Source organism: Hahella sp. KA22 (genome assembly GCF_004135205.1).
Lineage (GTDB): Bacteria > Pseudomonadota > Gammaproteobacteria > Pseudomonadales > Oleiphilaceae > Hahella.
The window spans coordinates 5,619,928-5,677,598 of the sequence record NZ_CP035490.1 but is presented as its reverse complement, the minus strand read 5'-3'; the positions used below and the strand labels follow the sequence as shown (position 1 = coordinate 5,677,598).

Below are 57,671 nucleotides of genomic sequence, written 5' to 3'. Positions count from 1 at the left end.
GCCGGTAATAATGTCCACTTCCACGCCGTTGTAGGCGGCGCTGCCTTTGCCCTGCGGGCCGATAACGCCGGTGGCGTGACAGTCGTCCACCATCACCAGGGCCTCGTATTTACGCGCGATGGCGACAATGTCCTTCAGCGGCGCGATATAGCCGTCCATGGAGAAGACGCCGTCGGTGGCCACCAGAATATTGCGGGCGCCGTCAGCGCGGGCCTGTTTCAGCTGGGCTTCCAGATCGTTCAGGTCGCGGTTGCCGAAACGGTAGCGTTTGGCTTTACACAGACGGATGCCGTCGATGATGGAGGCATGGTTCAGGGAGTCGGAGACGATAGCGTCTTCAGCGCTTAATAACGGCTCGAACAGGCCGCCGTTGGCGTCGAAACAGGCGGCGAACAGAATGCTGTCCTCCATTCCCAGGAACTCTGCGATTTTGTGCTCCAGATCTTTGTGCAGCGTTTGCGTGCCGCAGATAAAGCGCACGGAAGCCATGCCAAAACCGTATTTGTCGAGCGCTTCATGCGCCGCAGCGATGACTTCCGGGTTGTCCGCCAAGCCCAGATAATTATTCGCGCAAAGATTGAGAATTTGTTTATCGCCAGCGTCTCCGGCGAGCTTGACGGCGGCCGCCTGAGGGGTGTCGATCACACGCTCCTTTTTAAACAGGCCGGCTTTTTCAATCTCATCAAGGGTTTGCTGTAATTGTTGTTGGAAAGTCTGGTTCATTGGAATTTTCCCTTATATCGGACGTGTTTCCTGTATAGTGGAAAAAAGAGCGCAAAGCAATAGGGAAAAATATACCCAGCCCCCTGAATCAGGGCCATGGCGGCCTCCCTGCCACGTTGCGTCGCCTAACCTGATTGTTAAGCGGAAGGGTTATCGCGTGACCGCGCCAAAACGTCGACTGACTCTAGCGATGACTGTGATTCATCACGACTAAAAGAGCGATGGTGTCGCTGTCGCCGTGATTCTGAATGGTGTGGGCGACGTCGGCGTGATAGCGGGCGGTGTCGCCCTGCGCCAGACGCTGGGATTGCTGGCCGCTGACGACTTCAAGCTGACCGCTTAGCACGGTGAGGTGCTCCATGCAGCCCTGTGTATGGGCCTGGCTTTCCAGTTTGCCCTGGGGACGCATACGCAGCTCGTACCATTCAATGGAGCCCACCAGATGGGGCGGGCTGAGAATGCTGAGGTGATAGCCGCCCTGAGGATTGTCGATTTTCGGCGTTTGCGCGGCGATGATGTGTTCGATGGGAGAGTGGGAGACCCCCTCGCTCTCATCCACCAGCTCCGACCACTCAATGCCCAGGGCGCGGGTGAGGTTCCACAGGGTGGCGAAGGTCGGGTTGGCCTGGCCGCGTTCGATCTGCGACAGCATGGAGCGCGATACGTTGGACTGTTGCGCCAGTTGCTCCAGAGTCAGCTTTTCTGACTTGCGGAGCTGTTGAATGCGTTTGCCCAGTCTGGCGACTAAATCGGTGTCTTTCATTGTTTCGTTTCACGTTCCAGAGAGCGGCGCCACTCGCTTAAAAAGCGTTGCCGTTTCAATTTATCCAGCGGAACCAGCAATTGCGGTCCCACCGTAATGGGTTTCAGCGGCCCCGGCGCATGCTTGTTCAGCCAGTCCGCAGTGACTTCGCCGTGCACGCCAGGGTCGATAGGATACAGTTTCGACTCGCTGGCCAGAGTCTGCTGACCTGCCGGAGACAGCAGAAAATCCAGGAAATCCCGGGCGTTCTGCGTGTTGACGGCGTGCTTATGAATCAGAGCGATGCGCGTCATGATCAAGGTGTAGTCCGCCGGTAGGATCATTTTCAGGTTAGGCGCCGACGCCAGTCGGGCCTTGGTGTACGAGCCCAGCAGATTATAGCCGATCGCGTACTGCCCGGAAGCCAGACCGTCGAGAATGTCGCCGGTGCAGCAGGCCAGTTGTACGGAGTGGGTGCCGAAGGCCTCCAATAGTCGGCCATAGGTGGTCGCCTGCTGGCTGTCCTGGGCGGCGAACAGGTAACCGACGCCGCTGCGGGCGATATCATAGGTGGCGATTTTGCCCGCCAGACTTTCGCCCTGGCTACGGATCAGCTCCAGCAATTGTTGGCGATCCTGTGGTGGCGGCCCCGGCAACAGTTTAGTGTTCACCACGGTCACCACCGGTTCAAAAGTAAAGCCGAACGCCTCGTTGCGCCACTTCGCCCAGTCGGGAATGCGGCGGGTGTAGGGGGACTCGTAGCGCTGCGCATAGCCGTCATTGACCAGTTTCACCTGCAGGTCCATCGCCGAGCTGATCAGCAGGTCGCCGACGATGGCGTCCGGCGGTTCTGTCGTATGGGTGGAGCCTTCCACGGTGTGCTGGAACAGGTCGGCGGTTTCAAACTCAATCAGTCGGATTTCCACATTGGGATAACGCTGCTGAAACGCCTTGATGATGGGGTTCATCACCACGTAATCCAGCACCGCATGAATATTGAGCACGCTGACCGGCTTCTGCTGCGCCGGATAAAGCACGACCGGCAGCGGACCGGACACTGCCCGTGCGGTAGTGACGCCGAAGAGGGCGAGCACGAGAAGCGCTCTGCATAGCAAATCTGTACGGAAAAAACCGAAGCGGCTATTTGCCATGGATGCTCTCCTTACGAAAGCCTACCCGCACCGTCAGGCCTTGAGGGTGATTATCCATCAGCCCCACCTCCGCGTTATGGCGCTCCGCAATCTCGCGCACGATGGCCAGACCCAGTCCGCTGCCGACGCCGACGGCGGCAGGCGCGCGAAAGAAACGGGTGAAGACTTTGTCCCGATATTCCACAGGAATGCCTGGGCCGTGGTCTTTTACTTCCACGAACAATCGGTTGACGCTTTGGTGGACGCGTACTACCACTACGCTATCCACCGGGCTGTAGCGGACGGCGTTCTCGATCAGATTGCGGAACAACTGCTTCAGTGCAAAGGCGTCGCCAAGCAAAGTCGTATCCTCTGCGTCCGCCTCAAAAGCCAGTTCCACTTTCTCGTTGATAGCGTGTGACGCCAGCTCCAGGCAGGCCTCTTTCACCACTTTGTTGAGTTCGATGCGCCGCAGCGCCTCGCTTTGCAGGCGATGGGTGATAGTGGCCTGATTGAGCAGTTGCGACACGGTGGTGTTAAGTTGATCCACCGACTGCATGATGCGGTTATACACGGGTTTGGGGTCATCGATATCGGGATGGTCGCGCAGGTTCTGCAACGCCGCGCGCAACCCCGCCAACGGCGTGCGGATCTGGTGAGCCGCCTCGCCGGTGTAGCGCTGCATGCGGTCCAGGGTATCCTGCAGGCGCTGCATAAAGTGATTGATAGTTTGCTGTAAGCGCCAGGTTTCCTTGATGGGCGTGACGTGCAGGGGCGTCAGATCAGTAGGGGAGCGCGCGGCCAGCTCTCTTTCGATCTGATCCAGGGGAGAGAAAGCGCGTTTGATGCCGTAGCCCAATAGTCCCAGGGCGATGACGGAAGCGATGGCGATCAGTTGTAAACCTTTGCCGGTGATATCCTCGGCCAGATCGGCGCGGGCGTTGATGGTCTGTCCCAATTGCACGGTGATGTAGCCGGTGATGTCCGCCTCCGTCAACAAGCGCCGCAACACGATGAAGCGCACAGGTTCGTCCAGATAGCGGCTGGTGAAAAATCGTTGCTGGATCAGGCGCGCGCCGTCTTTGCTGAAGCCTTGGCTGGCCTCAGGACGGGGCAGGTCGTCGTAACCGGTGAGGTAGGCGTCGCGAGGGCCGCTGATGCGGTAGAACACCCGGTCGTCGCGGGCCAGGGCGAGGGTTTCGAAGGCCGCCACCGGCAGATCCACATCCACTACGCCATCGCGAACGTGTATGGCGTCCGCAATCTGAAAGGCGGCGCTGGCCAGCAGTCGGTCATAAGAGAGTTCCGCCGCGCGTTTGCCGTATCCGTCGATAGCGATGATGGCCAGAGTTCCGAGCACCAGAATCAGCGCCACGGCGCCCAGGATCAACCTGTTGCGCAGTGAGACCGGCTGATCCGGACGCAACGGCGAGTCAGTCATCATCGCATTCCGCGAGATACCCCAATCCCCGCAAGGTGCGTATCTGAACGGAGGACTCTGCGAGCTTTTTGCGCAGGCGCGCAATATACAGTTCGATGGCGTTGGGTCCGGGGGATTCATCGAAGGCGAACAGACGGTCGGCCAGTTCCTCCTTGCTCATAACCCGTCCCAGATGGCCGAGAAACACTTCCAGAAGACGGAACTCGCGGTTCTTCAGGTCCAGCTTTTCTTCATTGACGTATACCGCTTTGGCGGAGCGGTCGAAAGACAGATTGCCGTGTCGGCTGAGGTTGCTGGAAAAGCCCTGGTTGCGCCGCATGAGCACCCGGCAGCGGGCTTCCAGTTCGCCGAAATCGAAGGGCTTGGTGAGGTAGTCGTCGGCGCCGGCGTCGAGCAGTTTGATGCGATCATCCACCTGTTCGCGGGCGGTGAGAATCAACACCGGCGTGGTGTCTTTGCGTTTGCGCAGCTCCGATAGAATCTGCTCACCGCCCAGTTCAGGCAGGTTGAGGTCGAGAATGATCAGATCGAATTGCTGGTGCTGCAACAAACCGTTGGCCTGGCGTCCGTTGTTAACCCAGTCCACGCCGTGGCCCATTTTCTGCAGCCGCGCCTGGATGGATTCACCCAGCAATTCAGAATCTTCTACAACAAGGATATGCATGCGCCGACTTCACTTTTTCGAATCAGGACGTGACAGGTTTATGACAGGTTCAGCAGTTAGGATGCCGTCATTACCTGTTCCATATCAAGCATAGGTCGCCGGAGAGGTAATCGAAACCAAGTTTCCAAAACCGCAACGAGCGACTAAACATAAAGCGCAACAAAAATAATAGGAGCGTGACATGAACACAACGTATCTTTTTCGACAATCCCACCCCCCAGACCTTGGAATCCCGCCAGCTTTTCGTTCCGTCAGCAAATGACAATATAAGCAGGACGGCGGACGCCGGTAGCCCCGTAAGGGCAAAACCAATATATTTGCGATCGAATTAATTCCTGTAACCTGTGAGGTAACAATAATGACAATCAGAACTCCGATTAAAATGCTTGTGGCCGCCGCGCTGACCGTCAGCGCTACTCTGACCATGGCCTACGAACCTAAAGGCAAAGTTGAATGTATCGCTCCTGCAGATCCTGGCGGCGGCTGGGACTTCACCTGTCGTAGCGTCGGCAACGTGATGGAGGAACTGAAGTTAGTTCCCGGCAGCGTACAGACCATTAACATGGCGGGCGCAGGCGGCGGCGTCGCATTCGCGCATACCGTCAGCAAGCGCAAGAATGACCAGAATCTGGTGGTCGCCGCGTCCACCGCCACCACAACCCGTCTGGCCCAGGGTCAGTATCCCGGCATGAACGCGGAAATGGTTAACTGGATTGGCGCAATCGGCGCGGATTATGGCGTTATCGCGGTATCCAAAAACTCTCCTTATAAAAGTCTGAGCGATCTGATGGCGGCGCTGAAACAAGATCCGCGCTCCGTTAAATTCGCAGGCGGCAGCGCCAACGGCGGCTGGGATCACCTGAAAGTGCTGATCAGCGCGAAGGCTGCTGGCGTCACCAATCTGCCGAAAATCTCTTACCTGTCCTACAACAACGGCGGCGAAGCCATGACTCAGGTCGTAGGCGGTCACGTTGACGCGTTCACCGGCGACATCACTGAGGTGCAGGGCTTCTTCGAATCCGGTGACCTGCGCGTATTGGCGGTGCTGTCTGAAGATCGCCTGCCAGGTAAATTCGCGACTATTCCTACCGCTCGCGAGCAGGGCATCGAGTCCGTCGCTCCTAACTGGCGCGGTTTCTACATCCCTGGCGGCGCGCCGGCTGATGTAAAAGAGTACTGGACCGCCGCCATCGACAAGATCTACGCCAGCGAGCAGTGGAAATCCTTGATGGAGAAAAATGGACTGATGCCGTTCCACAAAAGCGGCGCTGAATTCAACAATTTCGTGAAAGCGCAAATCTCGGACATCCAAGCGCTTTCTAAAGAAATTGGCTTGATCCGTTAATCGCCATGAATGACCGTATTTTCGGTTTAGTGATGCTCGTCCTGGCCATAGCCTATGGCTGGGGCGCGTATCAACTGCCCGAGCCCTTCGGCGGCAATGAATCGGTCGGACCCGAGACCTTCCCGATTCTCCTGTCGGTAGTGCTTGGTCTAAGCAGTCTTTATCTGATGCTGCGTCCCGACCCGGACAATCACTGGCCCTGGAACCGCACCGGCGCTGAAATGGTGGTGGCGGTGGTAGTGCTGACGCTGTATGGCGTGTTGCTGGAGCCGCTGGGCTTCATCATTACCACGACGCTGGCGGTCGGCACCCTGAGCTGGCGCATGGGCGCCCGCAAGTTCCCGGCCTATATGTCCGGCCTGATTGGCGGCGTAGTGGTGTTCGTGTTGTTCAACTACGTGCTTGAATTGCCGTTGCCGCTGGGCGTACTGGAGGTAAGCTGATGGAAACCTTGAACTTTCTGATGCAGGGCTTTGCTGTCGCCCTGACGCCGGAAAACTTGATGTTCGCGCTCCTCGGCTGCTTCCTGGGCACCCTGATTGGCGCGCTGCCGGGATTGGGCCCCGCCAATGGCGTGGCGATCCTGATCCCGTTGGCGTTCACCCTCGGGCTGAAACCGGAAACGGCCTTGATCATGCTGACCTCGGTGTACGCCGGGGCCATGTATGGCGGACGCATTTCGTCGATTCTGCTGAATATTCCCGGCGACGAGCCGGCGATGATGACCTGTCTGGACGGCTATCCCATGGCGCAAGGCGGCAGAGCCGCGGAAGCGCTGGCGATTTCCGCAGTAGCCTCCTTTATCGGCAGCGTGATCGCGACGATCGGCTTGATTCTGCTGGCGCCCTGGCTGGCGAAATTCGCCCTGACCTTTGGGCCGGCTGAATACTTCGCGCTCTTTGTGCTGGCGTTCGCCACCCTGGGCGGCATCACCGGCAAGAACCCGGTGAAGACGATTCTGGCGGCGGCCATAGGCTTGATGATGGCGACGGTGGGCATCGACATGAACACCGGCGTGCAGCGCTTCACCTTCAACACACTGGAGCTGTATGAAGGCGTTGACTTCATCATTCTGATCGTCGGTCTGTTCGCTATCTCTGAACTGCTGTTTTTCATCGAAGCGCATGCTGGCGAAGGCCGCAAGATGATTGCGATGAACAAGCTGAAAATGAAGTGGAAAGACTTCACCGCTGTCTTCCCGACATCGCTGCGCGGCAGCGTTATCGGCTTCCTGGCTGGGGTTCTGCCCGGCGCGGGCGCCTCATTGGGCAGCTTCGTCAGCTATACCCTGGAAAAACGCATTCTGGGCAAGAAGGCCAAATTCGGTGAAGGCGACCCTCGCGGCGTGGCTGCGCCGGAAGCGGGCAATAACGCCGCCGCCAATGGCGCGCTGGTGCCCATGCTGACCCTGGGCGTGCCTGGCAGCGGCACCACTGCTGTTCTGCTGGCGATGTTGATTTCCATGAACATCACACCAGGCCCGCTGATGTTCCAGCAGCATGGCGACATTGTCTGGGGCGTTATCGCCGCACTGCTAATCGGCAACCTGATGCTGCTGTTGCTCAACATTCCGCTGGTCGGCGTGTTCGTGAAACTGCTGTCGGTGCCGCCCAAATACCTGTTGCCGATTGTCACCATGGTCGCTTTTGTTGGCGTCTATTCAATCAGCCACAGTGTGTTTGATCTGTACTTTATGATTTTCTTCGGCGTGCTCGGCTATGTTCTGCGCAAAGTCGAAATCCCACTGGTCCCGGTTATTCTGGGAACCTTGCTGGGGCCGGAGATGGAGAAAAACCTGCGTCACGCCATGACGTTGTCGGACGGCGACTGGAGCATCCTTTGGAGCAGCGGTCTGTCCATCACGCTTTGGATTGTCGCTGGAGTGGGTCTTATCGCTCCCTACGTTATCGGTCCTATTTTGCGCAAGCGCATGAAAGGCGTCGATCACGAAGTGGACGAGGCGGTCACCGCCGATTGACCCTTGCGTCCAGGGATGGGCGCGCAACTGAGATTTGATTGTAAGTCTTGGTCCCATTTTCGGGTCGAAAGACCCTTTTTCCTCGGTGTGGAAACTATGCCCGCTCTCCTCCTGTTAAAGTCATAGTTTCCATTGCCTTGGCTGCGCGGCCCCCAATTTTGCCGTCGCAGCCTTTCTTTTCACTCTTCTTTATCTTTATCTTTTCCTATTTCCCTTTGCCCTTATTTTTTCACCTCTCTATCCCTTCAAATCTGCATTTATTCACACTTTTTGTTCCAGATTGACTGTCCTGATTACGCGGGTTCTGGACGCACAGGTTTGCCCGGCTCCGCTTCGACATTGGCGGTCAGCCGGATGCGCCAGGTTTTGTCGTCGTCCGCCAGCTCGCCATCTTTCAGCGCGGTTGGCTGCGCCACTGGAGCCACGAAACCCTCCGGGTCGCATACGCGGACTTCCAGCGTCCAGCAGTCTCCCGTGGGGACGGCGTCCACGCGCACGAACTGGGATTTATCCGCCCGCAACAAGCGCGCTTCCGCCTGCAGTTGTAACTGCGAGCCGTGCATGGGCACGACGCTGGGTTTTTCCCACTCGAAATCCCGGGGATTAGCGTTGGCGAAGGGCAGTGGCGCGTACAGGCCGGACGACACGATCTGCCATACTGTCACGGCCTTGCGGTGCGATACCGCCTGATCCGCAGGGTTGGCCAGCGTCATGCGCGCCAGAGCGCATAAATGCTGGTCGCCGCCGACGAAAATGACGTTAGCGATCTGCCGCTCGTAGATCAGCCCCATTACCGCCGCCAGGGTATGAGGATAGCCGCACCAGCTGTCGTGATTGCGCCACAGGTCAGGGTACTGTGTGAGGCGTATTTCCACTGGCGCAATCACGCTGCCGGAGAAGATAAATTTAGGCCGCTCCGGCGTTAGCCGTTGCGCTTCCGATAGCCAATTGGACAGGGCGGCGAATTGCGTCGCGTCGATCATTTCCGCTTGCGCGCCAGCGGCGCCAGCGCTGCGTAGTCGCCGTTCGGTGCGGGTGTCCATGACGAAGACCGGACAGTCGAACTCCCGGGTTGCGCTAACGCCCTGGGGATACCAGAGTGCGGCGTCCGGCTGGCGTCCGCTGCATTGAAAGCTGCGGGCGGCGCGCAGGGCGAAGTCAAAGCGTTCGCGCTCCTGCAGGTGAGCGTCCAATTGTGGCGGACGTCCGGAGCAATCGTCGCTGAACTCATGGTCATCCACCGTGAAGTGAACGGGAGCCAGTTGCAGCAGTTTTCGCATATTGGGCGAGTTGAACGCCTCTCGGTAGCGTGTGATGTAGCGCTCTTTCAGGGCGGTGTTGTCAAACGCCTCGGCGGTGGCGTCTGCGTATATCTGATCCCCAATAAAAAAGACGGAATCCGCACCGGGCAGTTGGGCGTCGCCTCTGACCTGACGTCCCATGCCGACGAACGCCTGATCGGCGAGATCCCGTTCCAGCACTGCGCCCGGATAGCGGCAGGAGCCAACCAGAAAGCGCATGGCGGGGCTGACGCCGCGATGCAGGCAAAGCTCGCGCAGACGGCGCAGCCAGCCAGCGGAGGCGGGGATATGTAAGGTCTGCGACATGGCCTGCTGGGTTGCTGGATCAAACTGACGCTGGGTCAGGCTGAAGCGGATGCGCACCTCCCGTTCCTGTCCCGGATCGACCCTCACCGCCACATCCAGCAATAAATGATGTGGATCATTGGCGGAGCAGAACTGACATTGAATCAATTCAGCGCCTTCCAGCGCCAGACGTCGGGTCGGCGTCGCCTGGGCGTCGGCCAGATCCGCCAGATCGGAAAGCTCCGCCCACAACCGCAGCACAATACGCGGGCGGCCAATACCGGCGCTATCCAGCCAGGCGCCGCGGATGATTGGTCCGGCGCTGAACAGGTTGGCGTTTACCGCATGCAGGTCATCCGCAGCGCGATAGCTGTCGAACAGTTGATGATGAAATTCGACGCGGTCCCCGGCGGAGTGGCGCAGACATTCCTCATCTTCGCTAAAAAACGCGCGCAGACTGGGAAAGGTGTCCTTGTAAGCGTTTTGCGCCAGGATGACATCCATGTGGCCGTAATGCGGCGCCCGCTTCAACAGCACCGGCGGCGCGGATGGACCGCCCTTCAGCATTTCACTGAGCCGGATGGCGGAGCGGGTGGCGGATTGGGGATTGAACACTTTGCTTTGCTCGCCATGAATGAACAGGGTGGGATAACTCCAGTGTTTGCGCACCGCAGAGGGGGTAAGAAAGGTGTTTTCGCCGTCCCGGGAAGTGACCCGTTGTTGCTGGGCGAAGTAATACAGGTGCCGATAGACTGCGCCAGGAGCTTGCCCCAACATATCCTGAAAGGCTTTGTGAGTGGCGGGAGAAATCTGATCGTGTCGCCACATGCGGCCGTACAGGAAACTCATTTTGTCGCAGATGCCCTGGGAGATTTCCACGCCGCCATCGGGCGCATGGTCGCTGTGCGTATGCCGCTCGCCGCCGTTGCGCGCTCTACCTTCTTCCGCCTCTTGCAGCTCGCCCAGGCGCGCGAAAGAGAAAGCCAGACGATCGAACATGGAATCGAAGGCGCCGGGGTTAGGCTGAGGTATAGGGTTGAGTTGAGCGTCATTGACCGAGTCGCGCAGGAAACTGCCCAGCTTGGCGCGGCTGCGGTTGACCGGCGAAGGGATGATCCAGGGATGGATCGCATTGAAGGCCACCCGTCCGATAAAGGGATCGGCGGGATCGTCCAACCAGCCTTTGAGAATGGCCATGGTCGTGGCGGTAGCGCCGACGCAATGGGCGAACAGGTTGATCTTACCCGGGTTGACCCGGTGAATATGGCGCACCGCGGCGGGGATATCGTAGCGGGCGATTTCTTCAATACTCCAGCCCTGCAGGGGCGCCGGTGTGGGAAGGGCGTTGCTGAGTCGATAATCCAGCATCCACACATCAAAGCCGGCGCGCCACAGATAAACCGCCATGTTCCCGGGGATGGCTTCGGAACAATAAATAAGACTGCCCTGGGCGAGCCCATGAATGAGCAGCACAGGCTGTCCCGGCCGCTGCGCGTTAGTTTGCGGATAGCGGGTCAGCACAATACCGATCTGCTCCGACGAGGCGTCATTCAAAGGGACGCTGAGTTCAGCGCGCTGCGGGCTGATCACCCGGTTATCCGATACGCGTAACGCCCGGGGATGCGGATTGGAGGCGATGGGCTTGTCAGGGTAATGAGGCGAGCCGAAATCCCAGAACTGGGTTTGCAGCAAGCAGCGCAGAAACAGCATGCCCAGGCCCGCGGCCGCCATGGCGGACTCCGGCAGATTAGGCGATTTGACCACCTGGGCCAGGCCCCTTTCCGACATGTATTCCATGTCCACGTACAGCGAACCTGACACGGCGTCGCCATGGCGATCGTGGGACAACTCAATGGGAAGATTGGTCAGGGCGCGCCAGAGTCTGGGAACCCCGTTCTTCCAGGCCAGCAGCTTTTCTCCACGCAGGTGAATGATCTCCCCAGGCATGTTTTTGAAACGAGGCGCGCGCGAGCCGTTGGTATTGGGGGTGAACTGGAAGCTGTAACTCATGCGACGGTATTGCGCATGATGCTTGGCGACGGTCCAGAAACCTTTGATTTGTTTGAACAACCCTGGCGCCGGCTCCTTCAGCGAGGCGTCAGAATCCCAGCGACTCAGGCGCTGCTTGAGCTGACGCAAGGCGAAGCCAGACAGAGATTGGCGGCGCGTACGATAAGCGTTGAGGGCCTGTGCGCCGCGCCAGGCGGTGGCCAGCGGACCGGGCTCATCGCAGTGCAGCAGGCGCACCACGCCTTCGCCCACGGCGATGGGAATTGCGCCTTGCAACAGTTCTGGAGGCAGTCCGTAGGTGTGCATTTTGGCGGTTTGCTCCGCGCTGAGCGGATTTAGATACAGCTTTGCCGTCGCCTTCAGCTCCTCTCCTGGTTTCTGCAGCCAGTCATGCAGATCATCTATTTGCGTTTCCACCTTGAAAATCAGCCCCTGATCGCCGGTGAGGCGCGTAGCGACGCCACTGGCGGGTCGAGATTCAGTGGGAAGCGCCTCGGCCCACTGTCTGATCCAGCTTTCTATCCAGTCGGGCAGATGAGCGCTGGCTTCCTCAGCCTGCAAACGGCCGAACATCTGCTCGCTGATACTCAGCGTCACCGTGGGGTTGGGCTTGGCCGCTGTGGTCGGCGGCGTCTGTTTTACTGGCGAGATGGCTTGCGCCAACTCGGGACTGACGCGTTCCTGCGTTGCTGCAAGCCAGTCATGTTGTTCCTGAATCGACTCTGCGGCCCGAAGAGACAACGCGGATATGGTCAGGAACGGATTGACGCCCAGGGCGGTTGGCAGGATAGAGCCATCCAGCACATATAGCCCATCATGCAAAGCGGGGGCGCTGATGTTTCGGGCGCCAGGGTCGGCCTTGAATACCTGGCCGTAATGGTTGACGACGCCAGTGTCGGGACCGTCGCCCATGGCGCAGCCGCCCAGTGGGTGCACCGTGATGACGCGACCGCCGGGAAGCTTGCCGCTCATGACGGTAGAGGCGTCATCCGGCAGGGTTTTCCAGAGAGGATTAGGGACATATTGGCCGCCGTCGAATCCGGCTTTTCTGTCCTGGCTGCGCAACAGGGCGTCAGCCGCGGTCAGGCAGGCGTCCTCCGCCGCCTTGGGCCATTCGACGCGAATGCGGGAGTAGTCTGTGTCAGCCTGTTGCGCGGGATTATCGCTGGCGCGCAGGGAAAGGCCGCCGGCGGCGCCGTCATCCCCCATGATCAAGAGGATTTGCGAGCGCTCCATGGCGCCGTTGTGGTGCGCCAGAGGATCTTTGAACACGCCGTTTTTACTCGCGTTTACAAACCAGGCGGGCAAGGTCATGTCGGTGAGACGGTTCAGTTGCGCGCCGGTCGTGGCGATTTCGCCGAAAAGGCGCGCCACGCCGTAGGGCGCAGAGCCGTCCTCCAAGGTCAAACGTACTTCGGCGCCGGTTTCGGGATGGCGAGCCAGCGGGCGGGATACGCCGGTAATGGTGGGGCCGACGCATGACTCCTCGCCGGTTTGCAGAGATTCGTCAGACTTGCCGATCGCCATGACTGGGTTCGCCTGCCCATAGCTCATGGCGAAACCGTCGCCGTTGGTGGAAAAGCGCTTGCCCAGTCTGTCGGAAAGCTGCAAACGGCCGGAATTCTGAGACCGTAACAGAATTTCCGTGCTGCCTAGCGCTCCCGCCGCCAGGATGACGGTGGCGGCTTCAATCCAGAATACCTCGTCAGCCAGATTGTTCTTTTCTGTGGCGGTGCGCCGTACCCGCACCCGCCAACGTCGCCTGTTCGCCCCTGTCGTGTTATCGGCTGCTGAGAGGGCGATGGGCTCCAGAGTGAGAACCGTGGCGCCGGTGTAAAACCTGGCCCCGCGGGACTTCGCCAGCGGAATGACGTTCATGGCCAGGGTATTCTTCGCGCCCTGATTGCATCCAGACACACAGTTGCCGCAGAGATTACAGCCCGGCTGCTCAATGCCGACGGCGTTGGCGCCAGGACGCAGGCTGACGGTCAATGGCGCTGTTTCCACTGACGCGTCAATTGAGTTGGCGAGTCTGGTCAGCGCCTGAAACTTGGGGAGACGGCATAGTCTGTCGCGGGCGGTCTGATCCTGATTGCGGACTCCCAGCAAGCGACGCACTTTCTGAAAGTGCGGCTCCAGCAGTCCCGGATGTTCCCGAAACTCACGCGGCCAGGCGGCTTGCGCCAATGTATCCGCCTCTGGCTCCAGGGCCACGTTGGCGTTAATCAGCGACCCGCCTCCCAGCCCGCAGCCCACCAACACATCCACTTCTTTACCAATGCGAAAATCATAGAGCGCGTCAGCGTAGCCAATAGGGCGGTTGGAGCCGGATTTCAATAATTGCATGTGGCCGGGGATGTCCCCCAGGGCTTCCGGGAAATCGCCAGGACGGTACTCTTTGCCCCGTTCCAACACCGTCACTGTCGCGTCACCGGTATTGTCTTTGGAAGACTTGCCCCCGGCCAGTTGCATGGCGGCGATGGAGCCGCCATAGCCGGAGCCGACAATCAATACATCGGTGTCGTGGACCCGCGTTTCTGGGAGCGCATCTTTTATCAGGCTTTCGAACGGTTCGGAAAGATGAAAGTGCATGGCCGGAACTCCTTCCCTAGCAAAGGACTTGTTATGAGGTTGATGTCCGTTCGGCGACGTTTTGACTGCGATGTCCGGGCGCAAGGGAGCGTCGGACTGCGCCGCTCTGGTTCCAGGGTGATGGGCTACGCCAATGCGTTGGACGCATTGTATTAATCGACAAGAGGATGGCGTTCGGCTTATCTGTCGATCAGGTCATTATTGTTAGAGGACTGCTTGAATCAGAATAGCAATGAAAATTTGATTTGGTTAATTTTTAAACAAAATACAGGTTGAATACACAGAAAGGAATAAACGAGGGGCCTAAACCTAGGTTTACTTGCAATCGACGAAAATTCTGCTGTTAAACTGAAACTGAATCGCCGCGCGGTAATCAAACTCATCTAAGATTAAGAGAGACCGTGGCGTGACGCTCATCCACCGATGAGATGCGTTCTCAGCCCAGCCTGGAGAGCAAGGTGAGACAAGAGCATAAAGCTAAGGATTCCAGTCGCTTAGGGACGGCGCCGGAGGAGTTTGAGCGCGCCCACCTGATCGAGTCCGTCAAAATCCGCTGCCAACAGACGCTGCCTGCAGTGCAGGGCGTGTTTCTCATCATGGCGATCTTTCTATTCATGTTATGGGACCAGGCGCCTCTGTCGCGCATTTTGTTGTGGGTAGGGCCCGTGGCGGCGGCGCAAGTTCTGCGCCTGCAGATCAGTCGTCAGATTATGCGCCAGTTGGACAGCATGACCTTCCAGGAAATTGCGCACAGCGACAAGCGATTGCTGCGCAGCAGTCTTATCAATCAAGCGCTGGTCGGTACGGGAATTTGGACCGTGGGCGCGGTGGAGACGGACAATGTCGCCTTTTTCATGACCCTGGCCATCAGCCTGTACGGGGTGGGGGCCATGGTGAATCTGGCGTCCGATTACCGCTCCTTTTTGTTATCCATTCCCCTGTTGATGGGACAGCCAATTCTGTACTGGTCACTGCAAGGGGTGGACGAACTGCGCATCGCCGCGCCCTTGGCGACCCTGACGTTATTGATGATCAGCTCAGTGCGTCGCAGCAGTCGCACTTTTGCGGAGAGCGTCGCCATGCGTTTTGAAAAGAGCGCGTTGCTGAACAAAGTCGAGGCGGAGCGCAAAAAAGCCGAAGAGGCGCTGGCGGCGGCGCAGGAAGCGAATAAAGCCAAAACCTATTTCATGGCCGCGGCCAGTCACGATCTGCGCCAGCCCTTGTACGCAGTGTCCCTGTTGACGGACACGCTGTCGTATCAGCCTTTGGGGGAGACGGCGCAGGAGATCGTCAGTAAACAGCGGCAGGCGATTGAAGTGTTGCGCACGCTGTTCAATAACCTGCTGGACCTGTCGCGCTTCGAAGCAGGCAAGTTTCAACCCAGTATGAAGGCGCTGTCGCTGGATGAAGTCATGCGGCCTTTGGAGGCGGAGTTCCAATTGCTGTGTCAGGCCAAAGGTTTGGCTTGGCGTTGCAACTACTCGCGAGTCTGCCTCTATTCCGACCTGGAACTGCTGAGCCGTTTGCTTAACAATCTGATTTCCAATGCCATCCGGTACACACACAAAGGCGAAGTCAGCGTGGAGGCAGCGGTGGAGGGACGTCGCGTGGCTTTCACTATCAGCGATACGGGGCCGGGCATTGAGCGTGACGATCAGGTGCGTATCTTTGAAGATTTTGTGCAACTCAATAATCCCAGCCGTAACAGGGAGAAGGGCATCGGCATGGGATTGGCCATCGTACGCCGCATCAACGAAATTCTCGATGCGGGGCTGACCGTGCAGTCCTCGCCAGGCAAGGGCTCGCGCTTTTCTTTCTACGCGCCTCTGGCGGAATACGCCTGTATCGCGCCCAGTCTTCGCGATCTGGAAGCCCCGGACAATGCCTTCATTGACCTCAATGTCTGGCTGGTGGAGGACGATCCGTTAGTGAGGTCCGCGCTTTCCTTTCAGTTCGACGCCTGGGGATGCCGCTACGAAATCGTCGCCAACAAGGATGAATTGCTGGCGCTGCGCCATCGCAGCCAGGGCTGGCCGGACGCGCTGATACTCGACGACATGCTGGACAAAGGCGAGGATGGGCTGGATATCGCCGACAGCCTGTCCCAGCAGATGCCAAAGGAAAAGATGCTGCTGGTGTCCGGCAATGTACAGCCTGAACGGGTAAGAGAACTACAGGAAAGCGGGTTCAGCTTTCTCACCAAACCCATCTCTTCGCGCCAGCTGCAGACCTGGATAGAGTCCGTCTCGTCCCATTAGCGACGACCGAGCGCTTCAGATGACGCCCAGCTGTCGCGCCTTCAGAATCGCCTGCGCGCGATTACGCACTCCCAAGGCTCTGAAGATCGTGTTCATATGGGTTTTCACCGTGCCTTCCGCCATATCCAGGCGCGCGGCGATTACCTTGTTGGGCATGCCTTCCAGCAAATAGTGAAACACCTGTTCCTGGCGGGGTGAAAAATAGGGGCGGGTTTCGACGGCGGTATTGCCTATGGCCACAGTTCCCGCCGCAGGTTCAAAACCCAGCATGCGGATGGCGTGGGGTGGGATGTAGCAACTGCCGGCGAGCACCACTTTGACTGCGCTCACTACGACTTCCACTGGCGAGTTCTTCGGCACGTAGCCGCGTACGCCGTACTCAAACGCTTTGGCGATGGTGTCGGTGGAGTCGTCGCCGGAAAAAATGATGATGGGAACGTCGGGATAAGTTTCCCGCAAGGTCATCATGGCGTGTATGCCCTCGGCGTCGGACAGGTGCAGATCAAGTAACACCAGGCTGATTTCCGTATTGTTAGCCAGTTTCTCCTTAGCTTCCGCCAGCGTGTTGGCCTTGTCGATCCAGTTGCACAGCTTCAACGCGAGCAACGAAGTGGACAGGGCGTCGATCACTATTGGATGGTCATCGACCAGAAGGGCGCGAACGTCAGCGCAATGAGTGCTTTCCATGTTTTTCCCCTTAGCGAAATCGCGTATACGCCTTGATTTCCAGTGTAGTAATGCTGGCGCAGCGCCACAATAAAATCGATATTTCTTTGGCCCTAAACTTTGGTTTAGGCGGGACTGTGGATAGGCGCAGGAGAGTGGGAGGCGTATAACTGAAGCTGAGACAGGAGATACGACGGGTGGGGACTGACAGTCATCTCTCTGAGAAGAAGCTCGGGCGCGATGGTTATCCACCGCGCCCGTTTTTTTGACGCCCCCGTTTCGATCACATGATCAGTGCGAGCGGCGTCGAGTTTCGCTGTAAGGGATGCTTAGAACAGCACGCGGCAGCGAATGGTGCCTTTGACGGACTTGAGTTTTTGCAGCGCCAGATCGCTGTAATCCTTGTTCACGTCCACAACCACATAACCGACCTTATCGTTGGTCTGCAGGTACTGACCGCAGATGTTGATGCCGTTGTCGGAGAACACGCTGTTGATCTCGGACAGCACGCCCGGGACGTTTTCGTGGATGTGCAGCAAGCGATGGTTCTGCGGATGCGAAGGCAGAGACACTTCCGGGAAGTTAACGGATGTCACGGTGGCGCCGGTGTCGCTGTACTTGGCCAGCTTCTCGCCGACTTCGCGCCCGATGTTTTCCTGAGCTTCCATGGTGCTGCCGCCGACATGAGGCGTCAGAATGACGTTGTCGAATTCACGCAGGGGAGAAACGAACTCCTCGTCATTGGAGCGAGGCTCCACCGGGAATACGTCGATGGCGGCGCCGAGCAGTTTCTTGGCGCGCAACGCGTCCGCCAGGGCGTCGATATCCACGACAGTGCCGCGGGAAGCGTTGATGAAGATGCTCTTGTCCTTCATCGCTTCGAATTCCGCAGCGCCCATCATGTCTTTGGTGCTGTGAGTTTCCGGCACGTGCAGAGTGACGATGTCGCTGATGGCCAGCAGTTCTTTCAGGCTGTCCACCTGTGTGGCGTTACCCAGGGGCAGTTTGGTTGAAACGTCGTAGAAGTAGACTTTCATCCCCATGGCTTCCGCCATGATGCTCAACTGCGCGCCGATGCTGCCGTAACCGACAATGCCCAGGTTTTTGCCGCGAATTTCATAGCTGTCCTTCGCGTGTTTCAACCAGCCGCCGCGATGCGCAGACGCGTTTTTCTCAGGAATGCCGCGCAGCAGCAGAATAGCTTCCGCCAGCACCAGTTCGGCGACAGAGCGGGTATTGGAGTAGGGGGCGTTGAAGACGGCGACGCCTTTCGCCAGCGCTGCGTCAAGGTCGACCTGATTGGTTCCGATACAGAAACAGCCGATCGCAATCAGCTTTTTCGCTTCTTCCAGCACGCTTTCAGTGAGCTGGGTGCGGGAGCGTATTCCGATGAAGTGAGCGTCAGCGATGCGTTCTTTCAGTTCCTGTTCGGGCAGGGAGCCCTTGTGATACTCGATATTGGTGTAGCCAGCCGCTTGCAGGGTGTCTATCGCAGACTGGTGCACACCTTCGAGAAGAAGGAACTTGATCTTGCTCTTGTCTAAGGACGTCTGTGTCATATCGGTTCGGACCTTTTGTGTAATCGCACTTATTTCCGCCGCTAAGTTCTTAAACAGAAAGGCTTCCCGGGCCGCCTCCATCGTTATTCTATTTTTCAGGCTGGGAACGGCGCCGACAAACTCCGCCACTGGCGCTTAGCATTTTGGGCTCTGCTGTTGGTGACCAAACCCCGGATTCAGACATAAATCGCATCAGGGATCTACAGCGCAGGGCGCGTATGATACCATAATCGCCGCTTTTTGAACTCGCATATTCATATAAATCGCCGGTTGACCGATGTCTCTCCACGTCATGTGGCAAAAGGCTGCGCGCGCAGTGGCGACGCGGTTTTCCGGACGCTGATTACAAGGTGTTGTTGAGAAATCCTATGAGTAAGGTTGCGGCGGAACAGATCGTTGAGAGGCTTAAGGCCATAGTCGTCTCCGGCAAAGTGTTGACGGATGCGGATTCCTTGCAGGCGTACGGCAAGGACTGGACCAAGAAATACGAGCCCGATCCCGTGGCTGTCGTGTTGCCCAAAACCACGGAAGAAGTGCAGGCGATTGTGCTGGCGGCCAATGAAATGGGCTTCGCCCTGGTGCCGTCAGGCGGCCGGACGGGCCTGAGCGCAGGCGCGATGGCGGCCTCCGGCGAGGTTGTGGTGGCGTTCGACGCCATGAATAAAATCAGCGACTTCAATCCCGCTGACCGCACCCTTGTATGTCAGGCCGGAGTCATTACCGAGCAACTGCAGAACTTCGCTGAGGAGCAGGGACTGTTTTACCCGGTGGATTTCGCCTCCGCCGGCTCCAGCCAGATCGGCGGCAACCTGTCCACCAACGCCGGCGGCATCAAGGTGATCCGCTGGGGCATGAGCCGCGATTGGGTGGCCGGCCTGAAAGTGGTCACCGGTAAAGGCGATATTCTCGAACTCAACAAAGGTCTGGCCAAGAACAACACCGGTTATGATCTGCGCCACCTGTTTATTGGCGCCGAAGGCACTTTGGGCTTTATCACCGAAGCCACCATGAAGCTGACCCGTCAGCCTAAAAACCTCACGGTGCTAGTGCTCGGCCTGAGCCACTTCAATCATGTGATGGATGTACTGCAGGCGTTTTCCCGCCGCATCGACCTGACCGCATTCGAATTTTTCTCCGACAAAGCGCTGCGTCATGTGCTGGCTAACGGCGATGTGACGGCGCCTTTCGAAGGCGAAGCGCCGTTTTACGCGTTGCTGGAGTTTGAATCGCTGACGGAAGAAACTCTGGAAGAAGCCATGGGCGTTTTCGAGGAATGCATGGAAAACGGCTGGGTGGTGGATGGCGTCATCAGCCAGAGCGAAACCCAGGCTAAAAACCTGTGGCGTCTGCGTGAAGATATTTCCGAAACCATTTCCAAGTTCACGCCTTACAAGAACGATATTTCGGTCGTTCCCAGCAAAGTGCCCGAATTCCTGACGGAAATCGACGAAATTGTCGCCAGTCGTTATCCAGATTTCGAGATCATCTGGTTCGGCCACATCGGCGACGGCAACCTGCACTTGAATATTCTGAAGCCGGAAGGTCTGGCTAAAGAAGAGTTCTTCGCCAAGTGTGAAGAAGTGAACACTCAGGTGTTTGAAACCGTGCAGCGTCATCAAGGCAGCGTTTCCGCCGAGCATGGCGTGGGCTTGCTGAAAAAGGACTATCTGCAATACACCCGCGCTCCAGAAGAAATCGCTTACCTGAAGGCGATCAAGGTGGCGTTTGATCCCAACAATGTGATGAACCCCGGCAAAGTGCTGGATATCTAAACGGGAAAACGGAGCGTTTGTTATGGTCAAGGCGCGTTTTATTGGCGGAGGCGATTTTGAGAGTCAGATCGGCAAAGTGGTGTGTGTAGGACGTAACTACGCTGAGCACGCCCGGGAATTAAACAACCCGGTGCCGACCACCCCCATCCTGTTCATCAAGCCGAGCACGGCGGTGGTGGACATGCGGGGGCCTCTCGTTATTCCTGAGGGGGATGTGCATTATGAAACGGAAATCGCCCTGCTTATCGGCAAGCCGTTGAAAAACGCGACCCCGCAGGAGGCGCGCAGCGCCGTTATCGGCGTCGGCCTGGCCCTGGATTTGACCCGGCGCGACCTGCAATCGGCTCTGAAAGAAAAAGGCCTCCCTTGGGAAATCGCCAAGTGCTTTGACGGCGCCTGTCCGTTGTCGGATTTCGTTTCCGTGACGGCGGAGGACGACCTCGCCGATCTGAATTTCAGTATGTATCTGAACGGCGAGCTGCGTCAGGACGGCAAAGCCTCCGACATGATCACCGCGATAGCGCCACTTCTGGCCTATATGTCCTCGCACTTCACACTGATGCCTGGCGATGTGGCGCTTACCGGCACGCCAGCCGGCGTCGGACGTCTGCAATCCGGCGACCGCGTTGAGCTGTCCTTGTCCCTTGGGCTGGATATCGCCACTTCCGTCGCTTGATAGGAAAGGGCGCGCTGCGCCCGTTTCTTTTCCTGCTCTCTCCGCCCTCTGCAAACTGACTCCTCTTTGACTCTATAACCCCGCGCAGCCTGACTTTGGTCACAGTAGCGGCGCCCCTGCAACAACATATTTCAGTTGCGCCGGTTAAGCCTTCATGCGGCGTCTATACTTAGTTGGTTACACACTAAAAAAATAAATTTATAGAGGTTGGTCATGAAGTTACCTACGTCATTGCGCTTGTTAATGACCATTAAGGCGCGCGTTATCCTGCTGTTCCTGGTCTTTATTCTTATCTCGGCGACGTCGTCCTATTTTTTGAATCTTCGCATCAACGAAATTTCCGACACGGTCTCCGTACAGTTACAAAGCATTGACGCCCAGAATGAGTTGGTGCGCGAGCAGAACCAGTTGATGGGGGAGCAGCAGAAAATCTATGACCGGGTGGCGGCGATAACCCAGGCGCAGTTGTTGTTGAGCGAGTTGCAGTACTGGTTTTTCCACGCCTCCCTGGCGGCGGACCGCAATTCATTGAGCCTGGGCGAAACCACCTTCGGACGAGTAAAAAAAATGCTGGCGGACCTGGCGGCGAATGATCCTGAGCGGGAGGAGCGTTTCAAAAAGATTCAGGATGCGCTGGACCGGTATCAGAACTTCGCGGTGAGAATGTTCGGATTTTACGAGGAGCGCTCCATGACCATGGGTAAGTCCATGAGCGAACGGGCGCGAGGTGAGGCGATTAAGTTCATCACGATGCTGAACCAGATTCGCGGCGAGTACGAGGCGGCGCAGAAAACCTCGGCGGAAGGCGTGGCGGCGGCGGCCGATAAGGTCGCGCATCAGGGCAGTCTGGTGCAGGAGGGAGCATTGTCGATAGGCGGCGCTGTTGACGACGCGCGCCGGGCGAGTCTGGCGGGGCTCGGTTTTATGGTGATTTCCTGTCTGCTATTGGGCGCCTTTTTCATCTGGTCGGTAGTGCGCCCGGTGCGCAAAGTGACCCGGGTGATTTCCGATATCGAAGCGCAGAATGATCTGACCCGCACCATCGATTACGACAACTCGGATGAATTGCAGGATATCACTGAGGCCCTGGATCGCATGCTGCTTAAATTTCGTAGCCTGATCAGCGATGTCGGCAAAGCGACGGAAGTGCTACAGGGCGTGGCGGCGGAAGGCGCTGACGGCAGTTTGAAACTGGCGGACCAGGTTAACCAGCAACAGGCGGAGACCTCGATGGTGGCGGCGGCGACCAACGAGATGACTGCGACGGCGAAAGGCATCCAGGAGACGACGGACAGCGCCGCGCATATTGCGGAAGAGGTGACCGATCTGACCGAAGCCGGGCGCAGTGCGATGGCGGCGTCGGTGCGCTCAATCGAAGACCTTTCCAACCGCATTCAGAGCGCCAGTGAAGTTATTGGCAAGCTGGCGCAGCGCACTGAGTCCATTGGCGGCGTGCTGGATGTGATTCGCGGCATTTCCGAGCAGACCAATTTGCTGGCGTTGAACGCAGCAATTGAAGCGGCCCGGGCGGGAGAGCTGGGGCGCGGTTTCGCTGTGGTGGCGGATGAAGTGCGGAGTCTGGCCAAGCGCACCAATGAATCGACCACGGAAATACAGGAAGTGGTGCAGAATCTCCAGCGGGATGCGGAGAGCGCGGTAGGCGAAATCGGCGTCAGCCTGAACGAAAGCAAGCTCAGCGTGGCGAAGATCGACGACTGTCGCAAAGCCTTGGAAGCCATCTCCGATGCGGTGGCGCGTATGCATGAGCTGAATCATCAGGTCGCCCAGGCGACGGCGGAGCAGTGCGAAGCGGTGCAGAGCATTGACCGCAGCATTGATAACCTGAGCGGGCAAACCAATGAGATCAACGGATTGGCGGAAGCCACCACGGATATGTCCTCAAGGTTAAACGAGGTCAGTAGCGATATCCGCACGGCGGTTGGCTTGTTTAAGTTTTAAGTCGTTGGTTCGACAGAAAAAAGCGCAGGCGGGTTACCCCCGCCTGCGCTTTTTTGTTTTCTGATCTTGCTATTAATCAGGCAGTCAAATAGCTTCCTTCTATTTGTCTGCAACGACAGGGCCTGCACAGGTCAGGCCCTGTCTCCCGCGGCTAGCCGCCGCGCAGGCGCATCCATGCGCCTAGTTATTAACATGCCAATATCATTGCCATATTAATAAGCGTTGGCTTAGAAGATCGTTTTGCTCATCAGATCAGAGAAGTCGCTTTCCATGCCGCTGGTGTCGATGGCGGTAATGGTGAAGTAGTGCGTGCCGGTTTCCAGATTGTCGAAGTAGTGGTAGTACTGGCCAGCGGGCACGTCATAAGTCGCTTCCAGGGAACCAGCGTCGTTAGTGACGTAGATGCGGTAGCCTGAGATGTCTTCCAGAGCCAGCGCGCTGCCGTCTTCGCGAGTAGTGGGCGGCTGCCAGAACATGTTGGCGGTTCTGTCTACGAACACAGTGACTTGTGCGCTGTTGCTGACCACGGAGCCAGTGCTGTTGGAGACGATCACATCATAGGTTCCCTGGTCGTCCATGGTGGCGGCGCTGATATCGTAGTAAGACTTAACTGCGTCTGGGATGGCCACACCGTCCTTACGCCACTGGTAAGCCAGGGTTCCACTGCCTGTCGCGGCGACGTTCAGCGTAGTCAGGTTGTTCACGGGCACATACTGAGACATCGGTTGAAAAGTAATGTTGATGTCTACCGCTACGGTTTGCTCTTCCGTGGTGGTCGTGCTGCTGGAGGTGTCCGCAACGGTGGTGGTTGTGGATGTATCCGTCGCAGTGGAGCTATCAGTAGTGGAAGCGCCAGTGGTAGACGTGTCAGTAGTAGAGGTATCAGTAGTAGTGACGTCTGTGGTCTTTTTCCAGGAACCCTTGGTGCTCACTTGAGTGTCGTTGGAGCGCTTCCAGGAAGCGGCTTCCGCCATAGGAGCCAATTGCGCCAACAGGCCGCTGGCCAGAATGACGCTGAAAACTTTTGCTGTAAATTTGGTAGTGGTAGTCATGTTGTTATTCCCCAGATGAATGGTGATTCGTAACTGATGGGGCCATTCTACGGATTAATTTTTAGTCAAAAGTTGTAAAACGCACATAAAATGTACAAAAATGCGTCAAAAAATTGGCTATTTATTGAACTGAGAGATAGTCCATTTGGGTTATGTGAACTAATTGGGACAAAGGTGCCGATTAGTTCACGGGAACAAAGAACGCAAAGAGGAAAGAACGGAAAAAGTTGAGGGTATTTTTCGATGAAAGCCGCTTATCGGCGTTTTTTATCCTTCGATGAAGGGCTCTACTGCGTGATTTGTGCGCCAAGAAAGTCTAAAAAGGCGCGGATAGCAGGCCGCATATAATGGTTATCGATGTAGACCGCATAAATTTCGGCGCTTTTTTCTGCGTAGAGCGAGGCGTCCCATTGCGGCAGCAACTGTAGTAAACGCCCTTCATCTATATAGGGCTGCATCGACCATTGTGTGAGCAGAGTGACCCCCGCCCCTTGTAGCGCGCACTCCAGTAGCGGCGTGCCGCCAGCGGAGCGGATGGAGCCTTGCACCTGCACGCGACGATACTCCTGGCCCTTGCGAAAGTGCCACCAGGCCTGACGACGCCCGCGACTGATGAGTAGACAGTTATGTTGCGCCAGTTCGTCTGGTGTTTGCGGTGAGCCAAATCTTTGCGCGTAGTCCGGGCTGGCGCATAACAGCGTGCGGCCGTCAGTCAATTTCTTGGCTTTTAGCCGTGAGTCTTCCGGCGGGCCGATGCGTATGGCGATGTCCACGGCGTCCCGATAAAGATCCACAATCTGATTTTCCAGCTCGATATCAATGCTGACCTTGGGATAGAGCGCGAGGAATTGCGGTAGCAGGGGAGCGATGCGCAATCTGCCATAACTCTCGAATACCGAAATGCGCAAGCGGCCTTCTGGCTCGCTGTGTTGTTGGCGTAAGGATGCGATGGTGTCATCGACTTGCGCCAGAATGTCTTCCGCGCGCTTGAACAGAAAGTGGCCTTCATCACTGAGAATAAGCTGTCTTGTCGTGCGTTGGAAAAGCTTGGTTTGCAGCTTGGCTTCCAGATTGTCGATTTGCCGGGAGACGGAAGAGGGCGATAACACCAGCGCCTTGCCGGCGGCGGAGAAACTGCCGCATTCACAGCATTTGATGAAGGTTTTGAGTTCGTCGAGCATGGGTGTATTTTACCGTTGACGGAAAAAGATTGGCTTTGCGTTTTATGCAAAACAGATTTGATTATAGGTCTTATTTCTAAGTTTTTTGCATAGATTGATAATGCCCATGGCTAAAGCCGATATCGTTAATTAATAGAAGGAACAAGATGATGAGCACTCGTATCGCCCTGACTGAAATCCCCAAGCCCCTATATGCCGCTATGATGACGGTGGAAAGCTACGTACGCGGAACCGGTCTCGCAGAAGAGCTGCTGGAGCTGGTGCGCCTGCGGGCGTCGCAGATCAATGGCTGCGCCTACTGTGTCGACATGCACTATAAGGATGCAGTGGCGGCTGGCGTCGACCCGTTGAAATTGAACGCCGTCGCAGTATGGCGTGAAATGGCGTGCTTTGATGACAAGGAGCGGGCGGCGCTGGCGCTGACAGAGACATTGACCTTGGTGGCGGAGCAGAAAGTGGAGGACGCCTTGATGGAAAAGGTGATCGGCCTGTTTGGCCATGCGCAGGCGGCGAATCTTGCTCTGGCTATCGCGCAGATCAACAGTTGGAACCGCTTGGCGAAGACTTTTTCCTATACACCCGGTGATTATCAGGTAGGGCAGTACTCTTAAGCGCCCTGCGGTGCTGGCCTTATCCAGACCTACGCGGTGGGGGCGTTTGCTCCTTCCGCTGCTTTCTCCTCCAGCTCTCTATCTCGATTCACAGTCATCCCTCCTTCTATCTATCTATATATGTATCTATATATGTATCTATATAGGTTTGCATCGGTGATACGCAGATTTTCACCGGACCTTTCTGCGGCGGCAGTTTAATCCTTACGCCCGATTACCTGGGCCGTAATTTTGCTAGTAATCTTTTGCACATGATTATCTACGTATTTTCACGTAAAATGACGCGCTCTTCGCCTGCTTCGGAACGGATGGGGACCCGTAATGAAGCGTCTGCGGCGACCTTTGCGGCATCATGTCGCACAGGTCTGTCGACGCGCGAAGGGATTCAGGAAACCACAAGAGAGTGTGTTGAGGCTTACTATGACAGATAGAGTACAAGTAGGCGGCTTACAGGTCGCTAAGGTTCTGTACGACTTCGTGAATGAAAAAGCGATCCCCGGAACTGGCGTTTCTGCGGATAAGTTCTGGTCCGAGCTGGAAGCCGTTATTAATGAAATGGCTCCCAGAAACAAGGCGTTATTGAAAAAACGCGATGAGATGCAGGCGCAGATCGACGCCTGGCACCGCGAGAACCCAGGTAAGGTCGATCTGTCGGCCTATAAAACATTTCTACAAGACATCGGTTATCTGGCGGCGGAAGCGGAAGACTTCCAGATCGCCACCGCCAATGTGGACCCGGAAATCGCCACCATGGCCGGTCCGCAGCTGGTTGTGCCGGTAATGAACGCCCGCTTCGCCCTGAATGCCGCCAATGCGCGCTGGGGCAGCCTGTACGATGCGTTGTACGGTACCGATGTCATCTCCGAAGAAAACGGCGCGGAGAAAGGCAAAGGCTACAATCCGGTGCGCGGCGCCATGGTCATCGAGTTCGCCCGGAAGTTTCTGGACGAAGCTGCGCCCTTGGCCTCCGGCAGTCACAAGGACGCCGTCGGCTACAGCGTGGAGAACGGACGTCTGGCGGTGAAACTGCAGTCCGGCTCCAGCGTCGGCCTGTTGGATGAAAGCAAACTGGCCGGCTACGTCGGCGAACCCTCCTCGCCTAAAGGCCTTCTGCTGCAAAACAATGGTTTGCGCTTCGAGATACAGATTGATGCTAACAGCCCTATCGGCAAAACCGATCCCGCCGGCGTCAAAGATGTTTTGATGGAAGCTGCTTTAACCACTATTCAGGACTGTGAAGATTCTGTGGCCGCGGTGGACGGGGAAGACAAAGTGGTAGCGTACGGCAACTGGCTGGGCCTGATGAAGGGCGACCTGGCGGAAACTTTCGACAAGGGCGGTAAACCCGTTACTCGTACTTTGCACGCTGACCGCGAATACATCGCCCCGAATGGCGAGCGTTTCAGCCTGCCTGGGCGCAGTCTGTTGTTCGTGCGCAACGTCGGTCATTTGATGACGATCGACGCCGTGCTTGACAGCAATGGCGAAGAAATTCCAGAAGGCATTCTGGATGGCATGATGACGTCGCTGATCGCCATTCACGATCTAAAAGGCGAAGGCCCTTTGCGCAACAGCAAGACCGGCAGCGTCTATATCGTTAAACCGAAGATGCATGGCCCGGAAGAGGTGACGTTCACCAACGATCTGTTCGCCCGTATCGAGGATGCTCTGGGACTGCCGCGCTTCACTCTGAAAGTCGGCATCATGGACGAAGAGCGTCGCACGACTATTAATCTGAAGGCGTGCATCAAAGCGGCGGCGGACCGGGTGGTGTTCATCAATACCGGCTTCTTGGACCGCACAGGCGACGAAATCCACACCAGTATGGAAGCGGGCCCTGTAGTGCGTAAGTCTACGATGAAACAGCAGCCCTGGATCAACGCTTATGAAGACTGGAACGTGGATACCGGTCTGGCGGTGGGTCTGAAAGGCAAGGCGCAAATCGGCAAAGGCATGTGGCCGATTCCCGACGAAATGGCGCAGATGCTTCAGGCCAAAATTGGCCACCCGCAAGCGGGCGCGAATTGCGCCTGGGTGCCGTCTCCCACTGCGGCGACTCTGCACGCCTTGCATTATCACAAGGTGAACGTGGCGGCGCGTCAGGAGGAGATTGCTTCCCGTACCCGCGCGTCTCTAGATGATATCCTGACCATTCCCTTACTGGGCGATCAGGCTTTGTCCGCGCAGGACATTCAGCAGGAGCTGGATAACAACGCGCAGGGCATATTGGGCTATGTGGTGCGCTGGGTCGATCAGGGCGTGGGTTGTTCCAAAGTGCCTGATATTAACGACGTGGGCTTGATGGAAGACCGCGCGACGCTGCGGATTTCCAGTCAGCATATCGCTAACTGGCTGCGTCATGGCGTTTGCTCGAAAGAGCAGGTGCTGGAAACCATGCAGCGCATGGCGGCGATTGTAGACAGTCAGAACGCCGGCGACCCCAGTTACCGCAATATGGCTCCGAATTTTGACGACAGTGTGGCGTTTCAAGCCGCTTGCGACCTGGTGCTGAAAGGTTGCGAACAGCCTAACGGTTATACCGAGCCGCTACTGCACGCCTATCGTCGCAAGGCGAAAGCCAAATTCGGCGGTTGATCCTGTAACGCTGAATGCAAAACGCCCGGTCTGAAGCCGGGCGTTTTCGTTTTCAGGCAAATGCCTCTTGCGTCCCGCCTTAGGTGACGGAGCCCACCGCCAGCAACGGCGATGCGTCGATATCAGTGGCGTCCATCATGTCCGCGACTTTGGCGAGGCTGGCCAGGATCAGATATTGCTCCCACTCCGGCAGGTTGTCGAAGCGGGAGGTGAACAGCTCCTGCAGCGGCCGGGGGGCGCCCGCCAGCACTTCTTTGCCTTCATCCGTCAGCACCAGATAAATGCGCCGTTTGTCTACCGAGTCGCGAATACGCGCCACCAGATTTTTCTTTTCCAGGCGGTCAACGATACTGGTGACCGTCGCCTGGCTCAGACTGATGTTCTGCGCGACCTGGCTCATCGTTGTGTTTCGGGAGTCGCCGATGGAACGAAGAATTAATAACTGCGGCGCGGTGAGTCCGGTTTCTTTGCCCAATTGCTTGGAGCGTAGGTCCGCTGCACGAATAATCCTTCGTATCAGGACCAATACTTCATCGTGTCGAGTCATGGGTAAATTACATCAATGGAAAAACTCATATTATCCTTCATACTTGTTGGGCTATCCACCTTTTAATTTGTGACATAAATATTACATGACAAAATTTTAAAATTACCTAAAAACAGAAGTATAGGAGGTTTCGCGCATATCAGTTACTTTGTTGTCAAAGTAAATGTGTGCTAATATTGATCAGCTATATGTATGAACAAACCAAGGAGTTCTTATGTGTGGCATATGCGGAGAGATCCGCTTCGACAACCACTCGCCCGATTTAAATTTCATCCGTCACGCCAACGACATTCAAACCCCACGCGGCCCGGACGCGGAAGGTGTCTTTGTTCAGAACAATATCGCATTCGGCCACCGGCGCCTGAAAATCATGGACCTCTCCGACGCATCCCAGCAGCCGCTGTACGACCCTGCTTTGGGGTTGGCGCTGGTGTTCAATGGCGCTATCTACAATCACCGGGAATTGCGCGCGGAATTGGAAGGCCGGGGTTATACATTTTACTCTGACGGCGATACGGAAGTGGTGTTGAAGGCCTATCACGCATGGGGCAAGGATTGCCTGACCCGGTTCAACGGGATGTTTGCGCTGGCTGTTTGGGAGCGCGACAGTGGTAAAACGATGCTGGCCCGCGATCGCCTCGGCATCAAGCCGCTGTATTTTCAACATGACGCCAAGGCGTTGCGTTTCTCCTCATTTATGCCGGCGCTGGCGAAAGCGTCGGACTTCAACGCGCGGATCAACCCCAAAGCGTTGAACATGTATCTCAACTTTCACTCCGTCACACCGGCGCCTGATACGATTTTTGAAGGCATCTACAAAGTACAGCCGGGAACCTGGATGGAGCTGGATAAAACCGGAAACATCAACACGGGCAGCTACTGGAGTCTTGCTTTCGGTATGCAGCCCGGCGACGAGACGTTGACTGCGGATGATTGGCGCGATCGTCTGTTAGAGGCCTTGTTTGCATCCGTGCGCCGTCGCAATAACGCGGCGGTTGAGGTCGGCGTGCTGCTTTCCGGCGGCGTCGATAGCAGTCTGCTGGTCGGATTGCTGGCGGAAGTGGTTCCGGACGGGTTTCAGACTTTCTCCATCGGCTTCGAAGCGGTTGGTGGGGAAGAAGGGGATGAGTTCCACTATTCCGATATCATCGCCAATCATTTCAGCACTCGTCACCACAAGATTCAGATCGCTTCGGACCGCATGTTTTCAGCCTTGCCAAAGGCCATCGACGCTATGTCGGAACCGATGGTGAGCCACGATTGCGTGGCGTTTTATCTGTTGTCCCAGGAAGTCAGCAAGTACTGCCGCGTGGTGCAGAGCGGGCAGGGCGCCGACGAAGTGTTCGGCGGCTATCACTGGTATCCGCCTCTGGTCGGCGCGCAAGATCCCTATGCCTGTTATCGCGAAGCGTTTTTTGACCGCAGTTATGAGGAGTACAAGCAGACAGTGCAGCCTCGCTGGATAGCGCCGGATTACGCCGGCGAATTCGTCAAGCAGCACTTCCTGCGTCCCGGCGCCAACGATCCGGTGGACAAGGCGTTGCGTCTGGATATGAGCGTCATGTTAGTGGATGACCCGGTGAAGCGGGTGGATAACATGACCATGTCCGCTGGATTGGAAGCTCGGGTGCCGTTCCTCGATCACGAACTGGTGGAACTGGCCGCGCGTATCCCGTCGCCATTGAAGGTCAGAGATGAAGGCAAATGGATTTTGAAGGAAGCCGCGCGCCGCGTGATTCCCTCTCAAGTGATTGATCGCCCCAAAGGCTATTTTCCGGTGCCTGCGCTGAAGTATCTGCGCGGAACCATTCTGGAATGGGTGAAGGAAGCCCTGTCCACGCAAAGCGCACGGGAGCGCGGCCTGTTTGATCAGGCGTATGTGGACAACCTGTTGTTGTCGCCCGATATGCACATTACGCCGTTGCGCGGCTCCAAACTCTGGCAGCTTGGCCTGCTGGAGCTCTGGCTGCAGCGCCACAATTTATAACGGTAAGCATTATTCAGCCGTGAAGCCCGCAGCGTCACACCGGCGCTGCGCTAAGCAACCTCAGGCACGAAAAGGTTACACCAATATGGCTATTACACCCCGCCATCATCATGAAAGGATGTTGCGCAAACAAATGCCGTCATACGAATCCATGCAGGCGGAACACATACGCGCGGACGCGGACGCGGACGCTCCCAGGAATGTGAGCGTTCACTGCGGTTGGGGGCGACTGCTGCTGGCGAATACATTCGAAAGCCCGAAAGAGCTGGCGAAGAGTCTGACGGAAGAATCCACCGGCGATCGCGATATCGCGCTCTATGTCGCGGACCCACATGTGGTGCTGAGTCATGCGCCGCAGTCGCTGTTTCTTGACCCCTCCGACACCATGCGCTTGTGGATGAGTCAGTATCGTCCGCGCACTCGGGCTCTGCCTGGCGTCACCGTCAGACGCGCCAGCAGCACGGCGGATGTGGAAGCGCTGAATGCGATTTTCACCCAGAGAAAAATGGTCTGTGCACCTGTGGATCATGTTCTCGCGCATCGTCATTCCAAAGATGTTGTCTATTTGGTGGCGGAGGCGCTGGGCAGCGGCAAGATCATCGGCACCGTGATGGGGGTAAACCACATTAAGGCTTTTGGCGATCCCAGCAAGGGCTCCAGCCTGTGGTGCCTGGCGGTGTCCCCGGACAGCAAGACTCCCGGGGTCGGCGAAGCGCTGGTGCGCTATCTGGCGGAATACTTTCAGACGCGGGAATGCCAGTACATGGACCTTAGCGTGCTGCATGACAATTATGAAGCCAAGGCGCTATACGAAAAGCTCGGGTTTCAGGCGATACGCACCTTTGCGCTCAAAAAGAAAAACGCCATCAATGAGAAGTTGTTTGTTGGGCCGGAGCCCTCCGCGAAGCTGAATCCTTACGCCAAAATCATCGTTAACGAAGCCATGCGCAGGGGCATTGAGGTGGTGATCGACGATGAAGTCAACAACCTGTTCACCTTGAGCTTTGGCGGTCGCCGCATACGTTGCCATGAGTCTCTCACTGACATGACGACAGCGCTGACTATGTCCCTGTGTCAGAACAAGATGCTGACACACCGCACCTGCGCCCGCGCCGGGTTGCGCACGCCGATTTATCAACTGTATGACTCGCGGGAGCAGGCGGAAGAGTTTCTCGCCGATCACGGAGCGGTGGTGGTGAAGCCCCTGGATAGCGAGCAGGGTAAAGGCATTTCCGTGGATATCCGCAATGTGGACGACCTGCACGCCGCGATCAATAAAGCGGAGAGTGTTTCCTCCTCTGTTCTGCTGGAAACCTACCATCCCGGATTCGACCTGCGGGTGGTGGTGATTGATTTCGACACTGTGGCGGCGGCGATTCGTCGTCCAGCGGAGATCTACGGCAACGGACGCGACTCCATTCGCACGCTGGTGGAAAAGCAAAGCCGTCGGCGCGCCGCGGCGACAGGCGGTGAAAGTCAGATACCCATGGATGCGGAAACCGAACGCTGTATTCGCGAGGCGGGTTATGACTGGGACAGCGTGTTGCCAGTAGAAGCGCACCTGTTTGTACGGCGCACCGCCAACCTGCATACCGGCGGTACGCTGATTGACGTCACCGATGATCTGCATCCCGAACTGCGCGCGGCGGCGGAAGAAGCCGCCAGAGCGCTACAGATTCCGGTGGTGGGTATGGACTTCATCGTCAAGGACCACACCTCGCCGGATTACGTCATTATTGAAGCTAATGAACGCCCGGGGCTGGAGAATCACGCGCCCCAGCCAACGGCGCAACGTTTTATCGATTTGCTGTTCCCGCTGACGCGGAGCGTACGACATGCATCTTAGAGGCGAAGTTATGATAGAAGAGAAAGGCTATACCCTGGACTCTGAGTACCTCACCAAAGTATTGCTCGAATTGCTGGCCATACCTTGCCCCACCGGTTTCACGGATGGGGCGGTTGTATACGTGTGCGAGCGTTTGAGCGAACTGGGCATTGATTATGAGTTGACCCGGCGCGGCACCATCAAAGGACGATTGCGGGGCAAACTGAATGCGCCGCAACGGGCGGTGGTGACGCATCTGGACACCATCGGCGCCATGGTGCGTGAGATCAAGCCCAACGGCCGCCTATGTCTGACTCCTGTGGGGCATTGGTCGAGCCGCTTCGCGGAAGGTTCACGCGTGACCATCTTCAGCGACAGCGGCTGTTTCAGAGGATCTGTATTGCCTTTATATGCGGCGGGACACCGTTACAACGAAGAAGTGGACCGCCTTCCGGTGACCTGGGATCACGTGGAAATCCGCGTGGACGAGTGTATTTACTCCAAAGAAGACGCCCTCAGAATTGGAATCTGCGTGGGCGACTTTGTAGCCTTTGATCCCAACCCGGAATTTCTGCCCAATGGGTTCGTGGTCTCCCGCCATTTGGACAACAAAGCAGGCACCGCCGCGCTATTGACGGGGCTGAAAGCCATTGTGGAGAACGATCTGCCGCTGGCCATGGACTGTCTGCCAATCTTTACCCTGACGGAAGAAATCGGCTCCGGCGTCGGGCACGCGATTGAAGCGGATGTCACCGAATTTGTGGGCATTGATATCGGCCCGGTGGCGGAAGGACAGAACGCTAAAGAGCATGGCGTCACCATCGCCATGAAAGATTCCTCGGGGCCATTCGACTGGCATCTGACCCGGCACCTGATTCATCTGTGTCAGGATCATCATATTCCCCATCAGCGCGATGTGTTCCGCTACTACTATAGTGACGCAGTGTCGGCGGTGCAGGCGGGTCATGATATCCGCCATGCGCTGGTGACCTTCGGCACTGACGCCACCCATGGCTACGAGCGCACCCATATTGACGCGTTGACCGCCATTTCCGATCTGGTGGTGCGCTACGCGCAAAGTGAACCGGTGCGTCCGCATGACGCCCAGGCGAATATTCCCAAGGAAGACTTTCAGGATCAGATCACCTGGGACGAAATGCAGTTTGGAGGCACTGCCGTGCCGACTGTGAACGAAGTGCTGGGCGAGCGTGAAAAAGGCGGCCGCGGTAAAAAGCAGATAGTGAAGTAGGCGTTAAAAATTGCCTTTGAGCATTTCGTCCATGTAAGTGTCGAAGACGCCATCCTTGTCCATTTCCTCCAGGCTGGCCGTCAGCAGGGAGGAAAGGCGTTCGCTGTCCGGATGGGCGCGGGAAAATAGAATGAAGCCCTGCGTGGTGGTCAGCGGCTTGGGCAGGGTGGTCAGCAGGTCCGCCATGCCGGCGTCGAACTGCTCGCGCACAATGCGCCAGCCGGTCATTTCGTCAATAGGGAAGAGGTCGATGCGGCGGCGCAGCAGTTTGCGGAAATTGATGTCGTCGCGTGCGGTTTCTTCCAGCCCAAACACGTTACTGCGGGCTGCGTTCCAAAACTCGTCGGAGTAGGTATAACCGATGGTGGCGCCGATCCTGTAGGGTTTCAGGTCGGAGAATTTGCTCCAGTTAGGGATAGGGTTGGACTTGAGGTGAAAGAACACCTCGTTATGCCAGGACACTGGCCCTACCTGATAGAACTCCGCGTTGCGCTCCTCATTGAAAAACCAGAATGAGCTGGCGTGGACGCGCAAGGTGCGTACTTCCTCGTAAGCCCGTTTCCAGGGCAAATAGACAAACTCCACCTCAATGTTTTTGCGTTTGAAGGCTTCTCGCACCAGACGGTTGACATAGCCGCCATAGGTGGACTTTTCGACGGTCCAGGGGGAGTAGTCGCCGGTGCTGATAGTGATGGTTTCCGCCGCGCCGCAGAAAGTCGCGGCGAGCGTCACGATGATGCTGCCCAGAAAAGTCGTTACACGTCTGTTCATAACATTCAACCCAGTACGCCGAGGTTATGGCGCGGCTCGGAAGACTGCGCCCGGCCGCTGCGGGAAGTCGAAGGGTCGCTATAGTCTAAGCATAGGCTATCGTCGGGAAACCGCTAGGGCTGCCGACGTTTCGGCATCGTCGCTGACCAGGGCCGTTTGTTGGGCGAAATTGGAGCGTGTGAGAGATTATTTGTTCGCGCTTTCCTGCAGCTTTTTCAGCACCCGCGACACCGCGATAAAACCGAAAGTGGCGGTGACCGCCGTGGCGGCGCCAAAGCCGGAAGCGCAGTCCAGACGTGTGCTCTCCATATTGCCCGGCTTGCTCTGGCAGACTTCCCCTTCCGCATCTGGATAGACCTGCTGTTCGGTGGAGAATACCGCTTCCACGCCAAAGCGGCGCTGCGGGTTGTCGGGGAAGTTGTATTCCTGACGCAGGCGCTTGCGGGTTTTCGCCAGCAGCGGATCGTGATAGGTGCGGCTCAGGTCGCAGGCTTCGATGCGGGTCGGGTCAGTTTGGCCGCCAGCGCCGCCCACGGTGACGATCTTTATCTTGTTGCGTCTGCAGTAGGCGATGATGGCGCATTTATGACGTACGCTGTCAATAGCGTCGATGATGAAGTCGTAGCCACGATCCAGCATCTCCGCCACGTTTTTCTCGGTAACGAACTTGAACTCAGTGCGCACGTCGCATTCCGGGTTGATCGCCTTGATGCGTTCCGCCATGACTTCGATTTTATTGCGCCCAACCGTGTTTTGCAGAGCGTGAATCTGTCGGTTGGTGTTGGACACGCAGATGTCGTCCATATCGATCAGGGTGATGGTTCCCACGCCTGAGCGGGCCAGGGCTTCCGCCGCCCAGGAGCCGACGCCGCCAATGCCGATCACGCAGACATGGGCGTTGCGAAAGCGCTCGAGGGCGCGTTGGCCGTACAGGCGGGCGATGCCCCCGAAACGAAAACTGTAATCTGAATCTGTCATGGCGATCTGATCCGGGACTAATGCTGAATGAATCCGGCTGAGCGGGCGGGAACCTTGGCGCGCCGCAAGCAAAGCGCGGATTATAAGCGCCATCGGGCAATTTTTCTAAATTTTCCAAGCAGTCATGGACGGCTCTTTTTTGCCAATAAGAGCAAGATGATCTTTACTTATCTACAGGATATCGGCAAGAGCGCGCCTAAAATTTCGACTTCATAAGCCAACCAGAGGGAGATTTTGACCGCCTGCAAATTGGCTACTGGCGAAACTCAGGTGGAGACCGTTCGCTTGATTCAGTAGTCATATTCAAACAACCGCTATCGTACATGCAGACAACTATAACTGGACTTATACATGACCATTCCCATTCTTATTTGCGATGACTCAGGCGTAGCGCGCAAGCAGATGGCCAAGTCGCTGCCTGCGGGCTGGGATGTTGAGGTCAGTTTCGCCGCCAACGGCCAGGAAGCGATTGACCTGATTCATCAGGGGTTGGGGGATGTGTTATTTCTCGACCTCAACATGCCGGTTATGGATGGCTATCAGACGCTCGAGGTGATCAGCAAAGAAGAGTTGCCGACGGTCGTCATTGTCGTTTCCGGCGATATTCAGCCCGACGCCAGAAAACGCGTGATTGGGTTAGGCGCTTTCGATTTCATTAAAAAACCGATCAACGGCGACGAGTTAGCGGCGATTCTGCAGAAGACCGGTCTTTACACCGAGTCCGACGCCCCGGCCAAGGCGGCCGCTCCGGCGGTGGACCGCACAGCCAGCCATCAGGGCGCCATTTCCATGTTCGACGCCTTCCAGGAAGTGGCCAACGTCGCCATGGGGCAGGCGGCTGACCTGCTCGCGCGTTTACTGGACGTGTTTGTGCTGCTGCCGATACCGCGGGTGAATCTGCTGGAAATATCCGAGCTGCAAATGGCGCTGCAGGCGACGGAGGACAACGATACTTATTCTGGCGTATGCCAGGGTTTTATCGGTTCAGGCATTGCCGGCGAAGCCTTCCTGCTGTTCCACGACTCCAGCTTCAAGGATATGGCGAAGCTGATGCGTTATGACGGCAAGCTGAATGAACTGGTTGAGCTGGAGCTGCTGATGGATGTGTCCTCAGTGCTGATTGGCGCCTGCATCAAAGGTATCGCTGAGCAGTTGGACATCGCCTTCAGTCAGGGGCATCCGGTAGTGTTGGGGCAGCATGTGAACGTCGGCGATCTGTTGAGCAACAACAACTGGCGCTGGACCAAAACCCTGGCCATTGAAATTTGCTATAGCATTGAGAACTACAACATCAATTGCGATCTGCTGCTGCTTTTTACGGAAGACTCGCTGCCGGTATTTCGCGATAAAGTGGCGTATTTAATATAGAGTCGCAGTTAATATAAAAAGTATAAGGAAAACGGTAAATCCATGGCTGAGAATCACTTCGACATTACTGAATTCCACTGGGTAATGGATATGCTCCAGACTATCGATGTCGGATTGGTGGTGCTGGACTCGGAATACCGCATCAACGTCTGGAACAGTTTCATGGAGAACCATAGCGGGCTGAGGCCCCATGTGGTGAAGGATCAGGTGCTGTTCGATGTCTTCAAGGAAATACCCGAAGAGTGGTTCAAGCATAAAACCCAATCCGTATTCCTGCTCAAGAACCGCACCTTTACGACCTGGGAACAGCGTCCGTTTCTGTTTCGCTTCAAAAACTACCGTCCGATCACCGGGACGGAAGAGTTCATGTATCAGAACATCACTATTACGCCTCTGGTGTCGCCCAACGGTGAAGTACAGAACATCTGTCTGATCATTTATGACGTCACCGACATCGCCAGTAACCGTCGCCAGTTGGAAGCCGCCAATTCGAAACTGGAGAAGCTCAGCCGCATTGACAGGCTGACCCAGCTCAACAATCGCGGCTATTGGGAAGAGCAGTTGGTGAAAGAGTATCAGCGTCTGAAGCGCACTAATGAAGCGAGCACGCTGATCATGTTCGATATCGATCATTTCAAGAAGGTCAACGACACTTATGGGCATCCCGCCGGGGATGAAGTGATTCGCCTGGTGGCCGCCACGTTGCGGGAAACCATGCGCAGTACGGATATCGCCGGCCGCTACGGCGGCGAAGAATTCGGCGTCATTTTGGTGAATACCGACGGCAAAAACGCCATGAACTTCGCTGAGCGCCTGCGCACCCGCATCGAGAGTCTGGAAGTCACTCACGAGGGGCGCGATATCCGTTTCACCATCAGTCTGGGGCTGGCTGAACTGGATAAAAAGATTAAAGATCATAAAGAATGGATCGAGCGCGCCGACACCGCCTTGTACGCTTCCAAACAAGGCGGACGCAACCGCGCCACGACCTACGAAAAATAACGAGAGAATTCAGTAAAGTGCGCGTCCCCAAAGGCTTAGACAGGAGTTATGATGTGATAAAAAGTCACCGCTAGGGGAAAGTGGGCGCTATCAACATTTTTTTGCTTTTAAACGGTCGTTTGGTTAGAGTTTCGGCGGTCGTTTGTCGCGAGAACCAGAAATGAAGGCGTCCCCAAGGAGTCGGTTGAAAAATCCAGCTACCCACCTGCATGCTGAATTAAAAATCAAGCGAGGACTGTTGTCGCGGGAGTGGGTAAAGGTGCAGATTCTGCAATTTTCCGCGGAAGGTATGCTTTTGCGCACCGATGAAAACCTTCAGGTCGGAGGCAAAGCAGTCATTTCTCTCAAGCTGCCCATGGACTTCGGCGACATCGCTATCAACAAGGTTGAAATCAATATCAAAGACCGCCAGAAGGTGTGTAGTTGTTTCGACTATGAGGTTGAGTTCAATTTGGGCGGCAGCTTGCTGCAGAGCGACAGGATTCGTAAGGATCTCAAGCAGATTGAATCCCTTCTCTCCCGCTACGACTCCCTGATCAATAAAATCCGTAACGGTCCGCTTTCCAGCAACAATCCCGGCTGATCTTTTCTCTCCGCCGCCAACCGGCGCACGCCCCATCCTATTTACGCAATATTACGTCAAAACTGGCGACTTCCGCTGTTGTCTGAAAAACTTGTAAAGCAAACCATGTTAACCCTGGGTAACGTATGGAGTATGCTAGTTCCGCCAGAGAGTTTAATCGCCGTGGAGGTAAATTTTGGCTAAGCGGACAAAGGACGACAGCAAGCAAAAAACAGCGCCGGCTACCAGGACCAAGCGGTTTCTGAAGCTGGCCGGCATGACGGCGTCCGTGGCGGGCAGTTATGCGGCGGAGCGGGTGCGACGCGCCTTCAATGAAGAAGACAAAGAAGAGCGTCAGGCCAAGGCCTATGACAAGATGGCCAATCAAATCGCCGACACCCTTGGTGAATTGAAAGGCGCGGTGATGAAAGTGGGGCAGATCGCCTCCCAGACTCAGGACTTTCTACCCAAAGAGTTTTCTCAGGCGTTGCAGCGTTTGCAGAAAGAAGCGCCGCCGATGGACTATGAAGTGATCGCCAAGCAGGTCGAGAGAGAGCTGGGCGCGGCGCCGGAAGAGTTGTTCAAAGAATTCAGCGAGGAGCCCTACGCAGCGGCTTCCATTGGCCAGGTTCACAAGGCGGTTACGCTGGATGGCAAAGAAGTTATCGTCAAGGTGCAGTATCCGGGCGTGGATCGGTCCGTGGACTCTGACCTCAAACAGCTTAAGTTGACGCTGAAACTGGGTGGGTTGCTCAAGCTGCCAAAAGAAAGCGTTGATCAGCTGTTCGAAGAGATTCGCGAGCGCCTTAATGAAGAACTCGACTATGAGAACGAAGCCCGCAACATCGCGGATTTCCAGCGCTTTCACGCCAAAGACGAAGGTTTGATCATTCCCAGCGTGGTGCGTCAGCTATCCAGCAAGCGTGTGTTGACCATGGAGTGCGTGGAAGGGGATCACATCAGCGCGGTTAGCGCAGAGGCATACGGGCAGGACGTCATTAACCTGATCGGCCGACGCCTGTTCCGCATCATGGCGGATCAGCTATTCAAATTTCACGCGATTCATGGCGACCCTCATGCAGGCAATTTCGCGTTTCGCCCTGACGGCTCCATCATCATGTATGACTTTGGCTGCGTAAAACGCCTGAAGCCGGAGATAGTGCACGCCTACAGCCAGGCTTTGACGGCGGGGCTCAATGCGGATTACGACGCGCTGGACAATTATCTGGTGGACCTGGGCGTCAGAGTGAGCGGAAAGCCGGCGGTGGAGCAGGACTATTACGCAATGTGGCGGGACATCTTCATACGTCCGTTCCGAAGCAGGGATGAGGAGTTTGACTTCGCCAGTTCCAATCTGCATAAGCAAGTGGCGTCCAAGGCGACTACGGTGTTCAAGTACATGGACTTTTTTCAACCGCCCGTGGAAAGCCTGTTTATCGACAGGATGATCGCCGGTCACTACTGGATGATGATGCGATTAGGGGTGCAGGCGGCTTTCCGTAAGGAGCTGGAAGATTACCTCGATCTTTCTTCCGCAGCCTGATAAGGCGCCCAAAATGGTCACTTTCTGCCCTTTTCGGGCGGAAGTGTGACGTAGTTTGGGTTTGTAACGCCGTATTTCTCACGGAAAACGAGCTAGCTCAGTGGCAATATAGACGTTCGCGAAAAGCTAAGCGTTGTTGTATTGATACGGTAGTGAGCTAGTAAGTCCATGTTAAAAAGTCTACGTGAAACACTGATGGGACGAATCGTCGGCGAGAAGCGTTCCAGTAAGCAAGTTGAGGAGAAAAAGGCGGAAGTCAAAGCTCCTCAGGTGGATTTTGAAATGAGCGCGCTTGAAGCACTGCGCGTTTCCACTGTGACTCGCCGGGTGTAATGGCCCGCTGAACAAAACAACATAACGCCAAAAGATGTAGCTGAACGCTTTCTTTTGTGTGAATAGGGACCTGGATGGTCCCTGTTTTTTTGGCCCCTCTGAAACAAACCTCAATCTTAATCAAAGACCAGAATTAACCCGGCGGCCCTGCACATGCAGGAGCCTTCCTTCTGTGATGTGTCGCCGCAAGCACTGGCGCGACGCGGGTGAAATGTTGGAAAGTTTGCCCTCAAGCCCTTACACCCGCCTTTAAATCTGTTATATAACAGGCCTTTATTCTCCCGGATTAGTGAACGTGTCTACCTCCGAGCATTCTGAATGCGCCATCTATCTTGCTGATATTCGCCAGATCGACAAGGATCTCGATGCCCGATACTGCGCCATGCTGGGTTCCGGAGAAGACGAACGGCTTTCCTCGTTTCGTTTTCCTGAAGGACGTTTAAGTTTTTTGCTGGGGCGGGCGCTGGCTCGGACTCAACTGGCGGAAAGGCTGGGCTGCGAGCCGGCGGAGATCGCCATTGCTATCAGCGACAAGGGCAAACCTTTTCTGAGCGATAGGGATGCGGCCTGGTGTTTCAGCATCGCCCATGCCGGCGCCTGGGTGGCGGTGGCGATCGCGCTGACGCCTGTAGGGCTCGATCTTGAGCGCGCGGAGCGGCGCAACGTCAAGGCGTTGGCGCGTAGATTCTATACGGAGAAGGAATATCAGTGGGTGTGCGGGCAACCCGAAGAAAATCAGGCGCAATGTTTCTTTCGCATCTGGACGCTGAAAGAAGCGGAGGTGAAACGGCGTGGTTCGACCATGTCGGAGCTGCTGTCCGGGGCTCCGTTTGCTCTGCTTGACGACTTTGCGGTGGCGGAATTTGCTGAAGGCGCGGCCTGTGGCTATGGGCTGTTTCAATGGCGTGAAGAGCAGTTGTTGGGAGTGGCCCTGAGCGAGCCGCGCCCGATGTGCTTTTTTGAAGGCTTGCCGGGACAGGGCTACGTCCAGGTTTCGCCAAGTCTTCTGGCTGGTTCGGAAAACTGGCGACATCAATAATAGAAAGAGAGTGGATACTAATAATGTCAGAATACTCAACACTTAGCGTTACACAGGAAGGCGGCGTCGCCGTCATTGAATTGAATCGTCCCGACAAAGCCAATGCGCTGAACATGGCGATGTGGGAAGAAATCGGTCTGGCGTTTCGTCGGGCGGATCAGGAAAGCACAGTGCGGGTAGTGGTGCTGCGCGGCGCGGGTAAGCACTTTTGCTCAGGTATCGACCTGATGGACTTCGCTTCTGTGATGACCGGCAAGGAAAAGTGCGACGGTCGTCGTCGTGAGGAGCTGCGCCGTCTGATTCTCAAGCTGCAAGGCTGCCTCTCCGCTATCGAAGACTGCCGTAAACCCGTGCTGGCCGCCTTGCATGGCGGTTGTATCGGCGGCGGCGTGGATATGGTGGCGAGTTGCGATATGCGCTACATCTCTGCGGAAGGCTATCTGCAGATCAAGGAAATCGATATCGGCATGACAGCGGATGTGGGCACGTTGCAAAGACTGCCGCATATCATTGGCGATGGCGTCATGCGGGAGCTGGCGTATACCGGTCGTAAAGTCGACGCGGAAGAGGCGCGGGCCATTGGTCTGGTTAATCGTGTGTATGAGTCGCCGGAAGCCTTGATGGCGGGGGTCATGGAAACCGCTCAGGTAATCGCCAGCAAGTCGCCTTTAGCGATTCGCGGCACGAAAGAGATGATCAAATACACCCGTGATCATAGCGTCGCGGACAGTCTGAATTACGTCGCTACCTGGAATGCGGCGATGCTGATCAGCGAGGATATTCAGGAAGCCATGATGGCGCAGATGCAGAAGCGTGAGCCCAAGTTCAGGGACTAGCCAGCTGTGAAGAAAGGGGAGGCTGATCCTCCCCTGAAATGTTAAGTCTTACTTTTTGTTCCTGTGTCTCGGTCTTTCTTCGTTGATTTTCAGGAACATGTCCCGCGCTCTGACGCCCAGGTCAGGGTTGTCCGTGAAGAACCCGCTCACCCCAAGGCCGAGCATTTGAATGGCTTCGCCGGTCAGCGTTTGTGGTTCGTTGTTTGGATGCAGGGTCAGAAACTGTTCTTCCACTCGCAGCGTGTAAGGGTGAATCTCCAGTCCGTTAGCCAGGGCTTCCTGCAGGAAGGGGTGTACGCCGCCAGTCAGCTTGCTGCCGACTTCAGCTTTGCCGTCGCCGTTGGTGTCTTCCTTCTCGTCCAGGCTGGCGCGCAGCAGGAAGCTGTTTTTCCAGGGGCCAACGCCTTCTGCGTAGTTGTCAGCAATAAATTTAACGGTTTCTGACGAGACCAGTTTGCCGTACCCGGTTGTATCGGTGACGCCGCCTTCAATCAGGTCATTCAGCTCACCATAGATCATCGCCATGTCCGCGCCGTGTTTTGCGTTGTAGTACATGTCGTAGGGGCGAGAGAAGTTGCTGTCCGGTTGTACGTAGATATCGTCAAAGTCGCCATACAGCTGCACCAGCGGCAGATCCACGTTGTTGCTGGGCATGATGTCCTTCTGTAATTCCATCAGGTTTTCAACCTCGAAAGATTGAATGTAAACCCGCGTGGGATCAGTGAAGTTTTCGCTGACCAGGGTTTCGATCAACTTGCGGCCGATGGACATATTGATTTTGCCGCCGTCCAGAAACTCGCCTTCTTTCGCGAAGTAAGTGGGATGTTTGGTTTCTGGATAGAGGCCGACTTTTTTACCGGTGTTATGCTCGATCAGGCGCACCATGCCGATAATTTCTTCCAGCGTGGGAATGGCGAATTTGCCGTCAAAGCGCGTGTTGCGAGGACGTACTTCTGGAATGCGTTCTTTGGCGCGCAAGGTTTTGATTTCCGCCAGGGTGAAGTCTTCACTGAACCAGCCGGTCATGGCGACGCCGTCGATCATTTTGGTGGTTTTGCGGTCGGCGAATTCAGGGTGATCCGCTACGTCAGTGGAACCGCCCAGTTCGTTTTCATGGCGGGCGATCAGGTGTCCGTCTTTGGTTGGCACGAGGTCGGGTTCGATAAAATCCGCGCCCTGGCGAATGGCCAGCCAATAGCTGGCGAGCGTGTGCTCAGGACGGTATCCGGGAGCGCCCCGATGGCCGATGACGATAGGGTGGTCGGCGGCTGCGGTGGCGACCGCCGGTTGCTTGGCCTGCGCTGCGGTAACTCCTGCGCTGAGCGCGGCCGCGGCGATCCAGGGGAGACACTTCGGCCAAGTGAAATACTGTTTCATCGTTATATCCCTAATTAGATTTCTCATTCACAATCAGTAGAGTACAAACTAATAAAAGAAAATGACAGTTTAAGGTCAGGCTATTTTTAGCCGCTTAAATCCATCGTCAGCAAGTTTCAATTTGGTCATGAAAATCAGGATTTGCAGGGGTTTACAGACGTTCTTTAAGGGCTTTCAGAGGCCTCCATGGTGATTGCCGGCGACCGTTTGGGACGCTCTTTACAGAAATTTAATGCGTCTTCTCTTAAGCGAAAGGGCAAAACAAAGGCTGGCGCAAAAACATAAAAAAAGTAAGCGTGATCAGCTCGACGGGGTGGCGTAAGCCGGAAGTTTAACTTCCAGCTTACTGAAGAGGGCTCCAATGAGCCCTTATTGTCAGAGGGGGGCCATTTCCCAGGTGACGGAGTAGGAAGCGGAAACGCTTTGTGATTGCGGGCCGCCGGATATGCTGCCGCTGGAACTGAACTCGACTTTGTATGTGCGGCCTTTTTCGGCGGGAATCTCGATATAGTCGACACCGTCTTTGAATCCGTTTTTCGGATCATAGGCGATGCTGCCTCTGTAACCATTTCCGCCAGCGGACACATAACTGTTCAGGGGTAAGCAGGGGGCTATCTCCGGGCAGTTGCGTTCTATTTGCTCAACGTTGAAGTTGACGCGCAGTACGCCGTCTTCGGTGGCGCGGATACTGTGCTGGAAGTTGCCGCCGTGACTGACTGTAACGCCGCCTCGGTCTCCTTCGCTGCGGTCGATATCGGCGTCAATGCGGTAGCTCAGCGTGGCGCCGTTATCGAAATGGGAAACTTCCAGGTTGTAATCCAGAGACGCGGACGCGCTGGTTCCATTGACGCTGAGGTCGTAATGTTGGCGCACAGGGTCTGCGCTGTGCAGCGTCTTGCTTTCGTATTCTCTCTGCGTTTCACCGCCAACGCCGGCCTGAGCCGTGCTTCTGTAATATTCAAACAAGGTTTCGGCGGCGCTGACCTGAGTGGAAAGCATTGTTGCGGCCACAGCCATGAGTATCAGATTCTTCTTCATAAATAGTCCTTGAAAAGTTCACAAGTGATTAGCCATAGAGCTGGATCGCGTTTCCGGGCGCTCTCCATGCAATAACTCGTCGCGGAGCCGAGAGTGTCTCAAGCGCCGAGAAGTTATGTGGCGCTAGAATAAATCGACAGGAAGATGCTGACTTGTAAAAAACGGACACGGTTTTACTGAAGGTATGGGGAGAACAAAAAATGGGGCCAAAGGCCCCGAATGACATCGTTGGGAAAAGTCGGTAAGACGCGCGAGGGCTTAGAAAATCTGCTTGCTCATGATGTTGGAGAAGTCGCTCTCAATGCCTGAGGTGTCCACCACGGTGACGGCGAAGTAGTGAACGCCGCTGCCCAGGCCGCCAAAGGTGTAGTCTGTCGCATCCGCCTGCGCTTCCACGCTGGCGCCCCAGGAGCCGTCTTCAGTGGTGTGATAGATGCGGTAGGCTGAGATTTCCTGTTGGGCCAATGCGCTGCCGTCTTCGCGAGTATTCGGCGTGCTCCAGACCAGGCGCACACTTTGGTTGACCGTCAAGGACAAGGTTGCGCCGCTGCTGGTGACGGAGCCGGTGGCGTTGCTGATGATAACGTCATAAACGCCTGCGTCGCTGTCGTCCAGGTTTGACAGGCTCAGGTAAGACTGCACGGCGTCAGTGATGATTGCGCCGTTTTTGCGCCACTGATAATTCAAAGCGCCGCTGCCTGACGCGCTGACGTTCAGAGTCACGTTTTCCCCTTTGCCGGCGCTTTGCGAGGCAGGCTGCAGGCTGATGACGATATCCAGGGCGACGTCGCTTTCCTGACTGGAATCCTGTGAGTCGTTCTGGACTTGGTCCTGCTGATCTGTCTGTTGAGTGTCCTGCTGGGTTTGAGTGGAAGAGCCTGAATTGGTCTGGCTGCTGTCCGCGACAGGGTCATTAGTGGTGGATGAGTCAGTCGTGGAAGACTCCGTCTGGGTGCTGGTTTGCGCGTTGCCCTCAGACGCGGAACTTGTGCTTTCCACCTGTGAAGAAGTAGCTCCTTGAATGGAGACAGAGCCGTTGTCAGAGCTTTCACCCGCCGCTCCGCCGCCGCAGCCATGTAACGCCAGCGTCGCGGCTAAAATCGCGGTGGACAGTAATCTGGTTTGGGTGGTTTGAGCAGCCATCGGTCACTTCCTTCGTTATATGTCAACTTATGATCAATAGTAGATGGCTATAAATGAAAAAGACTGTAAAACGTCACACGCGGCGCACTGAAATCGTCAAAAAAATGGCGAATCAGGCTGAATCTTGAACTTTGTATGCAAAGTGTGCGGTTCCTCTCAGTTTGTGAGAGCCGGAAGGGGTCAGAACGAGCGAAGGAGAGCGGGGAACGGATAGTCCAATGCGCGGATGTACGTTGTTATGGCTATCGATTAAAGTGGCCGGCCCTTGCAATTGCTAACATAACGAGCGGCCCAGACGAGCGTTGTCGTTATCTTTACCTATGGATGAGTACCCCCGTGAACTTCTATGAACAATATCTTGCGCCCTGGCTGACGGACTGGACCGATTGGGCATTGCTGGCCTGTGGTGTCTATACGGTTATATTTGGGATGTTTGAGATGTTCTGGCGGCGGACAAGGGTGCATGATTATTTGTTTACTGCAAACTTTGTCCTACTTCTGTTACTGCAATTCCTGTTACCTGTAATGGCCGCCTGGGGCGCTGATTTTGTGCAGCCAGGGCTGATCTTCATGGCGATCTACACGGCGCTATTTTTTATCAGCCTCTCACATGTAAATGAGGGCGGAATCGGGTTCATGATCCACCTCCAATTATTGATAGTAATCCTTCCCCTCGCGATTCTGATCAGGGTGATCCGGTTTATTTGGATGCTGTTTTAAGGGAGAACAGGGAGTAAAAAGGCCCTCATTCGAGGGCCTTTTGCGTATTACTCATTGCCAGGCACAATCAGCGTAAGCTTTCTATCAAACTTTCACATTCGCTGGCGCTGATATTTTCACCGCAGACCGGGATTTGATTTTGCGGTTTGCCGTTGGCGATGTCGTTCACCAAGGTGTTGCCGAGAACGTGGTTGACGGCGTTGAGGTTGTAGCCGTTGTCCTGCTCCGCCATCCAGAAGAAAACGCCGGCGAAGCCGTTGTCTTTGGCGTACTGCGCTTTTAGTGCGGCGGTTCGCGGCGACTCTATCGTGATGAAGGAGCCGATGGCGGGCTGTACGAGGTAGTCGGCGTTGGAGGCTTTGTCGGTGTACAGCTTGTACCCGTTGTAAGGGCGTAAGGATGGATCAAGGAAGCTTTGATACATCTCGTAGCCTTCCAGAACGCCGGCTTCCCAGCTGCCGTATCCGGCGATGGCGAGTATAAAGTCAGTGGTTCCCGGCGCCTGATTCGGTTGGTGGGTGGTCGCGCCGGCGACTCCATTGCTGTACTCGGTGATATCCGCCGCGCTGTTGAGACGCTTGGCGCGATGGTAGTTCGCCACGCCGACCATCAGTTTGTTATTGGGGACGCCTTTGCCCTGCAGATAAGACATCGCTGTTGTGACGGACGTATTGGCGGATGAACCCTGCGCGCTCGGGTTGACCTGCATGGGCGTGTGATTGCTCAGCTCGCGCTCCCAAGCGCCGGTGAGGTCATAGGTCATTACATAGAGGCGATCCATATACGGATGCACGGCGGGCCAGTCGATCAGGTCGAGGCGACCGGTTCCTGCGGGGATCGCGGAAGACAGGCGATAATGCTTGCCGGTTTTCTGTCCCAACCAGTCCATGCCTGCGCGAATTTCCTTCAACAGACGCACATAGTTAGCGGCGTCTTCCGGCCTGTCCGCGTCAGGAACGGCGCCATCGGAGGCGGGGTATTCCCAGTCGATGTCGATACCGTCGAAGTCAAAGCGTTGTAAGAAATGGATTAAGGAGTCGACGAAGGCTTTGCGCCTGGCGTCATCACGCGACATCCAGCCAAAGCCTTCAGACAGGGTCCAGCCGCCGACGGAGAGATCCAGCTTCAAGTGCGGATTTTCTTTTCTCAGTTTATAGAGCACGCCGAATACGCCGCCAACACTGGCTGGCTCCAGCTCATACATGCTCTCCGTTCCCGTTACGCTGCCGGGAACGCCGACATTGCGCACGAAGGCCGCTTCAAAATCGGCGATGGCCATGGCGCCGTCAGGCAGATTGCTCTGATTGCAGGTGCGATTCACCGCCGCGGGAGCGGACGTGGGGAAGCCGGGGTCCTGCGTGCTGGACGCATCGGGATAACAGATCCCGGAAAAGCCATAGACAATACGGTGCAGGTTTTTCACAGGGAGTTTGGTGAAATCATAGCGTCGACCGTAGATCGCCCAGTCGCCGATGTAAGTGACAATTTCCGTTCCTGCGCGCAGGGAATAGGTATTGTGCTGCAACGGTACGGTTCCTGGAGGCAGTTTGGAAACCCGGGCGCCGTTATCGGCGTCGAAGCCGGGGTGATCTCCGCCTGGATCGGTGGAAGGAACAGAAGAGCGCGGCGTACCGGTGGATGGCGTATTGGAGATGCGCGCCGCGCCGATGACGCCGCCAGGGAAGGCGACGCCGGCGTTGGGGTTGCCGTCGACCGGTTGCGGATCGCCGTAGTCGATGTCGTTGGGTATGGGCACTGGGCACAGGCTGTCATCAGGAACGCCCACCAGCTTCCAACGATCAGGGTAAGTGGGGTCGTTAGGGGGGATACCCCAGACATCCACCTGGGCCTGGTAAACGCCGCCCTGATAAGCCGCCACGGCTCCGGTGCGATAAACTTTGCTGGCGTTCCAGGCGCTGGCGCAGAAGGGCGTATCCGGTCCCGGGCCGGGATCATCAGGGTTATCGGGATCGTCTGTTCCGCAAGGTCCGATTAAGGTCCAGGCGGAACTCCAGCTACTGCCGACGCCAGGCTCATAGGCCCAGGCGGCGGCGGAAGAGCACCAGCCGGCGACGTCGCAGCGATAGTCGTTGCCAATATTCTGCACGACTTGTCCCGCGCTGTAGCTGGTTCCGGCGGTATACTGCGGCGCGTCGCAGGCGCCGGGATCGTCACCAGAGCCGCCATTATCGGGAGGCGAATCGCCGTCGCAGACGCCCAGCCCGTTCCAGGCCTGTTCCCAGGCCCAGCCCACGCCGGGCTCATAGGCTCCGCCCAATCCGCACCAGCCGCTGATATTGCAGCGATAAGCGCTGTCATGATGTTGACGAATGGCGTTGGCGCCGATAGAGCCGGTTTCAAAAGGTGCTACGTCTGTGCAGTTATAGGCGTAGCTATTGGCGGCGATGGTCCAAACGCCGCCAACTAAGAGGGTGGCCAATAGCTTCTTCATGGTCCATTTCTCTCGTGTGGTTGGTTAACAATCCTGGGTCAGCCAACTGTCATACCACCAAAATGGCGTCGCCAAGCGGTGGCCGAGCGCACCCGTGCTGGACCGGCGCACGGTCAGTTTGGGTGGGCCGGATTCGTCGCTGGGAGCAAGGAATCCGGCCCGGTACTGCAGAAGTTCTTTATAGTAGTTGGTGAGTTTTTAACCTTTTTGCCGGTTATTGGCAATAGGCCGCTCGGGGGAAGAAAATAGCCGCTAAAATAGAGGGTTATGCGATTTTGCCGGGGAAGCCTTTACCCGTCTTTGCCGGCTTTGGCGTCAACGTGCAACAAACCGGCTTTTCCCCAATTGCTGTCGTCGTAGTCCTGTAAAAATATAGTGACCGACTCCGGCTTTACTCCGTAGCTGGTCACAAAGGCGTCGGTAATCTTTTTCACCAACTCCCGTTTTTGCTCCAAGGAGCGGCCAGGGGATTGTGCGATAGTGACGACGGGCATAATTGTCTCCTGCAAATATATGAATAGAAGGATGGATGCATCAGCTTTGTTGTCTGGCCAGCGAGGCGGGACGCCACCAGAGTTTGGAGACCATCAGGAAATTACCGAAGATGATGACGCCAACGCCTGAGAAAGTTGTGGCGTCCCAGCGATAGTCTTCAAACAGCGTGGAGATCAGTATGGCGACGACCGGAAAAGCCACCATGCAATACGCGGCTTTGTTGATGCCGATCTTATTCACCAGAGTCAGATAGATCGTAAAGCCGAGCACTGACGCGAAAATCGCCAGATACAGCAGGCTGAAAATATATTGGGAAGTGAAGCTGAACTTGAGCGGCGTGTCGGTGGCGAATACGGCAATTAACAGCACCATGGCGCCGTAAGCCATTGAATAGCCGTTGCCAGTGAGCGGCGTGATGCCCTTGGCTCCATTACGCACGGAGATCATGTTGCCCAGTGAGAAGATCAGAGTGCCTAGCAACGCGAATAACATGCCGGTGAAAAAGTCCGCGCCAAAATTTTGTTGCGTCAGCTCCCGCCAGAACAGAAGCACAATGCCAACAATGCCGAAGGCGATGCCGATGAACTCGCTTTGCGAAGTACTTTGGCGCAGAAATAGCCAGCGATTGACGCTGTTGAATAACAATACGGTGGAGAAAATGATCGCGACGATGCCGCTGGGAATGTATTGGGTGGCGTGATAGAAGCACAGAAAATTCAGGGAAAAAAAGCACAGCCCCTGCCCGGCGAACCACAGGTGGTCGACAGGCTGGGTCTTCTGGATTTTTTTAAGCAGAATCAGGGCTGGAAGCAGCAGTAACGCGGCGATGGCGAAGCGATAGAAAATGGAAGTCAGAATGGGAACTTCGCCTAACTGCATGTGGATAGCGATCCATGACGTGCCCCACAGCAGAATGCAGGCGATATATAAAAAAGCGGTCATAACGAGCTTGTCTCCCTTGCTCTCTAGCTGGCGGCCGCCGTTTCGGGCGTGCGCAGGGCCAGACGTTCCTTGATAAAGTCGCGCAGGCGTGAAACTCCTTCGCTGATCTGCTCTGGCGTCAGGTAACTGAATGAGAGCCTGATTTCATTGGACTCTCTGGGGGGCGAGTAAAACATCTCCATAGGCGCCCAAAGTACGCCGTGTTGCTCCGCTGAGGCTTTTAGCTGCTTCAGGTTAACAGTGAAGGGCAGCGTGAGCACGAGAAAAAAGCCGCCGTCCGGTCTATTCCAGGTGATTTGCGAACGCAGGGGCGAACCTTTGGGAAAGGCGACCTCAAGCTGATGCAGCAAATGCTTGAGATTGTTCTGATAGAAATGGATTCTGCTCTCGCAATGCAATCGCAGATCGCCCTTGCATTCCAGCAACACGCCGCCAACCACTGCCTGACAGATCGGCGATGTATTAAGCGTCAGCATGCTTTTGATTTTGGTAAGCGCTTGCGCCAGTCGCCGGGATACAACAAACCCCATGCGCACGCCTGGAAACAGAGTTTTGGAGAACGAGCCCAGGTACGCCACGGAGCGGCCGTTTCTGTCCAGGGACGCCAGCGTCGGCTTGATGGCGCTCGCCGCGCCGAAAATACCGTAAGGATTGTCTTCCAGTACAGTGAAGTTGTAAGTGTGGGAGAGCCAGACCAGATCCATGCGCTGGCTGAGAGGCAGCGAGACCCCTGTGGGGTTGCAGAAGTCGGCGTTGATATACAGCGCTTTGACCTTATGGCCTTCCGCCTCCAGCGCCTGGATCTTGTTTTCGATGTCACTGATCGCCACGCCCTGATCGTGGACATCGAAGGTTTCGACCCGAATGTCCAGCAGTCTGGCGGCGCCGATAATACCGACGTACACCGGCTGCGGGACCAACAGGACATCGTGCGGATCAGCAAACAGAGCGCGTAAAGTCAGAATCATTCCTTCCTGCGCGCCGGAGGTGACCACGATATCTTCGGGACGACAGATAACGCCGTCGGTTTTCTCCAGCATATCGGCGATGAGCCCGCGAATATGTCCTTCCGACGGGCCGTATTGAAACAACTGGGTAATGACTGCGCTTTCAGGCCTGCGCTCCTGCTGGGTGAGATGCTCGACATAGCAGTGCAGATAACGGCTGATATCATCGATCCGAAAGTCCGTCTCTATCGGGCGCCCGGGCGCGAACGATATCGCGTCGGGATATTGCCCGGCGATATCGTTGAGAAAGGTCATGGAGTTAAGGCATGGGTCCGCCAGGGATGCATGCAGCGGCAGCTCTTCGCGTTCATCCTGAGGTTGCATCGCGTTCATGAATTACTCCTTCCAGATTTGCGGGCAGAAATCCGGATCGGTGTAGTCCGGGTCGCCGTTGCTGTTTTGGCGGCAGAAATAATCGTTGTTGTATTTCAGCGCGGAGCCGTCCTCCAACGTGTGGCGCTTGTAGGTGTTGCCGCCGTCCTGCAGGTGAAGCGAAATCGAGACTCGATTAACCTGGCTGTAGTTGGGGGAGCTGCCATGAAAGGTGTGGCAGTTATGGAAGCTGATATGGCCGCGTTTGCTGGTCATGGGTATTTTTCTGACGGTGTCGCCATTAAGTTGGGCAGTTTCCTCCAGCATGGTTTGCAGCTCATCGATGCTGCGTCGTCCGAAGTGGCGGGTGACGCTGTCGTTGGCGTCGACTTCCCGCCAGCGATGGCTGCCATCGATCATTTCCAGCGCTCCCATGCCTTCGAAGCAATCATAAAAGTTGATAAAGGCGGTCAGCAGTTTGCTGGATGTGCAGGTTGACCAGTAATGGGCGTCTTTATGCCAGGGGACGACGGGGCGAAACATCCCTTCCGCCGCAAAGTCGCCTCGGGCGGGTTTGGTGATCAGCGCGCTGTTCCACACGCGAATTTCGTCTGTCTGCGCCAGCCGGGCGGCGATGGCGCCAATGATTGGTTTGGTAAGCAAGCGCCGGAATGTATCGCTTTCATAATGCACGTAGTCATTGTTGCGAGCGACGTCGCCATCTTCCGGGGTCCAGTACGCCAATGTGGAAGGCATGGTCGGCAAGCGTCTGTCGCGCTTGCCTGCATAATAATCGCGACTTTCCTGAGCGAAGGCGTCCAGCTCTTCGTCGGTGAACACCTTGCCGGTCATGAACCAGCCGTGCTCCTGGTAAAAACGCACATCCTCATCGCTGGGCAACAGAGCATGTTCATGCTCGCTCAGTGGGTATTCCGCTATATACACGTAGTATTCCTTTTTATGTTTGATGTCGGAGAGAGCCGCTGTGGGGTGGCCGGCGTTTATCAGTAGGCGTCGCTGGCTTCCAGTTGGCGGAACAGGTCTTCCACGTTCTGCTCCGAAAAGCCTTCTTCCTCGTTTCTTTCTATGAACTCGATCATGACTCCGGAGTTGGGGCAGCGCACGGTGAAGCGCTGGATGAGGTCCGGGCCTTTGATGGTTTTGGTGCTGAAGTCCAGTCCCTGTTTTTCCAATTCCTTGCACAGGCCTTCGACGTTCTCCACTTCAATGGCGATGTGTTGTGGACCGGGACCGTATTCGTTGATGAAACGCGTAATCTGAGAGGTTTCGTTGGCGCCTTCCAGCAGGACGAACTTGATCGGTCCGGCTTCCATGACGGCGGAGTGCATGGCGCTGTGCGCGCCGGTAGTGGTCATGCGATCTGAGAGGGTGAATCCCATCATGCTGAAATAGCCGATGGCCTGCTCCAGATCCAGTACCGCAATGGCAACGTGATCGATTTTTTTCGCCTTATGCCTGAGCATTAACTTAGACATACTTTCCCAACCTGTCGTCATAGGGTTTCTCCTTGATATGAGGGGTGTTCGGTCCAAATAATTTCCTGGTTGATGTCCGCAAGCGAAGCGCAGCCGCAAAGGTGCATGCTGAGCGCCAGATCATCGATGAGTTGTCGTAACACGGCGGCGACGCCTTGCGCGCCAGCTGAGGCGAGTCCCCACAGCGCCGGGCGGCCTACGCCCACTGCGTCGGCGCCCAGGGCCAGAGCTTTAAGAATGTCGGCGCCGCTGCGTATGCCTCCGTCCACAATGAGCGGCATGGACTCGCCTACGCGCCGACGTATGCTGGGCAGCATGTCGATGGCGGAAACATGGTGATCAAGTTGACGGCCGCCGTGATTCGATAGATATAAAGCGTCGACGTCGTGTTCCAGTGCAATTTCCGCATCCTGCGGATGCAATACGCCTTTCAATATCAGCGGCATGCGGGTCTGATTTTTCACCCAGTCCACATCGGCCCAGGAAAGCGCCGGTTCGAGCTGTTCTGCGACGAAGGCGGCGACGCCGGACTGTCCGAGAACAGGGGGCTCACTGGATAGTGGCTCGCCAAACCGGTCTGCGCGTTTTTGATAGCGTTTAACGTCGAAGCCATTGCGACGATCCCGTAGCCGCGCGCCCATGCGTGGCGCGTCAACGGTGAGCGCCAGGGCGCTGCAGCCGGCGTCCTGCGCCTGCTGAATCATGTCTCGATTGCGTCCGCGATCTTTGTACAGATAGAGCTGAAACATGACCGGCTCTGTGGAATGTTGGCAGAGGGTTTCCAGCGGCGTGTCTGACATGGTGCTGACGATGAGTGGCGCGCCACATTGGTTAGCGGCCGCCAGGGTCGCCCGCTCGCCGTCAGGGTGAGCGAGCTGATGGTGTGCGCTGGGAGCGACGATCAGCGGGGTGGCGGGTGTGCGGGCGCTCTGGAGTGGCGATAAACGCGGCGCGCTTGTATCGACATCGCTAACGCCGCGCAGCACTCGGGAAATCAGTTTGACCCGCTCCAGGGCGCGGATATTTTCCTGCAAAGACCGCTCAAGCCCCGCGCCGCCAGCGATAAAGTCGTAAATTTCCGGCGCTAAGCGGCGTCTGGCTAGCTCTTCCCAATCCTCAATACAAACCGGCTCCATGCTGGCTCCCTTTGGTGTGATGGTTTCCCTGTCCGTTCAATGCGAAGGAGTGCGTCCTGTGACGATATCCGAAGGGCTCCTGCAGTCGGACATAACGGAAAATATTCAGATTCGTCTCTGATTGAATATTTTCGTAAATTTTCTAATTTGTACGTATTTTTTACTCTATTGGCCTCATTAATTCTCTGTCAATGAAAATTTGATGAAATTTCGAATAATGACGAAGGTTGGGAATAATGGGAATGCATTACTCATAACGGGCGTTATGAATTAAAACTTCCCCTTGCCGTTGATGTCTGTGAGGGGATGAGAATGAGAAAACGAAAGTTTTTCACTTTTCTATGCAATCCCTGCGTCGCAGCTAGACTATGTGTACATGACCATCTTCATGAGTGGATGAAAGGAGTTCAGACCATGGCTAAATCGATGCGGGACCTTCAGGTAGGCGAAAATTTGGGCGAAAGTCGGTGGGTGAAAGTCGATCAGGCGTTAATTGATCAGTTTGCCGACTGCACTCGTGACAGGCAGTGGATTCATGTGGATGAGGAGCGCTGTCGAGAAGAAAGTCCTTACGGACAGCCCATTGCTCATGGCTTTTTGGCGCTGTCGCTGTTGCCTGGGCTGTTATACGAGTTGATCTCTCCGCCAGAGGACGGTTACGCGCTGATTAATTATGGTCTGGAGCAAGTCCGCTTTCTTGAGGCGGTGCGGAGCGGCGATGAAATCCGTTTGGAAGCAATGTTGGAGAGTATTCAGCAAAAATCGAGTGGAACACTTTATCGGATAAATTGCGCGGCGCGCATCAATCATCGCGAAAAGCCCGCCCTGGCGGCTGCATTATTGGTGTTGTGTGCGGAGCTGAAGCAGTAGCCTGTACTGCGGAGTGGTTGGCTTCAGCGCTATCTGGAGATTGTTTAGAAACCTTGCAGGCTGGCGAGATCTTTGACGTCACCTGCGCTGACGGTGCAAAAGCTTAAAGGAGCTTGCTTTTGTTGGTCGCTGATAACTTTTACCTGGGCTGCCGCAACTTTGCGCAGGCTGTCGAAAGGCAGCGTGGTCACGGAATCGTCTTTTTGGGTAAGGGCTCTAAGAAGTTTGCTGAACATGATGTCGTATCCCGTAGTTATTGTTGCTTACATTCAGTAGCGACCTTCTCCGGCGGTTCCCGTCAAAAAAGTAAAAAAATGTCATATTTTCATCAGGAGGGTGGCGCGCCTCATGGCTCCCTTGGGTGCGCAGCCAATAAAAACATGAGATTATCTCCGCCCATCTTTCGAAATATCCTGTAAGAGATCCCCTTAGATGCAACGAAATCTTGAAGACCGATCCTTTTTGCTGCTGTTGCTGGCTGTAACCTTTGGGTTTGGACTGCTGATCCTGCCGTTCTTTTACGCCATTTTCTGGGCGGCGATGTTGGCCATTCTGTTCGCGCCGCTGCACCGTTGGCTGATTCGGCGATTTCCCGGCAGGGATAACGTCAGCGCGCTGCTGACATTGCTGGCCAGCGTGCTGATCGTGGTGATTCCGCTGGCGGTGATGATGACAATGCTGGCGAAGGAGGGGGCCAGAGTCTACCAGCAGGTAAGCTCCGGCGAGATACAGTTACAGGTGCTGGTGGACAAAGCCAGAGCCACGATGCCGGTGATTCAGGAACTGGCTGAACGCTTCGAGATTGATCTGGGCAACGTCAAGCAAATGCTGTCGCAGGCGGCGTTGACGGGCAGTAAATTTTTCGCCACCCAGGCGTTCAACTTTGGGCAGGAGTACCTGCAATTCACTGTCAGCTTTGTGTTGATGCTGTATCTGACTTTTTTCTTTTTAAGAGACGGTCGCAGCTTGATACAGCTGTTGATTCGCGCTCTGCCTTTGGGGGACACCCGGGAAATTCATCTTTTTCAAAAGTTTGCGGAAGTGTCTCGGGCGACAGTGAAGGGGAACCTTGTAGTGGCGATGGTTCAGGGCTCCCTGGGAGGTTTGATCTTTTGGGCGCTGGGCATCAAAGGCGCGCTGTTGTGGGGCGTGGTGATGGTGGTGCTGTCCTTATTGCCGGCGGTGGGGTCTGCGCTGGTATGGGGGCCGGCGGCGGCATACCTGTTTTTTAGCGGCGATGTTTTCAAAGGCGTTGTGCTGGTGTTGTTCGGCTTCTTTGTCATAGGGCTGGTGGATAATGTGCTACGCCCGGTGCTGGTGGGACGCGACACCAAAATGCCTGACTATCTTGTGCTGTTGTCGACCTTGGGCGGCCTGTCGTTATTCGGCTTGAACGGATTCGTGTTGGGGCCAGTGCTGACTGCGTTGTTTCTGGCGTTCTGGCAGATTTTTATGGAAGAGTTCAATAACGGCGAAGACGAGACCTTCGTCGATGAAGACGAGGCGTCTGGAGTTTGATAAAACCGGGCGCGTATTGCGCCCGGATAAGCATATCAGTCGAGATGGAACAATTCTTCTGGCAGCGCCATCAAGCTGTCCGCGCCGGCTTTGACGCTCGCTGCGAGTGAGCGGGTGCGGGGCAGCAGACGCTCAAAGTAAAACTCCGCCGTGTGCAGTTTGGCTTGATAGAAGCCACTGTCGCCGCTTTGCGTTTCCAGTTTCTCTTTAGCGGTCACTGCTATACGTAACCAGAAATAAGCCAGGCAAACGTAGCCGGAATACATCAGAAATTCGACTGACGCCGCGCCGATTTCATCCGGGTTGGTCTGAGCCTTTTCTGCAACGCTCTGAGCAAGTTGCCGCCACTCATCCAAGTGCTGCAGAAGTGCGTCCGTCCAGACACTGAAGTGGCGAGCGGTGTTCTGAGTTTCGCAAAACGCGCGTATCTCATTGACGAACTGGCGCAGCAGCTCTCCCTGGCTGCCGATGATTTTGCGAGCCAGCAAGTCTATGGCCTGAATGCCTGTGGTGCCTTCATACATGGTGCAGATGCGGGTATCCCTGGCCAGCTGCTCCATGCCCCATTCCTTGATAAAGCCGTGG

Annotated in this window: 47 protein-coding genes (2 of these 47 only partly in view); 22 read left to right on the top strand and 25 right to left on the bottom strand. The window is 56.1% G+C overall.

Annotated elements, in window-relative coordinates; translation table 11 throughout:
* From EUZ85_RS25015 to EUZ85_RS24995, 5 genes are all read right to left on the bottom strand, one after another.
* On the bottom strand, positions 1 to 723 hold the 5' portion of the coding sequence (locus EUZ85_RS25015; RefSeq protein WP_127972869.1) for a glycine C-acetyltransferase. 480 nt of this gene lie to the left of the window's left edge; the window shows 723 of its 1,203 coding nt (coding positions 1-723); the start codon lies at positions 721 to 723; its stop codon lies beyond the left edge, outside the window.
* Positions 724 to 907: 184 nt separating this feature from the next.
* Positions 908 to 1,486, bottom strand: coding sequence for a helix-turn-helix domain-containing protein (locus EUZ85_RS25010; protein WP_127972868.1), 579 nt, complete (start codon positions 1,484 to 1,486; stop codon positions 908 to 910).
* On the bottom strand, positions 1,483 to 2,616 hold the full coding sequence (locus tag EUZ85_RS25005) for an ABC transporter substrate-binding protein (protein ID WP_127972867.1): 1,134 nt from the start codon (positions 2,614 to 2,616) through the stop codon (positions 1,483 to 1,485). Before EUZ85_RS25005 ends, EUZ85_RS25010 begins: the two co-directional genes overlap by 4 nt.
* On the bottom strand, positions 2,606 to 4,039 hold the full coding sequence (locus EUZ85_RS25000) for a sensor histidine kinase (RefSeq protein WP_127972866.1): 1,434 nt from the start codon (positions 4,037 to 4,039) through the stop codon (positions 2,606 to 2,608). Before EUZ85_RS25000 ends, EUZ85_RS25005 begins: the two co-directional genes overlap by 11 nt.
* Positions 4,029 to 4,700 (bottom strand): response regulator transcription factor, encoded by a 672-nt coding sequence (locus EUZ85_RS24995; RefSeq protein ID WP_127972865.1) that lies wholly within the window; start codon positions 4,698 to 4,700, stop codon positions 4,029 to 4,031. The genes EUZ85_RS25000 and EUZ85_RS24995 overlap by 11 nt, the downstream gene beginning before the upstream one ends.
* A gap of 358 nt (positions 4,701 to 5,058) precedes the next feature.
* On the opposite strand from EUZ85_RS24995, the gene EUZ85_RS24990 reads away from it, so the two are divergent.
* From EUZ85_RS24990 to EUZ85_RS24980, 3 genes are read left to right on the top strand one after another with little or no spacing between them, the layout of a single operon-like run.
* A complete protein-coding gene (locus tag EUZ85_RS24990; protein ID WP_127972864.1) occupies positions 5,059 to 6,045 on the top strand; it encodes a tripartite tricarboxylate transporter substrate binding protein in 987 nt (328 codons plus the stop codon).
* Positions 6,046 to 6,050: 5 nt separating this feature from the next.
* Positions 6,051 to 6,488 (top strand): tripartite tricarboxylate transporter TctB family protein, encoded by a 438-nt coding sequence (locus tag EUZ85_RS24985; RefSeq protein WP_127972863.1) that lies wholly within the window; start codon positions 6,051 to 6,053, stop codon positions 6,486 to 6,488.
* Positions 6,488 to 8,023: a tripartite tricarboxylate transporter permease gene (locus tag EUZ85_RS24980; protein WP_127972862.1), complete on the top strand. Its 1,536-nt coding sequence runs from the start codon at positions 6,488 to 6,490 to the stop codon at positions 8,021 to 8,023. Before EUZ85_RS24985 ends, EUZ85_RS24980 begins: the two co-directional genes overlap by 1 nt.
* 293 nt (positions 8,024 to 8,316) lie before the next feature.
* Here EUZ85_RS24980 and EUZ85_RS24975 read toward each other — a convergent pair whose 3' ends face one another.
* The gene (locus EUZ85_RS24975; protein WP_127972861.1) at positions 8,317 to 14,211 is read right to left on the bottom strand and encodes an alpha/beta fold hydrolase; all 5,895 of its coding nucleotides are present in this window, start codon (positions 14,209 to 14,211) and stop codon (positions 8,317 to 8,319) included.
* 458 nt (positions 14,212 to 14,669) lie between these two features.
* On the opposite strand from EUZ85_RS24975, the gene EUZ85_RS24970 reads away from it, so the two are divergent.
* Positions 14,670 to 16,469, top strand: a complete 1,800-nt coding sequence (locus tag EUZ85_RS24970) for a hybrid sensor histidine kinase/response regulator (protein WP_164887348.1) — start codon at positions 14,670 to 14,672, stop codon at positions 16,467 to 16,469.
* Positions 16,470 to 16,484: 15 nt separating this feature from the next.
* Here the strand turns inward: EUZ85_RS24970 and EUZ85_RS24965 are convergent, their stop codons facing one another.
* Positions 16,485 to 17,156 (bottom strand): response regulator transcription factor, encoded by a 672-nt coding sequence (locus tag EUZ85_RS24965; RefSeq protein WP_127972859.1) that lies wholly within the window; start codon positions 17,154 to 17,156, stop codon positions 16,485 to 16,487.
* Between the two features lie 308 nt (positions 17,157 to 17,464).
* On the bottom strand, positions 17,465 to 18,694 hold the full coding sequence (serA, locus tag EUZ85_RS24960) for a phosphoglycerate dehydrogenase (protein WP_127972858.1): 1,230 nt from the start codon (positions 18,692 to 18,694) through the stop codon (positions 17,465 to 17,467).
* A 368-nt stretch (positions 18,695 to 19,062) separates the two neighbouring features.
* Here serA and EUZ85_RS24955 point away from each other — a divergent pair, with 368 nt between their 5' ends.
* The 3 genes from EUZ85_RS24955 to EUZ85_RS31275 all read left to right on the top strand — a co-directional run bounded on the left by EUZ85_RS24955 (position 19,063) and on the right by EUZ85_RS31275 (position 23,101).
* Positions 19,063 to 20,466 (top strand): FAD-binding oxidoreductase, encoded by a 1,404-nt coding sequence (locus tag EUZ85_RS24955; RefSeq protein WP_127972857.1) that lies wholly within the window; start codon positions 19,063 to 19,065, stop codon positions 20,464 to 20,466.
* A 22-nt stretch (positions 20,467 to 20,488) separates the two neighbouring features.
* A complete protein-coding gene (locus tag EUZ85_RS24950; protein WP_127972856.1) occupies positions 20,489 to 21,142 on the top strand; it encodes a fumarylacetoacetate hydrolase family protein in 654 nt (217 codons plus the stop codon).
* Positions 21,143 to 21,355: 213 nt separating this feature from the next.
* Positions 21,356 to 23,101 (top strand): methyl-accepting chemotaxis protein, encoded by a 1,746-nt coding sequence (locus EUZ85_RS31275; RefSeq protein WP_127972855.1) that lies wholly within the window; start codon positions 21,356 to 21,358, stop codon positions 23,099 to 23,101.
* Between the two features lie 227 nt (positions 23,102 to 23,328).
* On the opposite strand, the gene EUZ85_RS24940 is transcribed toward EUZ85_RS31275, so the two are convergent.
* Both EUZ85_RS24940 and EUZ85_RS24935 read right to left on the bottom strand, forming a co-directional pair.
* Entirely contained in the window at positions 23,329 to 24,153 is an 825-nt protein-coding gene (locus tag EUZ85_RS24940) for an immunoglobulin domain-containing protein (RefSeq protein WP_127972854.1), read from the bottom strand.
* A 287-nt stretch (positions 24,154 to 24,440) separates the two neighbouring features.
* Positions 24,441 to 25,334: a LysR family transcriptional regulator gene (locus EUZ85_RS24935; RefSeq protein WP_127972853.1), complete on the bottom strand. Its 894-nt coding sequence runs from the start codon at positions 25,332 to 25,334 to the stop codon at positions 24,441 to 24,443.
* A 146-nt stretch (positions 25,335 to 25,480) separates the two neighbouring features.
* On the opposite strand from EUZ85_RS24935, the gene EUZ85_RS24930 reads away from it, so the two are divergent.
* Positions 25,481 to 25,945 carry a carboxymuconolactone decarboxylase family protein gene (locus tag EUZ85_RS24930; protein ID WP_206617948.1) on the top strand — a complete coding sequence of 155 codons (465 nt, stop codon included), beginning with the start codon at positions 25,481 to 25,483 and terminating at the stop codon, positions 25,943 to 25,945.
* A gap of 420 nt (positions 25,946 to 26,365) precedes the next feature.
* Positions 26,366 to 28,540: a malate synthase G gene (locus EUZ85_RS24925; protein WP_127972852.1), complete on the top strand. Its 2,175-nt coding sequence runs from the start codon at positions 26,366 to 26,368 to the stop codon at positions 28,538 to 28,540.
* A 79-nt stretch (positions 28,541 to 28,619) separates the two neighbouring features.
* On the opposite strand, the gene EUZ85_RS24920 is transcribed toward EUZ85_RS24925, so the two are convergent.
* A complete protein-coding gene (locus EUZ85_RS24920) occupies positions 28,620 to 29,087 on the bottom strand; it encodes a MarR family winged helix-turn-helix transcriptional regulator (protein WP_127972851.1) in 468 nt (155 codons plus the stop codon).
* 214 nt (positions 29,088 to 29,301) lie between these two features.
* Here EUZ85_RS24920 and EUZ85_RS24915 point away from each other — a divergent pair, with 214 nt between their 5' ends.
* The 3 genes from EUZ85_RS24915 (at position 29,302) to EUZ85_RS24905 (ending at position 34,148) form a co-directional block, all read left to right on the top strand.
* Positions 29,302 to 31,074: an N-acetylglutaminylglutamine amidotransferase gene (locus tag EUZ85_RS24915; protein ID WP_127972850.1), complete on the top strand. Its 1,773-nt coding sequence runs from the start codon at positions 29,302 to 29,304 to the stop codon at positions 31,072 to 31,074.
* An 85-nt stretch (positions 31,075 to 31,159) separates the two neighbouring features.
* Positions 31,160 to 32,920: an N-acetylglutaminylglutamine synthetase gene (gene ngg, locus EUZ85_RS24910; RefSeq protein ID WP_127972849.1), complete on the top strand. Its 1,761-nt coding sequence runs from the start codon at positions 31,160 to 31,162 to the stop codon at positions 32,918 to 32,920.
* Positions 32,921 to 32,930: 10 nt separating this feature from the next.
* Positions 32,931 to 34,148: an osmoprotectant NAGGN system M42 family peptidase gene (locus EUZ85_RS24905; RefSeq protein WP_127972848.1), complete on the top strand. Its 1,218-nt coding sequence runs from the start codon at positions 32,931 to 32,933 to the stop codon at positions 34,146 to 34,148.
* Positions 34,149 to 34,151: 3 nt separating this feature from the next.
* Here the strand turns inward: EUZ85_RS24905 and EUZ85_RS24900 are convergent, their stop codons facing one another.
* Both EUZ85_RS24900 and tcdA read right to left on the bottom strand, forming a co-directional pair.
* Complete coding sequence (locus EUZ85_RS24900) at positions 34,152 to 34,919, bottom strand: ABC transporter substrate-binding protein (protein WP_127972847.1); 768 nt, start codon at positions 34,917 to 34,919, stop codon at positions 34,152 to 34,154.
* Between the two features lie 186 nt (positions 34,920 to 35,105).
* Positions 35,106 to 35,897 carry a tRNA cyclic N6-threonylcarbamoyladenosine(37) synthase TcdA gene (gene tcdA / locus EUZ85_RS24895; protein WP_127972846.1) on the bottom strand — a complete coding sequence of 264 codons (792 nt, stop codon included), beginning with the start codon at positions 35,895 to 35,897 and terminating at the stop codon, positions 35,106 to 35,108.
* 351 nt (positions 35,898 to 36,248) lie between these two features.
* Here tcdA and EUZ85_RS24890 point away from each other — a divergent pair, with 351 nt between their 5' ends.
* From EUZ85_RS24890 to EUZ85_RS24865, 7 genes are all read left to right on the top strand, one after another.
* Complete coding sequence (locus EUZ85_RS24890; RefSeq protein WP_127972844.1) at positions 36,249 to 37,265, top strand: response regulator; 1,017 nt, start codon at positions 36,249 to 36,251, stop codon at positions 37,263 to 37,265.
* A gap of 42 nt (positions 37,266 to 37,307) precedes the next feature.
* A complete protein-coding gene (locus EUZ85_RS24885) occupies positions 37,308 to 38,267 on the top strand; it encodes a diguanylate cyclase (RefSeq protein WP_164887347.1) in 960 nt (319 codons plus the stop codon).
* A gap of 184 nt (positions 38,268 to 38,451) precedes the next feature.
* Complete coding sequence (locus EUZ85_RS24880; protein WP_241566856.1) at positions 38,452 to 38,850, top strand: hypothetical protein; 399 nt, start codon at positions 38,452 to 38,454, stop codon at positions 38,848 to 38,850.
* 175 nt (positions 38,851 to 39,025) lie between these two features.
* Complete coding sequence (locus EUZ85_RS24875) at positions 39,026 to 40,372, top strand: AarF/ABC1/UbiB kinase family protein (protein WP_206617947.1); 1,347 nt, start codon at positions 39,026 to 39,028, stop codon at positions 40,370 to 40,372.
* Positions 40,373 to 40,540: 168 nt separating this feature from the next.
* Positions 40,541 to 40,705 (top strand): hypothetical protein, encoded by a 165-nt coding sequence (locus EUZ85_RS31270; RefSeq protein ID WP_164887346.1) that lies wholly within the window; start codon positions 40,541 to 40,543, stop codon positions 40,703 to 40,705.
* A gap of 295 nt (positions 40,706 to 41,000) precedes the next feature.
* Entirely contained in the window at positions 41,001 to 41,744 is a 744-nt protein-coding gene (locus EUZ85_RS24870) for a 4'-phosphopantetheinyl transferase superfamily protein (RefSeq protein WP_127972842.1), read from the top strand.
* Between the two features lie 23 nt (positions 41,745 to 41,767).
* On the top strand, positions 41,768 to 42,580 hold the full coding sequence (locus EUZ85_RS24865; RefSeq protein WP_127972841.1) for a crotonase/enoyl-CoA hydratase family protein: 813 nt from the start codon (positions 41,768 to 41,770) through the stop codon (positions 42,578 to 42,580).
* 48 nt (positions 42,581 to 42,628) lie between these two features.
* Here the strand turns inward: EUZ85_RS24865 and EUZ85_RS24860 are convergent, their stop codons facing one another.
* The 3 genes from EUZ85_RS24860 to EUZ85_RS24850 all read right to left on the bottom strand — a co-directional run bounded on the left by EUZ85_RS24860 (position 42,629) and on the right by EUZ85_RS24850 (position 46,138).
* Positions 42,629 to 43,957 (bottom strand): glycerophosphodiester phosphodiesterase family protein, encoded by a 1,329-nt coding sequence (locus tag EUZ85_RS24860; RefSeq protein WP_127972840.1) that lies wholly within the window; start codon positions 43,955 to 43,957, stop codon positions 42,629 to 42,631.
* Positions 43,958 to 44,332: 375 nt separating this feature from the next.
* Positions 44,333 to 44,995: a hypothetical protein gene (locus tag EUZ85_RS24855; protein WP_127972839.1), complete on the bottom strand. Its 663-nt coding sequence runs from the start codon at positions 44,993 to 44,995 to the stop codon at positions 44,333 to 44,335.
* Between the two features lie 258 nt (positions 44,996 to 45,253).
* A complete protein-coding gene (locus EUZ85_RS24850; RefSeq protein WP_127972838.1) occupies positions 45,254 to 46,138 on the bottom strand; it encodes an immunoglobulin domain-containing protein in 885 nt (294 codons plus the stop codon).
* Positions 46,139 to 46,474: 336 nt separating this feature from the next.
* On the opposite strand from EUZ85_RS24850, the gene EUZ85_RS24845 reads away from it, so the two are divergent.
* A complete protein-coding gene (locus EUZ85_RS24845) occupies positions 46,475 to 46,858 on the top strand; it encodes a hypothetical protein (protein WP_127972837.1) in 384 nt (127 codons plus the stop codon).
* A gap of 67 nt (positions 46,859 to 46,925) precedes the next feature.
* Here the strand turns inward: EUZ85_RS24845 and EUZ85_RS24840 are convergent, their stop codons facing one another.
* The 7 genes from EUZ85_RS24840 to EUZ85_RS24810 all read right to left on the bottom strand — a co-directional run bounded on the left by EUZ85_RS24840 (position 46,926) and on the right by EUZ85_RS24810 (position 54,698).
* Positions 46,926 to 49,310, bottom strand: a complete 2,385-nt coding sequence (locus EUZ85_RS24840) for a glycosyl hydrolase family 18 protein (RefSeq protein ID WP_127972836.1) — start codon at positions 49,308 to 49,310, stop codon at positions 46,926 to 46,928.
* A 290-nt stretch (positions 49,311 to 49,600) separates the two neighbouring features.
* Entirely contained in the window at positions 49,601 to 49,804 is a 204-nt protein-coding gene (locus EUZ85_RS24835) for a 4-oxalocrotonate tautomerase family protein (RefSeq protein WP_127972835.1), read from the bottom strand.
* Positions 49,805 to 49,844: 40 nt separating this feature from the next.
* Positions 49,845 to 50,747, bottom strand: coding sequence for a DMT family transporter (locus EUZ85_RS24830; RefSeq protein ID WP_127972834.1), 903 nt, complete (start codon positions 50,745 to 50,747; stop codon positions 49,845 to 49,847).
* A gap of 23 nt (positions 50,748 to 50,770) precedes the next feature.
* Positions 50,771 to 52,087, bottom strand: a complete 1,317-nt coding sequence (locus EUZ85_RS24825; RefSeq protein ID WP_127972833.1) for a PLP-dependent aminotransferase family protein — start codon at positions 52,085 to 52,087, stop codon at positions 50,771 to 50,773.
* 3 nt (positions 52,088 to 52,090) lie between these two features.
* A complete protein-coding gene (locus EUZ85_RS24820) occupies positions 52,091 to 53,011 on the bottom strand; it encodes a phytanoyl-CoA dioxygenase family protein (protein ID WP_127972832.1) in 921 nt (306 codons plus the stop codon).
* A 59-nt stretch (positions 53,012 to 53,070) separates the two neighbouring features.
* Positions 53,071 to 53,583 carry a VOC family protein gene (locus tag EUZ85_RS24815; RefSeq protein WP_241566855.1) on the bottom strand — a complete coding sequence of 171 codons (513 nt, stop codon included), beginning with the start codon at positions 53,581 to 53,583 and terminating at the stop codon, positions 53,071 to 53,073.
* Positions 53,580 to 54,698: an alpha-hydroxy acid oxidase gene (locus tag EUZ85_RS24810; protein WP_127972831.1), complete on the bottom strand. Its 1,119-nt coding sequence runs from the start codon at positions 54,696 to 54,698 to the stop codon at positions 53,580 to 53,582. Before EUZ85_RS24810 ends, EUZ85_RS24815 begins: the two co-directional genes overlap by 4 nt.
* A 414-nt stretch (positions 54,699 to 55,112) precedes the next feature.
* On the opposite strand from EUZ85_RS24810, the gene EUZ85_RS24805 reads away from it, so the two are divergent.
* The gene (locus EUZ85_RS24805) at positions 55,113 to 55,568 is read left to right on the top strand and encodes a MaoC/PaaZ C-terminal domain-containing protein (RefSeq protein WP_127972830.1); all 456 of its coding nucleotides are present in this window, start codon (positions 55,113 to 55,115) and stop codon (positions 55,566 to 55,568) included.
* A 44-nt stretch (positions 55,569 to 55,612) separates the two neighbouring features.
* Here the strand turns inward: EUZ85_RS24805 and EUZ85_RS24800 are convergent, their stop codons facing one another.
* Positions 55,613 to 55,804 (bottom strand): hypothetical protein, encoded by a 192-nt coding sequence (locus EUZ85_RS24800; protein WP_127972829.1) that lies wholly within the window; start codon positions 55,802 to 55,804, stop codon positions 55,613 to 55,615.
* 196 nt (positions 55,805 to 56,000) lie between these two features.
* Here EUZ85_RS24800 and EUZ85_RS24795 point away from each other — a divergent pair, with 196 nt between their 5' ends.
* Positions 56,001 to 57,086, top strand: coding sequence for an AI-2E family transporter (locus EUZ85_RS24795; protein WP_127972828.1), 1,086 nt, complete (start codon positions 56,001 to 56,003; stop codon positions 57,084 to 57,086).
* 35 nt (positions 57,087 to 57,121) lie between these two features.
* Here the strand turns inward: EUZ85_RS24795 and EUZ85_RS24790 are convergent, their stop codons facing one another.
* Positions 57,122 to 57,671, bottom strand: the 3' end of a protein-coding gene (locus EUZ85_RS24790; protein WP_127972827.1) for an acyl-CoA dehydrogenase C-terminal domain-containing protein. Its footprint extends 1,250 nt past the window's final position; 550 of the gene's 1,800 nt are visible here — the last part of the coding sequence; the start codon falls outside the window, past its right edge — the gene reads right to left on this strand; it ends in the stop codon at positions 57,122 to 57,124.

Coding starts and splice junctions, on each gene's coding strand:
- EUZ85_RS24940 (WP_127972854.1), bottom strand. CDS start 24,153: ATGACTACCACTACCAAATTTACAGCAAAAGTTTTCAGCGTCATTCTG.
- EUZ85_RS24900 (WP_127972847.1), bottom strand. CDS start 34,919: ATGAACAGACGTGTAACGACTTTTCTGGGCAGCATCATCGTGACGCTC.
- EUZ85_RS24935 (WP_127972853.1), bottom strand. CDS start 25,334: ATGCTCGACGAACTCAAAACCTTCATCAAATGCTGTGAATGCGGCAGT.
- EUZ85_RS24985 (WP_127972863.1), top strand. CDS start 6,051: ATGAATGACCGTATTTTCGGTTTAGTGATGCTCGTCCTGGCCATAGCC.
- EUZ85_RS24840 (WP_127972836.1), bottom strand. CDS start 49,310: ATGAAGAAGCTATTGGCCACCCTCTTAGTTGGCGGCGTTTGGACCATC.
- EUZ85_RS24930 (WP_206617948.1), top strand. CDS start 25,481: ATGATGAGCACTCGTATCGCCCTGACTGAAATCCCCAAGCCCCTATAT.
- EUZ85_RS24795 (WP_127972828.1), top strand. CDS start 56,001: ATGCAACGAAATCTTGAAGACCGATCCTTTTTGCTGCTGTTGCTGGCT.
- EUZ85_RS24885 (WP_164887347.1), top strand. CDS start 37,308: ATGGCTGAGAATCACTTCGACATTACTGAATTCCACTGGGTAATGGAT.
- EUZ85_RS24950 (WP_127972856.1), top strand. CDS start 20,489: ATGGTCAAGGCGCGTTTTATTGGCGGAGGCGATTTTGAGAGTCAGATC.
- EUZ85_RS25010 (WP_127972868.1), bottom strand. CDS start 1,486: ATGAAAGACACCGATTTAGTCGCCAGACTGGGCAAACGCATTCAACAG.
- EUZ85_RS24920 (WP_127972851.1), bottom strand. CDS start 29,087: ATGACTCGACACGATGAAGTATTGGTCCTGATACGAAGGATTATTCGT.
- EUZ85_RS24810 (WP_127972831.1), bottom strand. CDS start 54,698: ATGGAGCCGGTTTGTATTGAGGATTGGGAAGAGCTAGCCAGACGCCGC.
- EUZ85_RS24830 (WP_127972834.1), bottom strand. CDS start 50,747: ATGACCGCTTTTTTATATATCGCCTGCATTCTGCTGTGGGGCACGTCA.
- serA (WP_127972858.1), bottom strand. CDS start 18,694: ATGACACAGACGTCCTTAGACAAGAGCAAGATCAAGTTCCTTCTTCTC.
- EUZ85_RS24975 (WP_127972861.1), bottom strand. CDS start 14,211: ATGCACTTTCATCTTTCCGAACCGTTCGAAAGCCTGATAAAAGATGCG.
- EUZ85_RS24995 (WP_127972865.1), bottom strand. CDS start 4,700: ATGCATATCCTTGTTGTAGAAGATTCTGAATTGCTGGGTGAATCCATC.
- EUZ85_RS24815 (WP_241566855.1), bottom strand. CDS start 53,583: ATGACGACAGGTTGGGAAAGTATGTCTAAGTTAATGCTCAGGCATAAG.
- EUZ85_RS24860 (WP_127972840.1), bottom strand. CDS start 43,957: ATGAAACAGTATTTCACTTGGCCGAAGTGTCTCCCCTGGATCGCCGCG.
- EUZ85_RS24925 (WP_127972852.1), top strand. CDS start 26,366: ATGACAGATAGAGTACAAGTAGGCGGCTTACAGGTCGCTAAGGTTCTG.
- EUZ85_RS24955 (WP_127972857.1), top strand. CDS start 19,063: ATGAGTAAGGTTGCGGCGGAACAGATCGTTGAGAGGCTTAAGGCCATA.
- EUZ85_RS24865 (WP_127972841.1), top strand. CDS start 41,768: ATGTCAGAATACTCAACACTTAGCGTTACACAGGAAGGCGGCGTCGCC.
- EUZ85_RS24915 (WP_127972850.1), top strand. CDS start 29,302: ATGTGTGGCATATGCGGAGAGATCCGCTTCGACAACCACTCGCCCGAT.
- EUZ85_RS24905 (WP_127972848.1), top strand. CDS start 32,931: ATGATAGAAGAGAAAGGCTATACCCTGGACTCTGAGTACCTCACCAAA.
- EUZ85_RS24825 (WP_127972833.1), bottom strand. CDS start 52,087: ATGAACGCGATGCAACCTCAGGATGAACGCGAAGAGCTGCCGCTGCAT.
- EUZ85_RS24965 (WP_127972859.1), bottom strand. CDS start 17,156: ATGGAAAGCACTCATTGCGCTGACGTTCGCGCCCTTCTGGTCGATGAC.
- tcdA (WP_127972846.1), bottom strand. CDS start 35,897: ATGACAGATTCAGATTACAGTTTTCGTTTCGGGGGCATCGCCCGCCTG.
- EUZ85_RS31275 (WP_127972855.1), top strand. CDS start 21,356: ATGAAGTTACCTACGTCATTGCGCTTGTTAATGACCATTAAGGCGCGC.
- EUZ85_RS24890 (WP_127972844.1), top strand. CDS start 36,249: ATGACCATTCCCATTCTTATTTGCGATGACTCAGGCGTAGCGCGCAAG.
- EUZ85_RS24835 (WP_127972835.1), bottom strand. CDS start 49,804: ATGCCCGTCGTCACTATCGCACAATCCCCTGGCCGCTCCTTGGAGCAA.
- EUZ85_RS24850 (WP_127972838.1), bottom strand. CDS start 46,138: ATGGCTGCTCAAACCACCCAAACCAGATTACTGTCCACCGCGATTTTA.
- EUZ85_RS31270 (WP_164887346.1), top strand. CDS start 40,541: ATGTTAAAAAGTCTACGTGAAACACTGATGGGACGAATCGTCGGCGAG.
- ngg (WP_127972849.1), top strand. CDS start 31,160: ATGGCTATTACACCCCGCCATCATCATGAAAGGATGTTGCGCAAACAA.
- EUZ85_RS24990 (WP_127972864.1), top strand. CDS start 5,059: ATGACAATCAGAACTCCGATTAAAATGCTTGTGGCCGCCGCGCTGACC.
- EUZ85_RS24800 (WP_127972829.1), bottom strand. CDS start 55,804: ATGTTCAGCAAACTTCTTAGAGCCCTTACCCAAAAAGACGATTCCGTG.
- EUZ85_RS25000 (WP_127972866.1), bottom strand. CDS start 4,039: ATGATGACTGACTCGCCGTTGCGTCCGGATCAGCCGGTCTCACTGCGC.
- EUZ85_RS24805 (WP_127972830.1), top strand. CDS start 55,113: ATGGCTAAATCGATGCGGGACCTTCAGGTAGGCGAAAATTTGGGCGAA.
- EUZ85_RS24855 (WP_127972839.1), bottom strand. CDS start 44,995: ATGAAGAAGAATCTGATACTCATGGCTGTGGCCGCAACAATGCTTTCC.
- EUZ85_RS25005 (WP_127972867.1), bottom strand. CDS start 2,616: ATGGCAAATAGCCGCTTCGGTTTTTTCCGTACAGATTTGCTATGCAGA.
- EUZ85_RS24980 (WP_127972862.1), top strand. CDS start 6,488: ATGGAAACCTTGAACTTTCTGATGCAGGGCTTTGCTGTCGCCCTGACG.